At 74.3% G+C, this 57,215-nt stretch carries 45 protein-coding genes (2 of these 45 running past the window's edge); 16 read left to right on the top strand and 29 right to left on the bottom strand.

Features of this window, described 5'->3' with window-relative positions; genetic code table 11:
- The 9 genes from ACFZP7_RS33020 to ACFZP7_RS32980 all read right to left on the bottom strand — a co-directional run.
- Positions 1-1,428, bottom strand: partial view of an ABC transporter ATP-binding protein gene (locus tag ACFZP7_RS33020; RefSeq protein ID WP_164288094.1) — the 5' portion only. Its footprint begins 336 nt before the window's first position; 1,428 of the gene's 1,764 nt are visible here — the first part of the coding sequence; it begins with the start codon at positions 1,426-1,428; its stop codon lies beyond the left edge, outside the window.
- Positions 1,425-3,245 (bottom strand): ABC transporter ATP-binding protein, encoded by a 1,821-nt coding sequence (locus ACFZP7_RS33015; RefSeq protein WP_385637793.1) that lies wholly within the window; start codon positions 3,243-3,245, stop codon positions 1,425-1,427. Before ACFZP7_RS33015 ends, ACFZP7_RS33020 begins: the two co-directional genes overlap by 4 nt.
- Positions 3,242-3,970, bottom strand: a complete 729-nt coding sequence (locus ACFZP7_RS33010) for a trans-aconitate 2-methyltransferase (RefSeq protein WP_127432411.1) — start codon at positions 3,968-3,970, stop codon at positions 3,242-3,244. Before ACFZP7_RS33010 ends, ACFZP7_RS33015 begins: the two co-directional genes overlap by 4 nt.
- A 94-nt stretch (positions 3,971-4,064) precedes the next feature.
- Positions 4,065-4,904, bottom strand: a complete 840-nt coding sequence (locus ACFZP7_RS33005; protein ID WP_385637790.1) for a thioesterase II family protein — start codon at positions 4,902-4,904, stop codon at positions 4,065-4,067.
- Positions 4,901-6,151, bottom strand: a complete 1,251-nt coding sequence (locus ACFZP7_RS33000; protein WP_385637788.1) for a cytochrome P450 — start codon at positions 6,149-6,151, stop codon at positions 4,901-4,903. The genes ACFZP7_RS33005 and ACFZP7_RS33000 overlap by 4 nt, the downstream gene beginning before the upstream one ends.
- 9 nt (positions 6,152-6,160) lie before the next feature.
- A complete protein-coding gene (locus ACFZP7_RS32995; RefSeq protein ID WP_385637785.1) occupies positions 6,161-8,215 on the bottom strand; it encodes a Gfo/Idh/MocA family oxidoreductase in 2,055 nt (684 codons plus the stop codon).
- A complete protein-coding gene (locus ACFZP7_RS32990) occupies positions 8,212-9,363 on the bottom strand; it encodes a saccharopine dehydrogenase NADP-binding domain-containing protein (protein ID WP_385637782.1) in 1,152 nt (383 codons plus the stop codon). Before ACFZP7_RS32990 ends, ACFZP7_RS32995 begins: the two co-directional genes overlap by 4 nt.
- Positions 9,360-14,888, bottom strand: a complete 5,529-nt coding sequence (locus ACFZP7_RS32985) for an amino acid adenylation domain-containing protein (RefSeq protein ID WP_385637779.1) — start codon at positions 14,886-14,888, stop codon at positions 9,360-9,362. The genes ACFZP7_RS32990 and ACFZP7_RS32985 overlap by 4 nt, the downstream gene beginning before the upstream one ends.
- Positions 14,885-21,685 carry an amino acid adenylation domain-containing protein gene (locus ACFZP7_RS32980; protein WP_385637777.1) on the bottom strand — a complete coding sequence of 2,267 codons (6,801 nt, stop codon included), beginning with the start codon at positions 21,683-21,685 and terminating at the stop codon, positions 14,885-14,887. The genes ACFZP7_RS32985 and ACFZP7_RS32980 overlap by 4 nt, the downstream gene beginning before the upstream one ends.
- 180 nt (positions 21,686-21,865) lie before the next feature.
- Here ACFZP7_RS32980 and ACFZP7_RS32975 point away from each other — a divergent pair, with 180 nt between their 5' ends.
- The gene (locus ACFZP7_RS32975; RefSeq protein WP_385637776.1) at positions 21,866-23,503 is read left to right on the top strand and encodes a (2,3-dihydroxybenzoyl)adenylate synthase; all 1,638 of its coding nucleotides are present in this window, start codon (positions 21,866-21,868) and stop codon (positions 23,501-23,503) included.
- A 62-nt stretch (positions 23,504-23,565) separates the two neighbouring features.
- Here ACFZP7_RS32975 and ACFZP7_RS32970 read toward each other — a convergent pair whose 3' ends face one another.
- The 5 genes from ACFZP7_RS32970 to ACFZP7_RS32950 all read right to left on the bottom strand — a co-directional run bounded on the left by ACFZP7_RS32970 (position 23,566) and on the right by ACFZP7_RS32950 (position 28,876).
- Entirely contained in the window at positions 23,566-25,146 is a 1,581-nt protein-coding gene (locus ACFZP7_RS32970) for an ABC transporter ATP-binding protein (protein ID WP_385637773.1), read from the bottom strand.
- Positions 25,143-26,003 carry an ABC transporter permease subunit gene (locus ACFZP7_RS32965; protein WP_385637771.1) on the bottom strand — a complete coding sequence of 287 codons (861 nt, stop codon included), beginning with the start codon at positions 26,001-26,003 and terminating at the stop codon, positions 25,143-25,145. The genes ACFZP7_RS32970 and ACFZP7_RS32965 overlap by 4 nt, the downstream gene beginning before the upstream one ends.
- Positions 26,000-26,950 carry an ABC transporter permease gene (locus ACFZP7_RS32960; RefSeq protein WP_322501924.1) on the bottom strand — a complete coding sequence of 317 codons (951 nt, stop codon included), beginning with the start codon at positions 26,948-26,950 and terminating at the stop codon, positions 26,000-26,002. Before ACFZP7_RS32960 ends, ACFZP7_RS32965 begins: the two co-directional genes overlap by 4 nt.
- Positions 26,947-28,533 carry an ABC transporter substrate-binding protein gene (locus ACFZP7_RS32955; protein WP_385637768.1) on the bottom strand — a complete coding sequence of 529 codons (1,587 nt, stop codon included), beginning with the start codon at positions 28,531-28,533 and terminating at the stop codon, positions 26,947-26,949. The genes ACFZP7_RS32960 and ACFZP7_RS32955 overlap by 4 nt, the downstream gene beginning before the upstream one ends.
- Positions 28,534-28,642: 109 nt before the next feature.
- Positions 28,643-28,876 carry a ferredoxin gene (locus tag ACFZP7_RS32950; RefSeq protein ID WP_385637766.1) on the bottom strand — a complete coding sequence of 78 codons (234 nt, stop codon included), beginning with the start codon at positions 28,874-28,876 and terminating at the stop codon, positions 28,643-28,645.
- Between the two features lie 220 nt (positions 28,877-29,096).
- Here ACFZP7_RS32950 and ACFZP7_RS32945 point away from each other — a divergent pair, with 220 nt between their 5' ends.
- The 5 genes from ACFZP7_RS32945 (at position 29,097) to ACFZP7_RS32925 (ending at position 34,561) form a co-directional block, all read left to right on the top strand.
- Positions 29,097-29,600 (top strand): Fur family transcriptional regulator, encoded by a 504-nt coding sequence (locus tag ACFZP7_RS32945; protein WP_385637764.1) that lies wholly within the window; start codon positions 29,097-29,099, stop codon positions 29,598-29,600.
- A gap of 69 nt (positions 29,601-29,669) precedes the next feature.
- Positions 29,670-31,157: an ABC transporter substrate-binding protein gene (locus ACFZP7_RS32940; protein ID WP_385637762.1), complete on the top strand. Its 1,488-nt coding sequence runs from the start codon at positions 29,670-29,672 to the stop codon at positions 31,155-31,157.
- On the top strand, positions 31,154-32,920 hold the full coding sequence (locus ACFZP7_RS32935) for an ABC transporter permease subunit (RefSeq protein ID WP_385637759.1): 1,767 nt from the start codon (positions 31,154-31,156) through the stop codon (positions 32,918-32,920). The genes ACFZP7_RS32940 and ACFZP7_RS32935 overlap by 4 nt, the downstream gene beginning before the upstream one ends.
- Positions 32,889-33,848, top strand: a complete 960-nt coding sequence (locus tag ACFZP7_RS32930) for an ABC transporter ATP-binding protein (protein ID WP_385637756.1) — start codon at positions 32,889-32,891, stop codon at positions 33,846-33,848. The genes ACFZP7_RS32935 and ACFZP7_RS32930 overlap by 32 nt, the downstream gene beginning before the upstream one ends.
- Positions 33,849-33,859: 11 nt before the next feature.
- Positions 33,860-34,561, top strand: a complete 702-nt coding sequence (locus tag ACFZP7_RS32925) for an ATP-binding cassette domain-containing protein (protein WP_385637754.1) — start codon at positions 33,860-33,862, stop codon at positions 34,559-34,561.
- Here ACFZP7_RS32925 and ACFZP7_RS32920 read toward each other — a convergent pair.
- Together ACFZP7_RS32920 and ACFZP7_RS32915 are read right to left on the bottom strand one after the other, a co-directional pair.
- Complete coding sequence (locus ACFZP7_RS32920; RefSeq protein ID WP_062137773.1) at positions 34,554-34,913, bottom strand: DoxX family protein; 360 nt, start codon at positions 34,911-34,913, stop codon at positions 34,554-34,556. The two genes, ACFZP7_RS32925 and ACFZP7_RS32920, sit on opposite strands and share 8 nt — an antisense overlap.
- 15 nt (positions 34,914-34,928) lie before the next feature.
- Entirely contained in the window at positions 34,929-35,423 is a 495-nt protein-coding gene (locus tag ACFZP7_RS32915) for a cupin domain-containing protein (RefSeq protein ID WP_385637751.1), read from the bottom strand.
- Between the two features lie 81 nt (positions 35,424-35,504).
- Between ACFZP7_RS32915 and ACFZP7_RS32910 the strand changes: the two genes are divergently transcribed.
- Complete coding sequence (locus ACFZP7_RS32910; RefSeq protein ID WP_385637749.1) at positions 35,505-36,356, top strand: LysR family transcriptional regulator; 852 nt, start codon at positions 35,505-35,507, stop codon at positions 36,354-36,356.
- Positions 36,357-36,486: 130 nt separating this feature from the next.
- Positions 36,487-37,224, top strand: coding sequence for a PH domain-containing protein (locus ACFZP7_RS32905; protein ID WP_228899634.1), 738 nt, complete (start codon positions 36,487-36,489; stop codon positions 37,222-37,224).
- A 36-nt stretch (positions 37,225-37,260) separates the two neighbouring features.
- Here the strand turns inward: ACFZP7_RS32905 and ACFZP7_RS32900 are convergent, their stop codons facing one another.
- A complete protein-coding gene (locus ACFZP7_RS32900; RefSeq protein WP_385637747.1) occupies positions 37,261-38,001 on the bottom strand; it encodes an alpha/beta hydrolase in 741 nt (246 codons plus the stop codon).
- A 320-nt stretch (positions 38,002-38,321) separates the two neighbouring features.
- Between ACFZP7_RS32900 and ACFZP7_RS32895 the strand changes: the two genes are divergently transcribed.
- Complete coding sequence (locus ACFZP7_RS32895) at positions 38,322-39,053, top strand: VOC family protein (RefSeq protein ID WP_385637745.1); 732 nt, start codon at positions 38,322-38,324, stop codon at positions 39,051-39,053.
- Between the two features lie 69 nt (positions 39,054-39,122).
- Here the strand turns inward: ACFZP7_RS32895 and ACFZP7_RS32890 are convergent, their stop codons facing one another.
- Entirely contained in the window at positions 39,123-39,587 is a 465-nt protein-coding gene (locus tag ACFZP7_RS32890) for a spore-associated protein A (RefSeq protein ID WP_385638564.1), read from the bottom strand.
- Positions 39,588-40,026: 439 nt separating this feature from the next.
- On the opposite strand from ACFZP7_RS32890, the gene ACFZP7_RS32885 reads away from it, so the two are divergent.
- Complete coding sequence (locus ACFZP7_RS32885; RefSeq protein ID WP_385637742.1) at positions 40,027-41,199, top strand: alanine--tRNA ligase-related protein; 1,173 nt, start codon at positions 40,027-40,029, stop codon at positions 41,197-41,199.
- Between the two features lie 20 nt (positions 41,200-41,219).
- Here ACFZP7_RS32885 and ACFZP7_RS32880 read toward each other — a convergent pair whose 3' ends face one another.
- Positions 41,220-41,819: a bifunctional 2-polyprenyl-6-hydroxyphenol methylase/3-demethylubiquinol 3-O-methyltransferase UbiG gene (locus ACFZP7_RS32880; RefSeq protein ID WP_019328207.1), complete on the bottom strand. Its 600-nt coding sequence runs from the start codon at positions 41,817-41,819 to the stop codon at positions 41,220-41,222.
- Between the two features lie 106 nt (positions 41,820-41,925).
- On the opposite strand from ACFZP7_RS32880, the gene ACFZP7_RS32875 reads away from it, so the two are divergent.
- Positions 41,926-42,321 carry a VOC family protein gene (locus ACFZP7_RS32875; RefSeq protein ID WP_019328206.1) on the top strand — a complete coding sequence of 132 codons (396 nt, stop codon included), beginning with the start codon at positions 41,926-41,928 and terminating at the stop codon, positions 42,319-42,321.
- Positions 42,322-42,330: 9 nt separating this feature from the next.
- Positions 42,331-43,914, top strand: a complete 1,584-nt coding sequence (locus ACFZP7_RS32870; protein WP_385637739.1) for a PLP-dependent aminotransferase family protein — start codon at positions 42,331-42,333, stop codon at positions 43,912-43,914.
- Here the strand turns inward: ACFZP7_RS32870 and ACFZP7_RS32865 are convergent.
- Together ACFZP7_RS32865 and ACFZP7_RS32860 are read right to left on the bottom strand one after the other, a co-directional pair.
- Positions 43,880-44,854 (bottom strand): aldo/keto reductase, encoded by a 975-nt coding sequence (locus ACFZP7_RS32865; protein WP_019328204.1) that lies wholly within the window; start codon positions 44,852-44,854, stop codon positions 43,880-43,882. The genes ACFZP7_RS32870 and ACFZP7_RS32865 overlap by 35 nt on opposite strands.
- Before the next feature lie 226 nt (positions 44,855-45,080).
- A complete protein-coding gene (locus ACFZP7_RS32860; protein WP_031014916.1) occupies positions 45,081-45,518 on the bottom strand; it encodes a hypothetical protein in 438 nt (145 codons plus the stop codon).
- Positions 45,519-45,603: 85 nt separating this feature from the next.
- Between ACFZP7_RS32860 and ACFZP7_RS32855 the strand changes: the two genes are divergently transcribed.
- Both ACFZP7_RS32855 and folE read left to right on the top strand, forming a co-directional pair.
- Entirely contained in the window at positions 45,604-46,308 is a 705-nt protein-coding gene (locus tag ACFZP7_RS32855) for a helix-turn-helix transcriptional regulator (RefSeq protein WP_385638561.1), read from the top strand.
- A 61-nt stretch (positions 46,309-46,369) separates the two neighbouring features.
- Positions 46,370-47,053, top strand: a complete 684-nt coding sequence (folE, locus tag ACFZP7_RS32850) for a GTP cyclohydrolase I FolE (protein WP_385637737.1) — start codon at positions 46,370-46,372, stop codon at positions 47,051-47,053.
- Positions 47,054-47,165: 112 nt separating this feature from the next.
- On the opposite strand, the gene ACFZP7_RS32845 is transcribed toward folE, so the two are convergent.
- From ACFZP7_RS32845 to ACFZP7_RS32825, 5 genes are all read right to left on the bottom strand, one after another.
- Positions 47,166-47,627, bottom strand: coding sequence for an SRPBCC family protein (locus tag ACFZP7_RS32845; RefSeq protein ID WP_030968494.1), 462 nt, complete (start codon positions 47,625-47,627; stop codon positions 47,166-47,168).
- Between the two features lie 130 nt (positions 47,628-47,757).
- Positions 47,758-48,792: a pyridoxal-phosphate dependent enzyme gene (locus ACFZP7_RS32840; protein WP_086875925.1), complete on the bottom strand. Its 1,035-nt coding sequence runs from the start codon at positions 48,790-48,792 to the stop codon at positions 47,758-47,760.
- Complete coding sequence (locus ACFZP7_RS32835; RefSeq protein ID WP_385637735.1) at positions 48,750-49,766, bottom strand: GHMP kinase; 1,017 nt, start codon at positions 49,764-49,766, stop codon at positions 48,750-48,752. The genes ACFZP7_RS32840 and ACFZP7_RS32835 overlap by 43 nt, the downstream gene beginning before the upstream one ends.
- Positions 49,763-50,572 carry a Rossmann-like domain-containing protein gene (locus ACFZP7_RS32830; RefSeq protein ID WP_385637734.1) on the bottom strand — a complete coding sequence of 270 codons (810 nt, stop codon included), beginning with the start codon at positions 50,570-50,572 and terminating at the stop codon, positions 49,763-49,765. The genes ACFZP7_RS32835 and ACFZP7_RS32830 overlap by 4 nt, the downstream gene beginning before the upstream one ends.
- A complete protein-coding gene (locus tag ACFZP7_RS32825) occupies positions 50,569-51,321 on the bottom strand; it encodes a methyltransferase (RefSeq protein ID WP_385637732.1) in 753 nt (250 codons plus the stop codon). Before ACFZP7_RS32825 ends, ACFZP7_RS32830 begins: the two co-directional genes overlap by 4 nt.
- A gap of 208 nt (positions 51,322-51,529) precedes the next feature.
- Between ACFZP7_RS32825 and ACFZP7_RS32820 the strand changes: the two genes are divergently transcribed.
- A complete protein-coding gene (locus ACFZP7_RS32820) occupies positions 51,530-52,771 on the top strand; it encodes an MFS transporter (RefSeq protein WP_385637729.1) in 1,242 nt (413 codons plus the stop codon).
- A gap of 64 nt (positions 52,772-52,835) precedes the next feature.
- Here ACFZP7_RS32820 and ACFZP7_RS32815 read toward each other — a convergent pair whose 3' ends face one another.
- Genes ACFZP7_RS32815 through ACFZP7_RS32805 form a run of 3 tightly spaced genes read right to left on the bottom strand, consistent with a single transcriptional unit; the run spans position 52,836 to position 55,655 of the window.
- Complete coding sequence (locus ACFZP7_RS32815) at positions 52,836-53,846, bottom strand: ABC transporter substrate-binding protein (RefSeq protein WP_019328193.1); 1,011 nt, start codon at positions 53,844-53,846, stop codon at positions 52,836-52,838.
- 5 nt (positions 53,847-53,851) lie between these two features.
- Complete coding sequence (locus ACFZP7_RS32810; protein ID WP_127442811.1) at positions 53,852-54,634, bottom strand: ABC transporter ATP-binding protein; 783 nt, start codon at positions 54,632-54,634, stop codon at positions 53,852-53,854.
- 1 nt (position 54,635) lies between these two features.
- Positions 54,636-55,655 carry an iron ABC transporter permease gene (locus tag ACFZP7_RS32805; protein ID WP_029393912.1) on the bottom strand — a complete coding sequence of 340 codons (1,020 nt, stop codon included), beginning with the start codon at positions 55,653-55,655 and terminating at the stop codon, positions 54,636-54,638.
- A gap of 343 nt (positions 55,656-55,998) precedes the next feature.
- On the opposite strand from ACFZP7_RS32805, the gene ACFZP7_RS32800 reads away from it, so the two are divergent.
- Positions 55,999-57,215, top strand: the 5' portion of a protein-coding gene (locus ACFZP7_RS32800) for a phosphatidylserine/phosphatidylglycerophosphate/cardiolipin synthase family protein (RefSeq protein WP_019328190.1). 7 nt of this gene lie beyond the right edge of the window; only the first 1,217 of its 1,224 coding nucleotides appear in the window; its start codon is at positions 55,999-56,001; its stop codon lies off the right edge, out of view.

The raw sequence follows: 57,215 nt of genomic DNA, 5'->3' as shown, positions 1-57,215 counted from the left end.
CAGGCGTGCGCCGCCCTCCCCGACCTCGGTGGCCCACCCCTCGGGCAGTTCCTCAATCACGCGGTCCAGTCCGGAGAGGGCCGCGGCCTCGGCCAGTTCGCCGGGGCTCGCGTCGGGGGCGGCGATCCGGACGTTCTCCTCGATGGTGCCGTCGAAGAGGTACACGTCCTGGAAGACGAGGGAGACGTGGGCCGCGAGGTCGTCGGCGGTGATCTCGCGGACGTCGACGCCGCCGATGCGGACGGTGCCCTCGGTGGCGTCACGGAAGCGGGCGACCAGTCCGGCGACGGTGGTCTTGCCCGCGCCGGAGGGTCCGACCAGTGCCGTCATGCTGCGCTCGGGCAGGCGGAAGGTCACGTCGTTCAGGACCGGGCGGGCGGCTGCCCCGCCGCCCGGTTCGCCGCCGCCGTCGTAGCGGAAGCCGACCCCGGTGAACTCCACGCTCCCGTCCCGGGGCTTCTTCGGCTCGGCGGGCTGGGGGAAGGGCGGTTCGTCGAGGACCGCGCCGAGGCGGTCCAGGGTGTTGCGGGCGATGCGCAGGCCGGCGCCGGCCTCGGCGGCGGACGACACGCTGTCGATGAGGCGGACCAGCAGCACGAGGAGCGCCAGCAGGGTGGGCACGTCGAGCGAGCCGTCGAGCCGCCAGGACACCCCCAGGGCGAGCAGCAGGGCGAAGACGAGCCGGGTGGCGAACGAGAACGAGACCAGGCCGGGCAGCCCCCGCGCGATGAGCCGCCGGTCCGCGCGCGCCTCGGCCACCAGGGCGTCGTCCAGCGCTCCGTACCCCTCGGCGGTGCGGCCGAACGCCCTCAGCACCGGCTGGTTGCGGGCGTACTCCAGGACCCGGTCCGCGGACTCGCCGATCGCGGCGTCCCGGCCGAGGTCGAGGCGGCGCATCACGGCGCTGCTCGCCGCCTGGACGGCGAACAGCACGGGCGCGCAGACCAGCAGCACCAGGGCGGTGCGGACGTCGAAGAAGAACGTCGCGATCACCAGCGTCGCCGGGGTGAGCAGGGAGCTGATGAACGGGCGCAGCAGGTGGGCCGGTGTGCTCATGACCTGGATGACGTTCTGGCCGGCGAGCCTGCTGAACTCGGCCGTGCGGCCCGCGGTGAACCAGCCCAGGGGCAGGCGCAACGCGTGGTCCGCCATACGGCGGTGGAGGACCCGGGAGAGCCGGGAACCGACCGTGAACCCGCCGCCGATGGCCGCACCCTGGAGCACGGCGTGCGCGAGGGCGCAGGTGACGAACGCCGTCAGCCAGGGCCACACGTCGTCGGGATCGGGGCCGAGCAGGTCCCGCAGGACGGGCACCAGGAGGGCGAAGGCCACGCCTTGCAGGACGGCCGCGCCGCACTGGAGGACGAGCAGCCGGTTGAGCGGGCGGGAGCCTTCGGGCCCCAGGACCCGGTAGAGCTGACGGATCATCGTGCGCTTCCTTCTCGGACGTCGTCCGCGCTGCTCTGGGCGTCCCACAGCGTGGCGTAGCGGCCCCGGGCGGCGATCAGCTCGTCGTGGCGGCCCTGTTCGGTGACGCGCCCGTCCTCCAGCACCACGATCCGGTCGGCGGAGCGGACGGTCGACAGCCGGTGGGCGACGACGAGCAGGGTGCGGCCGGCCGCGAGAGCGGACAGGGCGTCCTGGATCAGTGCCTCGGAGTGCGGGTCGGCGTAGGCGGTGGCCTCGTCGAGCACGAGGACGGGGGCGTCGGCGAGCAGGGCCCGCGCGATGGAGAGGCGTTGGGCCTCGCCGCCGGAGAGGGTCACCGCGGTGCCCAGTTCGGTCGCGTACCCCTCGGGCAGGGCCATGACGCGGTCGTGGATGCGGGCGGCGCGGGCGCACCGCTCGACTTCCTCGTCGGTGGCCTCGGGGCGGCCCAGACGGATGTTGTCGGCGACGCTCGCCCGCAGCAGCCGTACGTCCTGGAGGACGAAGCCGACCCGGCGGTACAGCTCGGTCGCGGGGATGTCGCGCAGGTCGACGCCGCCGAGGGTCACCGTGCCCGCCGTGACGTCGTGGAAGCGGGGCAGCAGCGAGGCCAGGGTCGACTTGCCGGAGCCGGAGGGGCCGACCAGCGCGGTGACCGTGCCGGGCGCGAGGTCGAGGTCGACGTCGCTGAGGACGTCGGTCCGTCCGTCGTAGGAGAAGGACACGCCGCGCAGGCGGACGTGGTGGCCGTCGGGGACGGCGGGGTGCGCGGGCTCGGGGAGCGTCGGCGCGTGCAGCAGCTCCGTGACGCGTACGGCGGCGGCCTGTCCGGCCCGGATCTGCTGGATGCGGGGGCCCACCACGCCCATGGGGGCGGCGACGGCCGGGCCGAGCAGCAGGAACGGGACGAGTGCGGCGCCGGTCGTCCAGCCCCGGGTGACGAACACCGCGCCCGCCACGGACAGCAGGAGCAGGACCACGGCCGGGGCGACCACCAGCACGGCGGCGGTGGAACTGACCAGGGTGGTGCGCACCCACCGGGAGAAGAAGTCGGCGAAGCCCTCGGTGGCGGCCACGAAGCGCTCGTGGGCCTTGCGTCCGCGACCGAAGCTCTTGAAGACGGCGATGCCGGTCGCGAACTCCACGGCGGCGGCGGAGATCCGCCCCAGCGCGGCGCCGAACTCGGCCATCTGCGTGGCCGCGCCCGCCATGGCCCGGCCGAACAGGAACACGCCGAGCGCCAGGGGCACGACGCCGACCAGGGCGAGGCGCCAGTCGACGGTGAACAGGTAGGCCAGTGCCAGGGCCGGTGCGGTGAGCACGGCGACGACGTCGAGGAGGGTGTGGGCGAACAGCGTGTGCAGCGCGCTCACGTCGTCCTGCACCGCCTGCTTGACCTCGCCGGTGCCCCGTTCGGTGAGCCGGCCGAGCGGCAGCCGCCCGACGTGCCGGGCGAGGCGGCGGCGGAGGGCGAGCTGGAGGTCGTTGTCGGCGACATGGGCGAGGGCGCCGGCCGCCGTGCCGCAGACCAGGGCGACCAGCCCCGCCGCGCAGGCGAGGACGACCGGCGGCCACAGATCGTCGCCGTCGGCGGGGGCTGTCGCGGTGAGTCGGTCGGCGATCTCGGAGACGGCGATGAACGGCACCACTCCGGCGAGGGCCGCGACGGCCTGGAGGCCGACGGCGACGGTCAGCCGGCCCCGGACGGGGGCGGTCAGCGCGCGCAGTGGGCGCGGCGGTGGCTCGGTGCCCGCACCGGCGGCCACCGGGTCCCGGGACACCGACTCCGCGCCGGGCTCGGACGGTTGTGACTTCACTTGACGAGTACTCCGATTTCGGGAACGGGCCGGCCGCCGGCCTCGGTGATGCGGCGGCTGGTCATGCCTGCCTCGCGGGCCAGCCGGGCGACGTCGAAGGTGTGCCAGTCGTAGCTGTCGGCGACCTCGCGCACCGTGCGGCCGTCGCGCAGGACCTTCCAGGTCGTGGTGAACCGCATGGCGTCGCCCTCGGTGGGTTCGCCGCCGATCCACCACTCGTAGGTCTGGCGGCCGATGGTCTCCCGCAGGGACATCACCGGGGGGATGTGGCGGGGCGAGGAGACCCCCATCAGTTCCACGACGATGGGCGCGCCGTCCGGCAGGCGGTCGGCGAGGCGCTTCCACAGCGCCACGCGTTCGGGGACGGTGAGGTGGCCCGCCACGCCGAAGATGACGACGGCGGAGAGCCGTTCGGGCAGGACGAGGTCCTGGGCGGCGCCGTCGACCACCGTCACACGGCGCCGCAGGTCCGGGTCGCGGGCGACCCGGGAGGTGAGCATGGCCCGCATGGTGGCCGACGGCTCGGCGGCGACGATCTCCGCCTCGGGGAGTGCGGCGGCGATGACCTCGGTCACGCGGCCGGTGCCGGCGCCGATCTCCAGGACGGGGCCGTGCGACACGTCGAGGCCCGTGAGGACGCGGGTCAGCGGGGGGCCGCTGCTGGCGGTGTGCCGGGTGGCGACCAGCTCGTAGAACTCGGCCGAGGTCGAGTAGTAGTCGATCACGACGGTCTCCAGGCGGGCACGACGGTCTCCAGGCGGGGTCGGACGGCGGGGTGGGTGTCACGGGCCGTGCGGGCGCGGCCGGGCGGCCGGGGGCTCACGGGGTGCTCGGCCAGGCGCGCCGGCCGTCCGCGGTCGGGGACAGTGAGGGGTCCAGCCTGCGCAGGACGGTGGCGACCACCTCGCGGCGTCGCGGGGTGAGGTAGAAGTGGTCGCCGGGCAGGACGCGGACCTCGGTGCGGGCGGTGGTGAGGTCGGCCCAGCCGCCGGCCCGCTCGCGGCTGCGCGCCTCGCCCAGTTCCGGGTCGGCGTCGCCGGTCAGCACGTGGATCGGGCAGGACAGCGGCGGCCGGTCCCGCGGGCGGTGGGTCTCGATGATCCGGTAGTCGTGACGCACGGCGGTGAGGACCAGGGAGCGCAGCCCGGGGTCGTCCAGGATCTCGCGGCTGGTGCCGCCGAGCCGGGACAGCTCCGCACACAGGACGTCGTCGTCCTGGCGGTGGAGTTGCCCGGTCACCGCCGTGCCGGGAGCGGCCCGGCCCGAAGCGAAGAGCCGGCGCGGGCCGGGTGCTCCGCGACGGGCCAGTTCGTGGGCCAGTTCCCAGGCCACGGCGGAGCCCATGCTGTGCCCGAAGAGGGCGTACGGCCGGTCGAGCAGCGGTTGGACGGCGTCCGCCACCGCGGTCACCAGCTCGCCCATGTCGGCACAGGCCGGGTCGTCGAAGCGGTCCTCGCGGCCCGGGTACTGGAGGGCGACGAGTTCGACCTCGGGGGGCGTCAGGGCCGCCCAGGGGCGGTAGAAGCCGGCGCTGCCGCCCGCGTGAGGGAGGCAGATCAGGGTGAGCCGGGACGCCGGGGCGTCGTTCCACCGCCTGATCCACGGGCTGCCGGAGCGTGCGGCGCGGGCGGAGACGTTCGGCGGGAGGGGCGCGGTCACCAGGTCACCATCAGTTCTTCGAGGCCGAAGGTGGCCGAGTCGTCCTTGACGACGACCTGGCCCCGGTCCCCCGCGAGGCGGAGGGTGGGGACGCGGCGGACGAGGGTGTCCAGGGCGACCTCCAGCTCCAGCCGCGCCAGGTGCTGCCCGACGCACTGGTGCACGCCGTACCCGAACGCCACGTGGTGGTTGTCCGTCCGGTGGAAGTCGACCTTCCCGGGGTCGTCGAACTGCTCGGGGTCGTGGTTGGCGCCGGCGAGGAGGGCGATGACGCCGTCGTCGGCGGGGACGGTCCGGCCGGAGAGTTCGATGTCCTCGGCGGCGACGCGCAGCGGGATGGAGTCGGCGACGGACAGGACGCGCAGGAGTTCGTCGACGGCCGCGGGCATCAGGGAGGGGTCCCGGCGCAGTTCCTCCAGCAGCTCGGGCCGGTCCAGGAGGAGCAGGGTGCTCAGGGCGATCATGCTGGTGGTGGTCTCCCGGCCGGCGTTGATCGTGATGCCGAGGGTCGACAGCAGCTGGTCGGTCGTCACATGGCCGGGGATCAGGTGGTCGGTGACCAGCTTGGAGATCAGGTCGTCCCGGGGTTCCTCCCGACGCTCGGCGATCAGCTCGGCGAGCAGGCCGAAGAGGCTGCCGAGGGCTTCGGCGACCTGCTCCGCGGTGCTGGTGCGGGAGCCGGAGATCCGGGTGACGTCCCGGAAGAACTCCAGGTTGTGCCGGGGGATGCCGAGCAGTTCGCAGATCACCGAGGTGGAGACGGCGTTGGCGTACGCGCTGACGAGGTCCACCGGGCCGCCGGCCTCCAGCATGCCGTCGAGGATCTCGTCCACCCGTGCCTGGACGGCGGGTCGCATCGCGCGGACCCGGCGCACGGTGAACGCCGGCAGGAGCATGCGCCGGTAGCGGGTGTGCTCGGGTGCGTCGGTGCGGATGAAGGGACGGAATCTGGCTCCGGCCTCCTGCTCGCCCTCGCCGAGGGCAGGGAAGTTCGGGCGGCGGATGTCGGCGCTGACGCGCGGATCGGAGAGCAGTTCGCGTACGTCGTCGTAGCGGGTCACCGCCCAGGCCTCCCGCCCGGTCGGCAGGGTGACGCGGGCGACCGGGTCGTCGGTGCGCATCGCGGCGTACTCCTCGGGTGCGGTGAAGGGGCAGCCGCGCCGGATCGGGAAGTCACGGGGGGCGGTGGCGCCGGTGACCGGTGCGTCGGGGGCGCCGGGCGCCGTCGGGGACACGGGGGTTGTCATCAGTGGTCCTCAGCCGTCGGTGGTGGAGACGAAAAGGGTGGGGGCGCTCGGTGTGCCGGGGCCGTCGGGTCCGGTCCGCGCCTTCGGCAGGGCCGGTCCCTTCGCCGGGTCCGGCGCGTCCGCCGCCCGGGTGAGTACGGCCAGCGGGGGTGCGCCGGGCCGGGTGGGAAGGGTGCGTGCGGTCATTCCGGACTCGGCCACCACGTCCTTCAGCCCGAAGGGCAGCCACCGGTAGGAGTCGTGCACCGCACGCTCCGGCTGGGTGGCGTCGTCCCGGTACACGCGCCAGGTGGAGTGCAGACGCATCGCACCGTCCCGCGCCTCGTCCGGTGCCGCGGCGAACGACCACTCGTAGCGGTGCCGTCCGGCGGTGGCCGTGGCGAGCCTGGTCTCGGGGAGCGTCGACACCTCCTCGAACTGCATGAGTTCGACGACCACGAACCCGCCGGGGGCGAGCCGCCGGTTCAGTCGCCGCCAGAGGCGGGCTCGCCCGTCGGCGTCGAGGTGGCCGAGCACCCCGCAGAGCAGGGCGACGCTGATCCGGTCCGGCAGGTCCAGGTCGGGCGCGGCGTCCGCGGTGACGGTGACGCGGGAGCGCAGGTCCGGGTCGCTGAAGACGCGGCTGGTGAGCACGGCACGCATGCCGACGGCCGGTTCGCAGGCGAGGATCTCGGCGTCCGGCCGGGCACGGGCCACGGCCTCGGTGAGCAGGCCGGTGCCGGCGCCGATGTCGACCACCGGTCCGGTGCTCAGGTCGGCGTCGGCGAGGAGCGCCGCGATCGCGGGTGCGCTCGCGGTCGCGGTGTGCTCGGCGGCGACGAGGTCGAAGAACTCCGCCGACGGGGTGTAGGGCGAGGTGTCCGCGGGAGCGGGGGGCGCGCCCGCACCGGCGGGGGTCGGGTCGGAGCCGGCGCGATGCGCGCCGGGGCCGTGTGTGCCGGGGCGGTGCACGCCGGGCCGGTCCGTGCCGGGGCGGATTTGCTCCGGCGCGGGGAAGACGTCGCTGACCGCCAGTGGCCTCGGGGTGGCCGGACGGACGATCTCGGGCGGCCCGAGCCGTGCCGCGAGGTCGGTCCAGATGCGGCACACGGCCAGGTCGTACTGCCCCGCGCGCAGGGGGTCTCCGCCGTCCGCGACCGCCTCGCGGAGCCCGTCGAGCGCGCTGCCGATCGCTTCCGGCCACAGGTCGGAGAAGACGGTCCGGAAGGTACCCGTGCTCCCGACCACGGCTGTGGTGCCCAGCCCCAGGCGGCCGGTGCCGGGCCCGTCGAGGACGAAGCGCCGGTCGGCGTCCCGCCCGATGTGCAGGCGGGGACTCCACAGCACGGGGCCGTGGGTGTCGGCCAGGGTGAGGACCCCGCCTTCCGTGCCGAGGGAGATCCGGTGCCAGTGGAGGGCGTGGTTGTCCCGGTCGGCGGGGTCGAGCTGGTGGTGCACCCGCAGGGTGAGGGGCGCGCCGGCGAACACGCCGTGCAGGGAGCGGAACGGCTGCGGCCCGATGTCGGCGGGCAGGGGCGCCGGGTCCGCGAAGCGCCAGGGCCGCAGCGTGCCCATCGCCCGTCCGAGGATGTCCACCAGGGGGTGCACCAGGTGGACCGGGGTGGCGGCGTCCACGAAGAGCGGCCGCTGCCGTGCCGCGAGCCTGCGGGCCGCGTCGATGAAGTCGCGGACCGGGGCGACGTGCGGGTAGTGGGTGTTGAGGCGGTACTGCACTCCCCGGCGGCGCGCGTGTCTGAGGTTGTCCGTCAGTTCCGTGAGGTGGACGGGGTGTTCCTGGAGGACGTGGATGCCCCGGTCCATGAGTGCCCGGGCCAGCTCGGTGCCCCGGCCGCCGGAGATGGACGAGCCGACGGCCACGCAGGCCGCGTCGATGTCGGCCGGGAGAGCGTCGGCGTCCGTGTAGTGGGGGACGCCGATTCGCTCCGCGTAGGCCCGGGAGGCGGCCGATCCCCGGCTGAGGACGCCGACCAGTGCGTAGCCGGGGCGCCGGCGTGCCGCCTCGGCGTAGAAGCGGCCGAAGTTGGTGCCGCAGACCAGCACCCGGAAGGGCGTCGATGTGTTCACAGCACGCCCTCTTCCACCTGGTCGGCGTCGGTCGCCGCTCCGGTGGGCCGGAGGTCGGCGGCGCCCCGGGCGCGCAGGTGCCGCACCACGGTGTCGGGGCCCAGCACGTCGCAGGCGAAGTGCACGCCCGCCGGCACCTCGGCCCGCAGCACCGCCGCCACCGCGAGCGCGCCCACGGTGGCGGTGAGCCGGTAGCTACTGGCCGCGCGCAGGGTCAGTCCCGCGGTGGCGGGCCGTCCGGACGCCGTGCCCGACAGCTCGAAGTCCATGACGTAGTAGGGCCGCCGTCCGGCCAGGTCGAGGTCGGCGGCGAGGATCAGCCGGTCCGCCAGCTCCGCCGGGTCGTCCCCCGCGGCGAGGCGGCCGGGGAGCCGGTTGAGCAGGGCGCGCACGGCGGGGCCGGGATGGACGTTGTACCAGTCGAGCCGGTCGAGGCCGAGCACGGTGGCGAGGCGCTCGCTCTCCCCGCTCAGATACGGCTGGAGGGCCACCCGGCCGGGGAACGCCGGGTGTTCGGTGTCCTCGGCCGTGCGCAGGGCGCGCGGGACGCGCCGGCCGCCGCGGACGGCGGCGAGGGGCTCCCCGTAGGCCGCGCCGTCCGCGCCTCCGGAGGTGAGGGAGAGCATCAGGTCGTGCGCCACCGTCGGCGAGCAGGCCTCCAGGCCGCCGCAGTGGGCGGTCAGCGCGGAGGCGCTGTCCAGGCCCTGCCCGGCCAGCCAGCGGGGCAGGAGGCTGGACATGCCGGGCAGGGCCCCGGCCGACAGGACGACCGTGCGGCCGTCGTGGGCCGGGTCGCCGGCCGCGAGGAGGTCTTCGGCGGCCGGGTCGTCCCCGGCCACGTCGACGCAGTGCGCTCCGGCGGCCAGGGCGGCGGAGGCCACTGTGGCGCGCAGCCGGTAGGTGGGGCCGACGCAGTTGAGGACGATGTCGCAGCCGTCGGTGAAGGCGCGCAGGCCGTCCGGGTCGGTGGCGTCCGCCCACACGGTCTCGTCGTGGCCGGTGGGGTCCTCCTCGGCGACCGCGCACAGGGCCGAAGCGGTACGGCCGCCCAGGCGCAGTCCGGTGTGGCCGAGTGCGCGCAGTTCCCGTACGGCGGCCCGGCCGACCGCCCCGGAGGCGCCCAGGATCCCGATCACGGGCTTGGTCATCGGGTGATCGCCCCCTGGGTCAGCCCGTCGAGGGTCTTGAGGATGCCGGGCGCGTGTTCGACGGACAGGCAGCTGTAGTGGTCGCCGCCGATGTCGACGATGTCGAGGTCGCCCAGGGTCAGTTCCTCCCAGTAGGCGGTGACGGCGTCCTTGCTGCCGGGGAAGGGGTAGGCGCCGTCGTGGCGCAGGAAGGTGATGTCGCCCGCGTAGGGCTCGGCGTCGTAGCGGGTGATGGCGAAGACGCTCTGGCGGAAGGCGAGGAAGAGCCGTGTCATGTGTTCGGGTTCGTAGGTGCCGGCCGAGGCGGGGACCGCCTCGCACATCCGGGCGATCCGGGTGGCGCGGGGAACGTCGGCGAGCCGCCGGAAGCAGCCCGCGACGTCCTCGAACTCGTCGGGCAGCGCGGCGAGTCCGCCGTCCGGCAGGACCCCGGGGCTGGCGGCAAGGACGGCGTCGGCCGCGGCGGCCACCCGGTACTGGTCGTCCGGGAAGCCGAGTTCGGCCGGGTCGATGCCCATCATGACGGCGAAGGAGTACTCGGCGAGGAGTTCGTCGTCCAGGCGGAAGCGGGGGCTGTGGCTGCTGATGACGGTGAGGCTCTCCACCTCCGCCCCCGACTCGGCCAGGTTGCGGGCCACTTCGGTGGCGATCAGTCCGCCCAGGCAGTAGCCGACGACGTGGAAGCGGCCGCGTCCGTCGGCCGTCAGGGCCCGCGCGTAGTCGGCCGCCATCCGCTCGATGAGACCGTCCGGCTCGGCGGCGAGGAACCCGCTGAGGTCGGGGACCTCCACGCCGACGACTTCGGCGAGGCCCGGCGAGCGGCGCCTGATCTCGGTGATCAGCGCCCGGTACGGCATGATCGTCGCCGTTCCCGCGTGTACCAGCACGGTCGTCGGCTCGTCCTGCGAACGGGCGCCGTGCAGGTGGATCACCGGGTCGGTGCGCACGGCGGTGGTCGCGGGCGTGTCCTCGGCTCCGGCCAGGCCGCGGAGGAACCCGGCGAGGCCCGCGACCGTGGGGCGGCGCAGCATGTGGCGCAGGACGACCTCCCACTCCAGGTCCGCCGCCTGCGCCACGCGTTCCCGCAGCCGGCCCACCATGCGGGCCACCAGCAGCGAGTCGCCGCCGAGGTCGAAGAAGTCGTCGTTGCGGGTGACCTCTTCGACGGCGAGGAGTTCCGCCCACAGCTCGGCCAGGTCGCTCTCCAGCTCGTCCCTCGGCCGCTCGTCCACGACGACCGGGGCGCTCTCCCGGGGCAGCCAGGACCGCAGGCGCGCACGGTCGGTCTTCCCGTTCGCGGTGCGGGGCAGCGTGTCGACGACCTGCCACACCGAGGGGAGCATGTACTCCGGCAGCCGGGTGGCCGCCGTACGGGCCAGCTCCCCGACCGGGACGTGGTGCCGGTCGTCCTTCATCGTGGCGATGAACAGCTCCTGCCCGGTGCGCGCCAGGGCGTCCCGGGCGTCGGGCAGCGAGGTGACCTCGGTCGCCGCGTGCCGGTCGAGGAGTTCGCGCCACTGGGTGTGGGTGAGGAAGGACTGCCCGGTGTGCTCGCGCACGTCGGTCCACGCCCGGCCGGCGACCTCCAGGAACTCCATGGAGACCAGCAGCGGGAGGTTCTCGTCGCGGGTGTTCTCCACGAAGACGAGCTGTCCGCCGGGTACGAGCAGTTCCCGGAGCCTGCCCACGGCGGCGTCCGCGTCGGCGGCGGCGTGCAGCGTGTTGGCGCAGACCACGACGTCGAAGGTGTTGGGCGGCAGGTGCTGGGCGCGCGGGTCCTCGTCGACGTCGAAGCGCTGGTAGCGGACCCAGGGATGGTCGGCGAAGCGCTCGCGGGCTTCGTTGAGGAAGAACGCGGAGGCGTCCGTGAACAGGTAGTCGACGCCGTACTCGGCGAGGACGGGCACCAGTTCGCCGGTGGTGCCGCCGACTCCGCCGCCGACCTCCAGCACCCGCAGCCGCTCCTCGCCGGTGTGGTTCGCGGCGATCTCGCGCAGCGCGGCGACCACCGCGCGGTTGAGGTGCCGGATGGCGAGGTTGTCACGGTAGGCGGCGTCCGCCGCTTCCGTCGCCGCGCCCGGGAAGAGCAGGTCCCGGATGCCGACCTCGCCGGAGACCAGCTCGGGCAGCCGGTCGGCGCAGGTGCGCATGACGGTCAGCAGCTCGGTGCTCCACCCGATCTCGTGCTCCAGGTCGGCGGCCAGCCGCCGGCGGCGCGCCGCCTCGGCCGCGGAGACGGGGACGAGGCCGGTGTAGGTGTCGTCGTCCCGGTGGGTGAGCCGGTCCCGCGCGGCCAGGGCGCGCAGCCAGCGGCGCACGATGTGCCGGTGGCGGGGGGTGGCGCGCAGCGCCGTACCCACGTCCTCCGCCGTGGGCGCCGCCGACCCGTCGAAGACTCCGGAGGCGGCGAGGACACCGGTCATCTCGGCGACGGCCATCTCGTCGAGGGCGGTCAGGAAGTCGGTGAGCCGTGCGGGGTCGACGGCGGCGGAGGCTTCGCGGACGGCGTCCGCTGCCGCTTCGCGTGCCTGCGCACGGCTCGTCACGGCGGGCCCTTCGCCGTCCTTGCGGGCCGTCTCCACGAACGCGGCCAGCCGTCGGCCGCCGGCCGTCGAGTCGTCGACGACCACGGCGCCCGCCGCGACCGCCAGGTGGGCCTGTACGGCGGCCTCCACCTCGGCGAGTTCGACCCGGTAGCCGCGGATCTTGATCTGGGCGTCCTCCCGGCCCAGGAACTCGATGGTCCCGTCGGGGAGGTACCGCCCGAGGTCGCCCGTGCGGTAGAGCCGTTCCCCGGTGACGGGGTGGGTGAGGAACCGTTCCGCGGTGCGCTCCGCGTCACCGAAGTAGCCCAGGGCGACGCCGGCGCCACCGATGTACAGCTCGCCGGGGACCCATTCGGGCCGTGGCCGCAGGTGCCGGTCGAGCACGGCGAACGTCTGGTTGGTCAGCGGCCTGCCGTACGGGATGCTCGGGCGGGCGGTGTCCACCTCGCCGATCGGGTGGGCGATGGACCAGATGGAGCCCTCGGTGGCGCCGCCGAGGGACACGATCTCCAGGCCCGGCAGGAGGCCGCGGGCCTGGTCGGGCAGCGAGACCGGTATCCAGTCGCCGGATATCAGCGCGAGCCGCAGGGTGCCGTCGTCGGTGGGGGGCTCGGAGCGGAGCCAGTCGCAGAGCATGTGGAGCTGGCCCGGCACAGAGTTCCACACCGTGACCCCGAAGTCGCGGACCAGTTCGGCCCAGTGGGAGGGGTCGCCGCGCCGGTCGGCCCGGGGAAGGACGAGGGTGGCGCCCACGGCGAGCGGTCCGAACAGGTCGTACACGGACAGGTCGAAGCCGAGCCCCGCGATGCCGAGGACGCGGTCGTGCTCGGTGACGGCGAAGCGGCGGTTGACGTCCTGGACGGTGTTGAGGGCGGCCCGGTGGCTGATCATCACGCCCTTGGGCGTGCCGGTGGAGCCCGAGGTGTAGATGACGTAGGCGAGGTCGTCCGGGTGCCGGCGGGCGGCTGCGGCCCATCCGTCCCCGGCGGTCTCCTCGACGAGGTCCACCGCGACGGCCGTCACCGTCTCCGGCAGGTCCTGGAGTTCCGCGAGCCAGGACTGGGTGAGGACGGTGCGCACGCCCGCGTCCGCGATGATCGTGTCCCGGCGCGCCGGGGGCTGGGCCGTGTCCACGGGCAGGTACGCGCCGCCGGCCATGAGGGTGCCGAAGACGGCGACGACCTGCTCCCAGCCCTTGTCCATCCAGATGGCCACCGGCTCACCGGGGCGCAGCCCGGACGCCGTCAGCGCCCGGGCGAGACCGCTCGCGCGGGCCACGAGCTGCCGGTAGGTGAGGGCGAGTTCGGGGGTGCGGACCGCGACGGCGTCCGGTGTGGTCCGGGCCCTGGCGAGTACGGGTTCGTGCAGCAGGGCGTCCGGCAGGGGGCCCTCGGTGGCGTTGACCGCGTTCCGGCGTGCGGCCTGGGCCGCGGGCAGCTCGATACGGGCCGGTGCGTCCCAGGCGGCCTCGCCGGCCTCGCCCTCGGCCGACAGCGACCGCACGAGCGCCGTGTACGCCTCGAACATGGCGTCCGCCACCCGGTGGGCGAGCGCGCCCTCCCGGATGTCCCAGGACAGGCTCAGCGCGTCACCGCGCCGCATGACCTGGCAGTCGAGCCAGACCTGAGGCGTCCGGGTCACGGCGTACGTCACCTCCGGGGGCACGCTCTCGGAGGTGGCGCCGGAGCCCAGGGCGCTGGTGAAGACGACCGGCATGAGCACGGGCGCGCCGGCCCTGCGGGACAGCTCGGCGAGCACCTCCGAGCCGGTGAACAGGGAGTGGGCCAGGTCTTCGAGGAGCTGTTCCGCCACCGCCCTGGTCCGCTCGGCGAAGGTGACCCGCGTGTCGAGGTCGACGGCGAGGAGTTCGAGCGAGGTGAAGTCACCGATGACGCGGTCGACGTCCTCGTGCAGGGCGGGCCGGTCGACCGTGGGCACGTTGAGGGTGAACCGGCTGGTCCGCGACCAGGCGCCGACGGTCTCGGCGTACGCGGCGAGCAGGGCCGTCGACACCGTCAGACCGCGCCGGGCGGCACGTTCGGCGAGCCGGTCGCGGTCGGCGGCGGGCAGCAGGACCTCCAGTCGGCGGAACGCCACGCCGTCACCGGGAGCCGGGGTGGTCCCGCCGTCCGCGGGGTCGCTCACGCCGGCCTCCCAGCCCTCGGCGAGGGGCAGTTCCGGAGCGGGGGGCAGGGTGTCGAGCCGCTCGGTCCAGTAGGCGCGGTCGCGGACGTGGCCTTCGGTGCCGGCGAGGGCACGACGGGCCAGGACGCAGTCGCGGAAGCTGATCCGCGGTGCCTCCGGCAGGGCGGTGCCGCCGTAGCTCCGCCGGAACTCGGCGAGCAGGACGCGCAGGCTCGCGTGGTCGACGACGAGCATGTCGAAGGCGAGGTGGAGCACGGCCCGTCCGGCCGTCCGGGTCACGTGCACGGCGAAGAGGGGCCACTGGTCGGTGGGGGCCTCGCGGGCGGACAGGCGGGCCCGGGTGCGCTCCAGCCGCGCCTCGGCGGTGGCGGCGGGCAGCGCGGTCAGGTCGTCGGACCCGACCGGGAGCGCGGGGACGTCGGGCAGGACCTGCTGGTAGCCGTCCTGGTGGACGACGGCGCGGAGCATGTCGTGACGCCGGACCAGTTCCCGCCACACGGCGGTGACGCGGTCGGCGTCCAGGTCCGGGTACTCCAGCTCCACGTAGGCGTGGCAGCCGACTCCCCCGTAGGCGTAGGCGTCGGTACGGCCGATGAGGTAGGCGGCTTGGATGTCCGTGAGCGGGAAGGGTTCGTGGCGGCCGGCGGGGTCGGCGCGCAGTGCGGGCTCCCCGCCCTCCAGATGGCGCAGGATGGCTTCCTTGTGCGTGCGCAGTTCGGCTCGGTGGGTGTCCGTGAGCCGGCCCTGCGGCGCCCGGAAGCGCAGTTGTCCGTCCTGGGCCCACAGCACCACGCCGTCGTCGGCGTATCGGGCCAGCAGTTCAGCGATGTTCACAGCTCTCCGGTCTCGTAGGCGGTCCCGTGGGCCGCGAGCGTTCGGGTGACGTCCGCGGCGAGCGCGGCGATGGTCGGTGCGGCGAAGAAGCGGCGGGCGGGCACGGTGGCCCCGAAGCGGCGCTCGATCGCCGTCAGCAGGCGCAGCGCGGTGAGGCTGTCGCCGCCCGCGGTGAAGAAGTTGGCGTGGCGGTCCGGTTCCCCGTGCGGCAGGTGCTCGCGCCAGAGCGCGGCGAGGGCCGTCTCGGTCTCGCCCCGTGGCGGCTCGGCGGCGGTGGCCGTCTCCGGTCCCGCGAGGCCGGCCAGGGCGGCGCGGTCGACCTTGCCGTTCGCGGTCAGGGGCAGGGCGGGCAGGAGGAGGAGGCGGGACGGGACGGCGTACACCGGCACTCGTTCGGCCAGCAGGGCGAACAGACTGTCGGTGAGTGCCGGATCGTCGACGGGCCCTCCGTCGGCGGTGGCGCCGTGCGGTACGGCGAAGGCGACCAGGCGTCGGGCGGTGCGCTCTCCCACGGCCACGGCGGCGGCCCGCGCGACGGCGGGGTGCGATTCCAGGGCGGCCTCGACCTCCCCGGCCTCGACGCGGTGACCGGCGATCTTCAGCTGGCTGTCGAGCCGGCCGAGGAACTCCAGCAGTCCGTCGCCGCGGAAGCGGCCCAGGTCTCCCGTCCGGTACCAGCGCCGCCCGTCGCGTTCGACGAATTTCTCGGCGGTGCGGACGGGGTCGGCCAGGTAGCCGCGGGCCAGGCCCGCGCCGCCGATCCACAGCTCGCCGGGTGCCCAGTCGGGGCAGTCCCGGCCGTCCCGGTCCACCACGCGGTAGTGCTGGCCGGTCAGTGGGCGTCCGTAGGGGATGGACGCCCAGCGGGGGTCGGGTTCGGTGACGGTCAGGGTGTTCGACCAGATGGCGGCCTCCGTGGCTCCGCCCATGGCGGCGAAGACGCAGGGCCGGGCGGTTCGGGCCCGCAGGCGGGCGGGCAGGTCGAGGCCGATCCAGTCGCCGGACACCAGGGCGGTCCGCAGCCCGGCGATCCGGCCGCGTGTCGGTCCACCGCCCGCCGGTCCGCCGTCTACCGGTCCACCGCCCGCCGGTCCGCCGTCCTCCGGTCCGCCGCCGGCCGGCCCCGTGCCTTCCGGTCCGTCGCCTTCGTCGGCGTCGAGCAGCAGGTCGAGCAGGGCGGGGACGGTGTTCCAGACGGTCACGCCGTACCGTTCGACCAGGCTCGGCCAGCGGGCCGGTTCGCGGCGCTGGTCCTCGGTGGGCAGCAGCAGGGAGCCGCCCGCGGCGAGCAGGCCGAAGACGTCGTAGACCGAGAGGTCGAAGTCGAGTGCCGACAGGGCGAGGACGCGGTCGTCCTCGGTGACGCCGTGCCGGGCGTTGACGTCCGCGATCGTGTTCCAGGCGGCGGCGTGAGTGATCTCCACGCCCTTCGGCTCACCGGTCGATCCCGAGGTGAAGATCACGTAGGCGAGCGCCCCGGGGGAGGTCTCCCGCGGTGCGGGCAGCGGCGCGACGCGCTGGGTGTCGGCGAAGGACAGGGCGCGGGTGCCGGCGTCCTGCGGGGTGGGCCAATCGCCCAGGACCACGTCGAAACCGGCGGTCGCGTGCACCCTCTCCCGTCGCGCGGCGGGCTGTTCGAGGCTCAGCGGGACGTAGGCGGCGCCGGCCGCATGCACACCGAGGACCGCCGCGATCTGTTCCGGGCCCTTGGGCAGGGTGACCGCGACCAGATCGCCCGGCCGCACGCCCGCGTCGCCGAGCGCGGCGGCGACGCGCAGCGCCTGCGCGGCGAGGGCTCCGTAGGTCACCTCCTCCCCCGCCGTCGTGACGAGGGCGGTGCGGTCGGGGGCGGTGACGGCACGGGTGAAGAACGGCTCGTGCAGCGTTCGCGGTGCCACCGGTTCCAGGGCGGCCCGTCGTGCCTGGGCGGCCCTGCGTTCGTACTGGGAGGCGGGCACCAGGTCGGGCAGCGGTGCCCGCCAGTCATCTGTCACCAGGTGCCGCAGCAGACGTCCGTAGGCGGAGAACATCGCGTCCAGCACGCCCTCGGCGAACAGCTCCTCGACGGCGTCCCAGGTGACGACCAGGTTCCCGGACTCCTCGGTGACCTGGTTGTCCAGGCAGACCTGCGGGGACTGGGAGATGCCCCACACCTTCGCGGGGAAGCCGCTCCCCGGTCCGGCCAGCGTCGCGTCGCCCACGCCGATGGCGCTGGTGAAGACCACGGGTGCGGCGGCGTCCACCGTGCCCGTGCGCCGGCCGAACTCGCGCAGCAGCCAGTCGATCGGCACGTCGGCGTGGTCCAGGTCCTCAGCCTGCCGGCGTTGCAGTGCGGCGGCCGCCGTCGTCCAGGAGGCGCCTTCGCGCCGGTGACCGGCGAGGGAGAGGGAGGTGAAGTCGCCCAGCACCCGGTGGATGTGGGGGTGGACGTCACGCCGGTTGAAGAGGGTGAGCGTGACGGTCACGGCGTCGGTGCCGCTCCAGGCCGCCAGCACCTCCGCGTAGAGGGCGAGCAGGACGGTGGAGGGGGTCAGTCCGTGCCGGGCCGCCTCCCGCTTGACCGCCTGCCAGTCCTCGGCGGGCAGGCTGAGCCGGCGCCGGGTGAAGGCGGGGGCGTCGAGCGTCGCCGGGTCCCGGTCGAAGGGCAGGGCGGGCGGGGGCGGCAGCTCGGCCAGGCGGTCCCGCCAGTGGGCGCGGGCCCGCGCGGCCGACTCCGGGTCGGCCGGGAGGCGGGTCAGGTAGTCGCGGAACGACACGTCCACCGGCGGCAGTGCGTGGTCCGGGTCGGCGTAGAGGGCGTTCAGTTCGGCGTAGAGCGTGGTGATGGAGAGCGCGTCGAGCACGAGGTAGTCCAGGCCGACGCCGATCCGGGTCCGGGTCTCGCCGGTGCCCGTCCCGGTGCCCTCGTCGGAGCGGTAGCGCACCGCCCCGAGCGCGAAGAGCGGCCAGCGAGCGGTGTCGCGGACCTGCTGGGACAGTCGGGCGCGCAGGTCGGCCAGGGCCTCGGCCGCACCCCCGGGAGGGGCGTCGGCCACCGGTAGGCGCACCGGCGGCACCTCGGGCAGGACGCGCTGGTGTCCGTCCTCGACGACGGCGCGGAGCATGCCGTGCCGTCGGACCAGGGTGTTCCAGGCGCGTTCGAGGCGGTCCAGGTCGACATCCGTGCCGTCGAACTCCGTGTAGTGCCAGGTGCCGACGCCGCCGAGGGTGAAGCGGGGGTCGCGGCCGGTGTGGTAGGCGGCCTGGACGTCCGTCAGCGGGAACGGCTCGTGGGCGTGGTCCGGGTCGGGCACGAGGAGGGGAGCGGTGGCCGGCGCGGGCGCTTCGTCGGTGGGGGCCGCGGGGTGCAGCGTCTCGCAGAAGTGCTGGAGGACGGGGCGGGCGAAGAGGTCGGCCACCCGGGCCGTGGGGAAGCCCGCGGCGCGCAGCCGGCCGATCATGCGGGTCGCGACGAGCGAGTCGCCGCCCAGCAGGAAGAAGCTGCTCTCACGGCCCACTTCGGCCACGCCGAGCAGGTCGGCCCACTCGGCGGCGACGGTGGTCTCCACCCGGCCGGCCGGCGCGGTCGTGGCCGGCCCGCCCTGGCCGGCGGCTTCGGTCAGCGCCCGGTGGACGGCCGCCCGGTCGAGCTTGCCGTTGGCGGTCAGCGGCAGTTCGGGCAGGACCAGGACGCGCTCGGGGACCATGTAGGACGGCAGGCGTTCCGCCGCACGCAGGCGCACCCGGTCCGGGTCGGGTGCCTCACCGTGGACGGACACGGCCGCGGCGAGGTGCCGTACCGGCGTGTCGAGGACGGTGGCGACCGCGTGCAGGACGGCGGGGTCGTCCTCCAGCGCGGACTCGACCTCGCCCAGTTCGATGCGGTGGCCGCCGATCTTGACCTGGTGGTCGGCGCGGCCGAGGAACTCCAGTACGCCGTCGGGCCGGTAGCGGGCCAGGTCACCGCTGCGGTACCAGCGTTCGCCGTCGTGCTCGACGAAGCGTTCCGCGGTCCGTTCCGGGTCCGCCCGGTAGCCGTTGGCCACGCCGGGGCCGCCGATCCACAGCTCGCCGGGGACCCGGTCGGGGCAGTCGCGGCCCCGTCCGTCCACGACCCGGGCCCGCATGTTGCGCAACGGGACACCGTAGGGGACGGATTTCCAGGCCGGATCGGTCTCCTCGACCTCGAAGACCGTGGAGTGGACCGCGGCTTCCGTCATGCCGCCGAGCGCCACGAAACGGCAGCCGGGTACCAGCGCCCGCAGCCTGCGGGGCTGGTCGAGGCCGACCCAGTCGCCGCCGAGCAGCACCATGCGCAGGGAGTCGCCGATGCCCTCGTCCTCGCCCGCGGCCATCAGCAGGTCCAGCAGGGCCGGCACGCACTGCACCAGCGTCACACCGTGGGTGCGCACCAGCCGCGCCCAGTGGTGGGCGTCCCGGCGGTGCTCCTGGCCCACGGCCACCACCTGCCCGCCGACGGACAGCGGGGCGAAGAGGTCCCAGGCGGCGAGGTCGAAGTCCAGCGCGGAGATCGCGAGCGTGCGGTCCGCCGGCCCGAACCCGAACTGCTCCTCCATCGCCTCGACGGTGTTGACGACCGCCCGGTGCGAGACCTCCACGCCCTTGGGCAGTCCCGTCGAGCCGGACGTGAACAGCACGTAGGCGGGCAGGGTGGGGTCGGGCCGCACGACCGGAGCGGGCGGGAGCCCCGACGCGTCCTCCAGCAGCACCACCGGGACCGGGGAGACACCCGCGCAGAGCGCGGCGTGGTCCCGGTCGGTCAGTACAACGGACGCGCCGGCCACGGAGTGGATGCGTGCCCGGCGCACGGCGGGCTGCTCCACGCCCACGGGGGCGTAGGCCGCGCCCGCGGCCAGGATGCCGAGGACCGCCGGGATCTGGTCGGCGCCCTTGGGCAGGGTCACGGCGACGGTGTCGCCCTCCCGCACGCCGTGGTCGCGCAACAGCGCGGCGATCCGCCGTGCCGCGTCGGCGAGTTCGGTGTAGGTGAGCGTGCCGCCGGTCTCCCGGACGACCGCGGTGCGGTCCGGTTCGGTCTCGGCGAGATGGAAGAAGCGGGTGTGCAGGGCGCGGTCCGGTACGGGCGCGGGCGGCAGGGCGGCCACGGCGCGTCGGGGCAGGACGTCGGGGGCGAGCAGGCCGTCGACGGGCCGGGACCATGTGCCGGGGTCCGTCACCAGGCGCGTGACGAGGCGGCGGTACGCGTCGAACGCGGCGTCGGGCACGCCGGCCTCCAGGACGCCGTCCCGCACGTCCCAGTTGAGCAGGAGACCGCCGTCGAGTTCGGTGACCTGGGCGTCCAGGTACACCTGCGGTCCCTGGGAGATGATCCAGGAGGGGCGTCCGAAGGACTTCTGGACGTCCTGCTCGAAGATCTCCCCCAGCCCGATGGCGCTGGTGTACACGACGGGGGCCAGCACCGGTGCGCCCTCCGCTCGGGCGAGGTCGCGCAGCACCTCGACGCCGCCGTACGCCCCGTGCGAGATGCCCTCCTGCAGCCGCGTCTGGAGCCCGCGGGCCTGCGCGGCGAAGGGGAGGGAGGCGCTCATGTCCGCGTCGAGCAGCACGGAGCTGCTGAAGTCGCCCACCAGGGCGGCGACGTCGGGGACGAACGGCTCCCGGTCGAACAGCGGCAGGTTGAGCAGGAAGCGCCGACTGTCGCTCCAGGCGGCGATGACCTCGGCGAAGGCGGTGGCGAGGGCGGCGGCGGGGGTGAGTCCGTGCCGGCGGGCGGCGCCGACGAGCGCGGCCTTGTCGTCGGGGCCGAGCCAGTGGTGCAGGCGCCGGGAGTGGGTCAGCACGCCGTCGTCCGCGCTGACCGGAGTGAGGGGGTCGACGGTCGTCGGCAGCCGTGGGGCCCGGGGCAGGTCCGGCAGGCGTTCGCGCCACCAGGCGGCGTGGCGCTCGCGTTCGGCCCGTCTGAGTGTGGCGTGCTCCGCCAGGTAGCGCCGGTAGTCGAGGCCGAGTTCGCGCGGCGGGTCGTCGGGAGACTCGTAGAAGCGGCGCAGGTCGGACAGGAGGACTCGCAGGCTCAGCGCGTCGCCCGCCATCATGTCCAGGTCGATCTGCAGACGGGTCCTGCCGTAGGGGAGCAGGCACAGGACCGCGCGGAAGACGTCGCCGGCGGTGACGTCCGGGCGGGCGTGGGTGTTGCGCTCACGCAGCAGTCGCAGCTCGGCCTCGGCTTCATCGGGGTCGCTCTCCCGCAGATCGCGCACGGTCAGCGGCGTGCCCTCGGCGCCGAAGCGCTGGCGGCCGTCCTCGTCGAAGACGGCCCGCAGCATGCCGTGCCGCCGCACGAGCGCCCGCAGCGCGGTGTCGAGCCGGGCCGGATCGACGTCGTGGCCGTCGAGTTCGACGTAGAAGTGGGCGGCGACGCCACCGAGGGGCTGGCCGTCCTGGCGTCCGATCCAGTAGGCGTGCTGCATCGTGGCCAGAGGGAAGGGGTCCGTGTCCGCCTCGGTCTCGGCCGGCCGGGGCGGCGCGGACGGGGCGGGGACGGCGTTGTCCTCGCCGCGCGCCCGCGCCAGCAGGGCCGTCCAGTCCCGCAGGGTCGGGCTGCTCGTGAGGTCCTGGAAGGTGACCGCGCTGCCCCCGCGCCGCCAGGTACCGACGAGGGACATCAAGGCCAGCGAGTCGAGGCCGAGTTCGAAGAGGTCGCGGTCGTCCTCCAGCTCCTCCGGCGCGGTCCCCAGCGCGCGGGCCACCGCCTGACGCACCGACTCGGGCTCCTCGATCCCGCGGCTGCCGGCGCCTCCTTCCGCTGTCCGCGCCTCGACGACTGCTTCGTCGCTCACTGATGCCGCCTTCCGGTCGGGTGGGGTGGGTGCCGCCTCGGGGGCCGCCGCCGAGGGCTTCACGGCGCGGGGCTGACCCCCGCCAGATAGAAATGATTATCATTTCGATCGTTCACATCGTAATCACATGACGGGAGTCGGCGCCAGAGCCGAAGGCCCGGCAATGAGAGGTGGAGCCCCATGACCGACACACGACGGACCTGGTCCGAGGCCGAATCGGCGCGCTACCGAGCCGCCGGCTACTGGGAGGGGGTGACCTTCGGCGCGCGTCTGCGCGCGGGAGCGGCCCGCCACGGGGAGCGCGTCGCCCTGGTCGACGGCGATCGGCGGTGGACCTACGCCCAGCTCGACGCCGAGGCGGACCGTGTCGCCGGCGGACTGCGCGGACTCGGGGTGGGCCGGGGCGACCGCGTGGTCGTGCAGCTCCCCAACCGCGCGGAGTTCCTGCTGGTCTGGTTCGGGTTGCAGCGGCTCGGTGCCGTTCCGGTGCACGCCATGCCGGGCCACCGGCGCCGGGAGATCGGCCATCTGGTGCGTGTCTCGGGTGCCGTGGCCTGTGTCGTGCCCGACCGGCACGCCCGGTTCGACCACCGGCGACTGATGCGCGAGGTGCGGGCGGAGCAGGGGGCTGACGGCTCGCTGCGGCATGTCGTCGTGGTCGGTGATCCCGGACCCGACGACGGCTTCGTCTCCTTCGAGACGCTGCGGACGGACCCGCCCCTCACCTCCCTTCCCGGCTCCGACGACGGCGGGGCGCACGCCTCCGACGTCGCTCTCCTGCTGCTGTCCGGCGGGACGACGGGCCTCCCGAAGCTCATCCCGCGCACGCACGACGACTACGCCTACAACGCGCGCGCCTGCGCCGAGGTCTGCGCGCTCGACGCGGGGACCGTGTACCTGGCGGTGCTGCCCCTCGGGTTCAACTTCGCCTTCGCCTGCCCCGGGGTGCTGGGCACCCTCATGGCCGGGGGAACCGTCGTGGTCGCACCCGACCCCAGCCCGCAGACGGCGTTCGCCCTCGTCGAGCGGGAGCGTGTGACCCTGACCTCGCTGACGCCGCCGCTCGTCCCCCACTGGACGGAGGAGGCCGCCGCCGGCTCCTGGGACCTCGGGAGCCTCGCGGTCGTGCAGGTCGGCGGGGCACGGCTGCCGGAGGACCATGCCCGCAAGCTCGGACCCGCGCTCGGGGTGACCGTGCAGCAGGTCTTCGGCATGGCGGAGGGCCTGATCAACCTCACCCGCCTCGACGACTCCGAGGACCTGATCTGCGCCACCCAGGGCCGGCCCGTCTCGCCGGACGACGAGGTGCTGGTGGTGGACGACGACGGCGCGCCGGTGCCGGACGGCACGGCCGGCGAACTGCTGACCCGGGGCCCGTACACGCTGCGGGGCTACTACCGCGCCGAGGAGCACGACCGCACGGCGTTCACCCCGGACGGCTTCTACCGGTCCGGGGACGTGGTGCGGCGTCTGCCCTCCGGTCACCTCGTGGTGGTGGGGCGGATCAAGGACCAGATCAACCGCGGCGGTGAGAAGGTCGCCGCGGCCGAGGTGGAGGAGCAGTTGCTGACCCATCCCGCGATCACGGCCGCGGCGCTGGTCGGTGTGCCGGACGAGCGGTGGGGGGAGCGGTCGGTCGCCTTCGTCGTCTGCCCGGGCGCGGCGCCCGGCGCGCGGGAGGTCGCCGCCCATCTCCGGGAGTGCGGTCTGGCCGGGTTCAAGGCGCCGGACGAGGTGGTGCCGGTCGCGGATCTTCCGCTCACGGCGGTCGGGAAGGTCGACAAGGCCGCGCTGGCACGGCGGTTGCCCCGGGCGTAACGCGCGGCGCGGAGGAGCGCCCGGTGACCGGGGCGCTCCTCCCGTCCGCCGTGAGCGGACCTTCACCGCCGGTGTTCCGATGCGACGAGGGCGACCCCGTCGGCGTGGGCGAGCAGCCGTCGGGTGACGGGGTGCGCGGGGGCCGTCAGCACCCGGTCCGCGGGTCCGGCTTCGACGACGCGCCCCGCGTCCAGGACGACGACCCGCTCGGCACGGCGGGCGGCGGACGTCACGTCGTGCGTCACCGTCACGACCGTCGTCCCCAGGGTCCGCCGCAGCGAGTCCAGCAGGTCCAGCACCCCGCTCGCCGTCTCCGCGTCGAGGGCGGAGGTGATCTCGTCGCAGACCAGGACACGGGGCTGCGCGGCGAGCGTCCGGGCCAGCGCCACGCGTTGGCGCTGGCCTCCCGACAGCTCCCCCGGCCTGCGTGCCGACACGTCCGCCTCCAGCCCCACCAGGGCGAGCAGCCGCAAGACTTCACGGGCGGCGGCGTCCCGGGGAAGGCCCCCCACCCCCCTCAGGGGGCGCATGAGGGCGGCCTCCACCGACTCCCGGGGGTTGAGGGCCCCGCGGGCGTCCTGCGCGACGAGCTGCACCGCGGCACCGCGTCCCCGCTCCCCGGTGTCCTCCTCCCACTCGACGCTCCCCCGCGCGGGCCGGTGCAGCCCCGCGAGACACCGGGCGAGGGTGGTCTTGCCCGACCCCGAGGGGCCCACGACGGCGGTCCAGGAACCCGCGGGCACCGTGAGGGAGACGCCGTGCAGCACGGGAGTGCGCCCGTGGGCCGCGTCCAGGTCGCGCACGGACAACGCCCGGTCGGTGCCGGTGCGCCGGGCGCTCCGGGGGCCGGGTACGGCGGTCGGGGCGCCGGCGGGCGAGGGCGGAGCCGGCCTCCGCGCCTTCGGCGCTCCCGCGCCGGCGATCCGGCCCCCGTCCAGACGGATCACCTCGTCCGCCACCGACGCGATCCACGACGGATCGTGGCTGACCAGCAACGCCGCCCGGTCCCCGTCGGACAGGACCTCGGCCAGCAGGCCGCGCATCCCGTCCGCCAGGACCGTGTCCAGACCGCTGGTGGGCTCGTCCAGGACCAGCAGGCCGGGCGCGCCCGCCAAGGCGAGGGCGAGACCCACCCGTTGGGCCTGTCCTCCCGACACCTGCCGCGGCAGCCGCCGCCGGAACTCCCGGTCGGCCGGCAGCCGTACGGACAGCAGCAGCTCCTCGACGCGCGCCCGGACCTCGTGCGCGCGCGTCGCGCCCGAGCGCAGGCGCACCGCCTCGGCGATCTGCGTGCCGATCCGGAGCGCGGGGTTGAGCGAGGAGGCGGGATCCTGCCCGAGGTAGGACACCACTCGCCCCCGCAAGCGGCGGGCGTGCTCGCGGTCGAACGGGTCGAGGCCGGCCACCCGGACGGTTCCGGCACGGACCTCCAGGCCGGGGCGGACGTGCCCGAGCAGGCTGTACGCCAGGCTGCTCTTGCCGGAGCCGGACCGGCCCACGACCCCGAGCACCCGCCCGCGCGGCACCGCCAGGTCGGCGTCGTGCAGGACGGGCGGGCCGCCGGTCACGGGGCCGAGGGACAGTCCGCTGATCGCGGCGAGCGGGTCCGTCCCTGTCGGGCGGCCGGTCGGACGGCCGGTCATGCGGCGCCCCTTCCCACGGTGTCCGCCAGCCGTCCGGCCAGCAGGCCGACGCAGACGGAGAGCAGTACGAGCAACAGGGCGGGGGCGAGGAACGGCGTGACGGCGAGGGTCGCGCCGGGAGCGTTCTCGCTCACCATGCGTCCCCAGTCGGGCGCCGCTCCCGCCGGGCCCAGGCCGAGGAAGCCCGCGGTGGCGGTGAGGTGCAAGGAGGCGACCAGGCGCAGCGCGGTGTCCATGAGGGCCGGACCGGCGATGTTGGGCAGCACGTCGTGGCGCAGTACGGCTCGCCGGGTGTCGCCGCGGGCCAGGGCCGCCTCGACGTACCCGCTGCTCAGGACGGTGTCCGCCGCGGCCCGCAGGACCCGGGTGGAGAAGGGGGCGGTGGCCAGCGCGACGGCCGCGATCAGCGCCGCGTCGCTGCCGGGGAACCCCGCCGCGAGGACGAGCACCACCAGGAGGGCGGGGAGGACGGCGAGGGCGTCCACGCAGCGGACCAGCAGGTCGCCCAGCCGGCGGGAGACCATGGCCGCCAGGACGCCGGCCGCCAGTCCGACGGTGCCTGCCGCCGCCGTCCCCGCCAGCGCGGTGAGGACGAGGGCACGGCCGCCGCCGAGCAACCGGCTCAGCACGTCCCTGCCCAGCACGTCGGTGCCCAGGAGGAACTGTCCGTCCGGCTGCTGGAAGGGCGCCGCGAGATGGGCGGTGGGGCTGTGCGGCGCGGCCAGCGGCCCCAGCAGGGCGAGGAGGAGCACCAGCAGGGTCATCGATCCGGTGAGCAGTGGCGGCCGGTGGCGGCCGCCGGGACCGGGACGGGCCGCGCGCGGACGGGGGTGCGGTGGTGTCGGGGCCGTCGTCATCGGCCGTGCCCCTCCCGTGTCCCCAGCAGGCGTGCGCAGAGGTCGCCCAGCAGCAGCACCGCGAGCATCACCGCGACCAGGGCGGTGGCGATGCCCTGCACCATCGGTACATCCCGGGCCGCGACGGCCAGTTGCAGCTCCCGGCCGATCCCCGGGTAGTCGAAGACGTTCTCCACCACCACCGCGGAGCCCACCAGCGCCCCCGTGGTGAGGGTGAGTGCCTGGACGGCCGGACCGGCGGCGTTGGGCAGGATGTGACGCACCGCCAGCCGCACGCCGCGCACTCCGTTGAGCCGGGCGGCTTCGCAGTACGGTGTGCCCGCCACGTCCGCGACGGAGGCCCGCAGCAGCCGGGTGGCCACCGCGAGGCCCACCGTGCTGAGCGTCAGCACGGGCAGGACCAGCGCGTGCGGGACGTCGAGCGGCGTGCCTCCCAGGGGGATGACGGAGACGCGCGGAAGCACCTCCAGCCACACCGCCAGTACCGCGACGAGCAAGGCCGCGACGACGAACTCCGGTACGGCGGCGAGGATCTGGGCGGCCGTCGAGACGACGCGGTCGGCGCCGCCGCCGCGCAAGCCGGTCCACAGGCCCAGCAGCGCGGCGAGCGGCGCGGTGACCGCGAGGGTGAGGCCGGCGAGGAGCAGGCTGTTGGGCAGGCGGGTGGCGATGACCTCGGCAACCGGCCTCTCCCCCACGAAGCCGTGGCCGAGATCCCCCCGGACCGCGCCCGCCGCCCAGTCCGCGTACCGCTCGACGGCCGGCCGGTCCAGCCCGAGTCCGGCCCGGACCTCGGCGCGTTGCGCCGCGGAGGCGTCCATGCCGGCGACCGCGCTGACCGCGTCTCCCGGGAGGACCGCCGTGGCCGCGAAGACCGCGGCCGACAGCAGGACGAGCAGGACGGCGGCTCCCGCGAGGCGACGGGCGGCGAAGGCGAGCAGCTTCACGCCAGCGACGCCCGGGAGAAGCCGGGGAACTGCTCGAAGAGGTCGTCCCGTATCCCGTCGACCCCCTTGGCCTGGGCGTTCAGGTTCGGCTTGAAGACCGGAAGCACCTGGTTGCCCTCCGCCCACCGCGTCCGCTGGGCCCGGGTGCCCAGTTCCTCCGCCCGCGCCCGGTCGCTCTCGGCGCGTGCCCTCGCCACCAGGGCGTCGGTGTCGGGCCTCTTCCAGCCGAAGGCCGACGGTGATCCGCCCGCCGTGCTCATCTGGTAGGCGGACAGCGCGGGGATGGGCATCTGGTACGCACCGGCCAGGGGCAGCGCCGCGTACGCGGGGAAGTCGGCGTAGAGCTGCCCCGCGGGCAGTTCGCGGACCGAGGCGCGCACGCCGACCTTCTTCAGGTCCTCGACGAAGAGGGCGGCCGTCTCGGTCATGCCCGGTGTCTCGGGACCCGTGGTCAGCCGTATCTCCATCCCGTCGGCTCCGGCCTGCCGGAGCAGCGCGCGGGCGCGCTCCGGATCGTGCGCCCGCTGGGGGACGCCGTCCGCGTAGTCGGGGAAGCCGATGGAGGGCAGGTCGTTGCCGATCTCGGCTTCGCCGTGGAACACGGTCCTCACCATCGCCTCGCGGTCGACCGCGAGTTTGAACGCCTCCCGCACGCGCGGGTCGTCGAAGGGTTTGGCGTTCATGTTCATCTGGAAGGAGAGGCCGACGAGGTAGGGACTTTCCGTGGGGGCGAGTTCGACCTTCGGATCGTCGGTGAGGGTGCGCGCGGTGACCGGCGAGAGGTCGTGCGCGAAGTCGATCTCACCGCCGGTGAGGGCCCCCGCCCTGGCGGTCGAGTCCGCGATCGACCGCAGCTCCAGACCGTCGAGGTGGGGCACGTGGCCGTAGTGGTCGTCGTAGCGCTCGAACGCCGAACCCTGGCCGGCCGTGAACTCGGCCAGCCGGAAGGGGCCACAGCTGGGCATGCCCTTGCGGAAGACTTCCGTGCCGTCCTTGACGACCAGAAAGTTGCCCTGACACAGGATCAGGCGCCCGTCGGCGATGGGCCGCAGGGTGGGCAGGACGACCTTCAGGTCCCCGTCCGCCTTGGCGCGGGCGAGGTCGAAGTTGGCGGCGGCGAGCCGGTACACGGGCAGTTTGCTCCGGGCCGCGAGGACGCTGAGCGAGTGCAGGACGTCGGCGGACGTCAGTTCGGAGCCGTCGGTGAAGCGGACGCCGGGCCGTACGCGCAGTGTGTAGGTCGACAGGTCGTCGGAGACGTCGATCCCCTGGAGCACGCCGTAGCGCACGCCGTCGGGACCGTTGGGGTCGAGGTTGCCCAGGGTGCCGTGCCACGCCCGGGCGCGCACCAGGTCCAGGGCGGACGGGCCGTTGAAGAAGTCGAGCGTCTCGGAGGCTCCGCCGCCGGTGAAGGCGGCCCGCAGCGTGCCGCCCGAGCGGGGCGAGGAGCCTGCTCCCGGCTTGCCGTCGGTGCCGGGTCCGTCGGTGGAGCACGCCGCCAGCAGGCCGGGCCCCACCGCCAGAGCGGCGGCGCCCGCCGCGCCGCGACGGAGGAAGGCGCGGCGATCGATCTGTCTGGACATGCTTCTCCTTGACGTTCTGCGTGAAGTGATGTGCGCGCGGGGGCCGACGGGCCCGGGACGGCGAGTGGGGTGCTCTGCGGGACCGGCCGCGCCGTCGCCCCGCGAACGGTCAGGCCGCGGGCTGTCGGAGCGTGAGGGCCCCGGAGGGGCAGGCCCGTACGGCGTCGCGCACGGCGTCCGCCTGGGACACCGACGGGCTTTCGACGAGGACGTGCACCAACCCGTCGTCCTCGTCCTGATCGAACACGGCCGGCGCCGCGAGCACACACTGTCCCGCCCCGACGCACCGTTCGCGCTCGGCGCTGACTCTGCCGGCTCCGGAAGCCTGGCCTGCCAAGGTCATGAGGGCCCCTCCCCTGTGGCCGCACACGCGGCCGACGACGCGGCAGTCAGAAGCTAAGCGCAAACGACATCCATATTCAACTAGTCATCCACACTCCGGCCCCACGTCCGGGACACGCCCCACATCGATCAACTCCGATACGGGCTGAAAATGATTACCATGTGCTACGTCTCGACGCGCCGGACCGGACACGCGGCCCACGAGAGGACGAACCGCCATCATGACGAGAGACCTGCGGCCCCACCCCGACGCCCAGCCGGCCGCTTCCGCGCCGTGGCGCCCCACGCGGCAGCGGACGGCCGTCCTGAACGCCCTGCACGGACGGACCGGCTTCACCTCCGCGCAGGAGTTGCACGAGGCTCTGGAGGCCGACGGCGTCACCATCGGCCTGACCACGGTGTACCGGACACTCCACACCCTGGACCGCTCGGGCCGCGTCGACGTCGTACGGGACCGGACCGGAGAACGGCTCTACCGGCACCGGCCCACCGACGGCCACCGCCACTACATCGTCTGCCGCGACTGCGGGCTGAGCGCGGCGGTGGAAGCGGAGGCGGTCGAGCGGTGGGCGGACGAGGTCGCCGAGACCATGGGATTCGCCGAGGTCGAGCACACGGTGGAACTGTCCGGAGTCTGCGACCCCTGCCGCACCGAGCACCGCCGCACCGCCGCCGAGCCCCCGCCCCCGCGAGGCGGTCGCGGGGACCGCCGGGCCGACTCCTGAAAATGATTGTCATCGTGCTACGGTCGTCGCACGCTCAACCATTGACCGGCCCTTTACCCGGAGTGACCCGTGCGCGTCCCTGCCCGTCTCCTGCCCTTCCCGGCGGCCCTCGCCGCCTCCGCCCTGCTCACCGGATGTTTCGCCGCCACGGAAGCCACGGGCACCGACGCCGGCGAGCGCGTCCGCGTCGCGATGATGCAGCCGCCGCGGTCGGGCCTGTCCCCGCTCTCGGACGACGCCTTCAAGCTGTCCCGCTGGTCGACGGCGGAGACGCTGGTGAAGCTGGACGCGGACGGCGACGCGCGGCCCGCGCTGGCCACCGAGTGGAAGCAGTCCGGCCGGAGCTGGACCTTCACCCTCCGTGAGGGCGTCACCTTCCACGACGGCACGGAGCTGACCGCCGAGGCCGTGGTCCGCTCCCTCACCAAGGCGGCCGGCGCCTCGCCCAAGCCGCGCATCCTCGACGGCGTCGAGCTGACCGTCGAGGCGGTGGACGCCGCCACCGTGACCGTCACCACCGCCGAGGAGGACCCCCTGGTTCCGCAGCGGCTCAGCTCCCCGCAGCTGTCGATCCTCGCCGCCAAGGCATACCGGGGGAAGACCGTGAACCCGGTCGGCGCCGGCACCGGCCCCTTCGAGCTGACCCGCGTCAACGGCACCTCCTCCGCCGCCCTCGACCGCTACGACGACTACTGGGGCGGCACCGCCAAGGCCCCCGGCATCGACGTCACGTTCGTGCCGGACGGCACCGCGCGCGCCGCCGCCCTGCGCAGCGGCGAGGCCGACATCGTCGAGGCCGTGCCCGTCTCGCAGGCCGCGCTGCTGGACGAGGACCTGATCACCGAGGTCCCGATGCCGCGCACCAACACCCTGTACCTCAACACGGAGAAGGGCGCCTTCCAGGACCCCGCGCTGCGGGCCGCGGCCCGGGAGGCGATCGACGCCGAGTCGATAGTGAAGGGCGTGTACGAGGGCAGGGCGGACGTGGCCGAAGGGCTGCTCGGCCCCGCGCTGCCGTGGGCGTCCGGCCTGCGCGAGCCGGTGCGCCGGGCGAAGGCGGGCGACCCGGACGGCCGGACCATCACGATCGGCACGTTCACGGACCGGGCGGAACTGCCCGAGGTCGCCGCCGCGTTGCAGCAGCAGCTGCAGAAGGCCGGGTTCCGGGTGAAGCTGGAGGTCCGCGAGTACGCCAACATCGAATCGGACGCCCTGGCGGGCGCGTTCGACGCGTTCATCCTCTCCCGGGCCACCGTCCTGGACTCCGGCGACCCGGCCGCCTACCTCTACAGCGACTTCGCCTCCGACGGCTCCTTCAACATCTCCCAGCTCGCCGACCCGGCCGTGGACAAGGCCCTGCACAAGGCGGGCGCCACGCCGACGGGAGACGCCCGCCGACAGGCGGTCATCGACGCCGAGGCCGCCGTGCTCGCCACCGACGCGGCCGTGCCGATGCTCCACGAGCGCGTGATCCAGGGTGACGCCGCCGACGTGGTCGGCGCGGCCCACGACCCGCGCGAGCGGGAGCTGGTCACGCTCGACACGCACGTCAAGTGAGGCGGTTCGCAGCGGGGGCGACCCGCGCCGTCTGCCTGCTCGCCGTCCTCGCCGCCGTCGGCCTGCTGCCCTGGCTCTCCGGCCGGGACCCGGCCCTGACCGTGCTGCGGGCCCGGTCCGCCGAACAGGAGCCGACCGAGGAGGCGCTGTCCGCCGTCCGCCGTGACCTGGGGCTGGACGCCGGTCCGCTCTCCCTGCTCGGCGACTGGGCGGCCGGGCTGGTACGGGGCGACCTCGGCACCTCGTGGGTGTCCGGGACGGAGATCCTGCCGTCGGTCCTCTCCGGACTCCAGGTGTCGCTGGGTCTGATGGCCGCCGCGCTGACCGTGGCGGTGCTGCTGGCCGTGGCGCTGGTGGCCCCCGTACTGGTGCGCGGGCGGGGATCGGCCGGGGCGTTCGCCGCCATGGCCGCCGCCGTGCCCGAATTCCTCCTGGCGACCGTGGCGCTGCTGGTGTGCGGCGTGTGGCTGGGATGGCTGCCGACCTCGGGCTGGCAGGGGCCGGAGTACATGGTCCTGCCCGCCCTCGCGCTCGGTGTCCCGGCGGGTGGTCTGCTCGGCCGGCTCGTCGCGGACGCCCTGCCCGCCGTGCTGGACGAACGATGGGTGGAGCTGTGGCGGGGCGCGGGCGTGAGCCGGGCCCGGATCGCGGCCGCCGCGCTGCGCCGCGTGGTCCCGCCGCTGGTCCCCCAGTTCGGGATGGTCGCCGTCGGCCTGACGGGCGGCGCGGTGGCCGTCGAGGCCGTGTTCGCGGTGCCCGGCATCGGACGTACCGCGCTGGGCGCGGCCAAGTCGCAGGACCTGCCGCTCCTTCAGGGCTCGGTCCTCGCACTCCTCGCCCTGGGCCTGGTCACCGGCGCGCTGGCCGCCCTCGTACGGCGCCGGCTGCTGGGACCGGCCCTGCGCGACGCCGGGCTCGCGCTGCCCCCGCCCCGCCCGGTGCGGGCGCACCCGGCGATCCCGGTCGCCCTCGCCGCCGTCCTGCTGACGGCGATCGGCTGGGGGCTGCTGCGCGACCCGTACGCGGTCGACACCACGGCCCGGCTGGCACCGCCGTCCTGGGCGTACCCGCTGGGCACCGACGGACTGGGCCGCGACGTACTGGCCCGGCTCGGGCACGGGGCCGCCTCCACGGTCGGCACGGCGGCGGCCGTGTGCCTGCTGAGTCTCCTGGCCGGGCTGGCGCTGGGCTTCCTGCCGGGCGTCGCGGCGGGGGCGGCCGACATCGCCAACGCTCTGCCGCCGGTGATCGTCGGCATCCTGGTCGCGGCGGCGGCCGGGTCCGGCACCGGCGGCGCCGCCCTCGCCGTCGCGCTCATCTCCTGGCCGCCGCTGGCCGCGCACGCGGCAGCGCTGGTGCAGGAGGTGCGGGCGTCGGCCTTCCTGACCGCCCAACGCGCCATCGGCGCATCGCCCCTGTGGATCCTCACCCGGCACGTCCTGCCGTCCGTCGCGGCCCCGGTCGCACGCCACGCCCTGCTGCGGCTGCCCGGCATCGCCCTGGCCCTCGCCTCCCTGGGCTTCCTGGGCCTGGGCGCCCAGCCGCCCGCCCCCGAGTGGGGGCTGCTCCTGGACGAGTCGCGCGCGTACATCGAACGCGCCCCCTGGGCGGCCCTCGCCCCGGCGGTCGCGCTGGCCCTGCTGGCGGGGCTGGCCGTGTCCGGGGCGGCGTACGCGCAGGGCAGGGCGGCGAAGGGCCCGTCCGGCCGAACGGTACGAAAGGAGACCGCCCGTGTCGCACGAGGCGCTGCTGTCGGTGCGTGACCTGCGGGTCGCGTTCGGTCCCGTCGAGGCGGTCCGGGGCCTGAGCTTCGAGGTCCGGGAACGCGAGGTGTTCGCCCTCGTCGGGGAGTCGGGCGCGGGCAAGTCCCTCACCGCCCGGGCGCTGCTCGGCATGGTGCCGCGCGGTGCGACCACCGGCGGCGGCGTGCGGTTGCGGGGCTCCGCCGACCTCGCCGCGGAACGCGGGCGACGGATCACCCTCGTTCCGCAGGACGCCCTGTCCGCCCTCTCCCCCGTGCACCCGGTCGGCGACCAACTGGCCGCCGCCGTACGGTCGGTCCAGGGCCTGTCCCGTGGCCGGGCGCGCGCCCTCGCCGTGGCGGCGCTGGACCGGGTCGGCATCCCGGACGCGGCGCGCCGGGCTCGGGCCTACCCGCACGAGTACTCGGGCGGCATGCGGCAGCGCGCGGTGATCGCCATGGCGACGGTCAACGAGCCCGACGTCGTCGTCGCCGACGAACCGACCACCGCTCTGGACGAGGAGCGCCGCGAGCAGGTGCTGCGGGTGCTCGCCGAGCAGCGGGAGGCGGTCGGCGCCGCGCTGGTGCTCGTCACCCACGACCTGGAGGTCGTACGGGAACACGCCGACCGGGTACTGGTGATGTACGCGGGCCGGGCGGCCGAACTCGGCCCGGTCCGGCAGGTGCTCGGGCGTCCCCGAGCCCCCTACACGGCGGGCCTGCTGGCGTCCCTCCCGCAGGACGGCCCCCGGCTCCGTCGCCTGCCGGCGCTCCCCGGCTCCCCGCCCGCGCCGGGCGCTCTCGGCCCGGGCTGCGCCTTCGCGCCGCGCTGCCCCCTGGCGACCGGCCCGTGCCACGACCGCGAGCCCGAGGCGCGGGCCGTGGACGAGCGTCTGGTCGCCTGCCACCACGCCGACGACCTGTCCGACCCCCTCCGGGAGTTCGTGTGAACCACCCTCCTGTGAACCACCCTCCTGCGCAACACCCCCTGCTGGAGGTCCGCGACCTCGTCGTCCGCTACGGTCCGGTGACCGCCGTGGACCAGCTCTCCTTCACCCTGGACGCCGGTGAGACCCTGGCCCTCAACGGCCCCTCGGGGTCCGGCAAGTCCTCCACGGCCCTCGCGGTGCTCCAGTTGCGCCGGCCCGACGGCGGGACGGTCCGCTTCGAGGGCCGGGAGCTGACGACCCTGACGGAGCGCGAACTGCGCCCGCTGCGCCCGCGCATGCAACCCGTCTTCCAGGACCCGTACGGCTCCCTCAACCCGCGCCACCGCGTCCGCGACGCGGTGGCCGAGCCGCTCAAGGTGCGGGGCGCCTGGCACCGGTCCGACGGACCCGCCCGGGTGGCCGAACTGCTCGACCGGGTGGGTCTCGACCCCTCCTACGGTGACCGGCGCCCGCACGAACTCTCCGGGGGTCAGTGCCAACGGGCCGGGATCGCCCGCGCTCTGGCCTCCGAGCCCCGGCTGCTCGTCCTCGACGAACCGGTGTCGGCGCTCGACGCCTCCGTACGCGCGGGTGTGCTGAGCCTGCTCTCCGACCTCCAGGACGAATTCGGTCTGGGATACCTGTTCATCTGCCACGACCGGGCGGTGGTACGGCACTTCGCCGACCGGGTGGTGGAGCTGCGCGACGGCGCGGGGGCGGGCCGGGTCACCTGACGACGGCCGTCCAGAAGGCCGCGGCGGCGATGACGGCGAGAGTGACGTTGAGTGCGATCCGGCGGTCCCCTCCGGTCAGGTGCACGACGATCGCGCCGGCCTGCAGGAGGACGAAGCCGAGGGCCGCGGCCGGTGCCGAAGCGGGCGCGATGCCGGTCGGCCCCGGCAGGACCAGGCCGGCGGCGCCCAGCACTTCCAGGGCACCCAGCGCCCTCAGGGCGGGCAGCGGCACCCGGTCGACCCAGGCCATCATCGGCCGCAGCCGATCGGGGTCGCGGACGAGCTTCAGCGTGCCCGCGTAGAGATAGAACAGGGCGAGCGGCCCCGCGGCGATCCAGTAGGCGATGTTCATCGTTCCTCGGTCAGGTCAGGTCAGGTCTGTGGCGGGCTCGGTGGCGTAGCGGCTCATCCGGTCGAGGGTGACCTCCGGCGTCGGCGGCAGGCCGCCGGCGAGCGCCGCCTCGAGATCCCGGAAGTACTGCACGTAGAAGTCGGGGGTGAAGGTGCTGAGCATGACGGCCGGCCGGTCGGTGGGGGTCGCGAAGGTGTGCGGGACGCCGGGCGGCACCATGACGAGCGTGCCCGGCGTGGCGTCGTGCACCTCCGCCCCGACGGTGAACCGGACGGTGCCGGAGAGGACGTAGAAGCCCTCGTCGTGCCGGCCGTGGCGGTGCTGCGGCGGACCCTGGGTGTGCGGGGCGAGGACGGACTCGGCGATCGCCAGGCGGTGTCCGGTGTGGCTGCCGTCCTCCAGCACGCGCATGCGTGTGGAACCGAGAACGATCGTCTCGCCCTCACCGGGGCCGGTCACGGACACGGCGGGGGCGGGCTGCGGCCTGCCGGTGTTCACTTCTTCGGTCATGTCGATCAGTGGACCGCCGGGGCACCCCGGCCGTCCAACACCCTTTGCGCGACGCCGATACCCCATGGGTATCGTTGCACCGTGGAGCTACGGACCCTGCGTTACTTCGTGGCCGTCGCGGAGGAACTGCACTTCGGCCGGGCCGCCGCCCGACTGCACATGAGCCAGCCGCCGTTGAGCCGGGCGATCAAGCGCTTGGAGGCCGATGTCGGAGCCCTGCTCCTCGCCCGCTCGCCTGCCGGCGTCACCCTCACTCCCGTGGGCAGGGTGCTCCTCGACGAGGCGCGGGCCCTGCTGGACCGCGCCGACCTCGTGCGGGACCGGGTGAGCGCGGCGGCCGGCCCCGCCACCCTCACCGTCGGCATCCTGGGCGACGGCACCGACCCGGGTATCTCCGCGCTGGCCGCCGCGCACCGCCGCGGCCGCCCCGGCATGGACATCCGGGTGCGCGACACGGACCTGACGGACCCGACGTGCGGGTTGCGCGCGGGGCTGGTGGACGTCGCCCTCACCCGGGGACCGTTCGACGAGACCGCCCTGACGGTGCGTGTGCTGCGCACCGACCCGGTCGGCGCCGTGCTGCGCGCCGACGATCCACTGGCCCGCCGCGCCCGGCTGCGGCTGGCCGAGCTGAGCGACCGCCGCTGGTTCCGGTTCCCGCCGGGCACCGACCCCGCCTGGCAGTCGTACTGGCACGGAGGGAGCGCCCGCGAGGGCCCGGTGGTGCGCGCCGTCCAGGAATGCCTGCAGGCCGTGCTGTGGAACGGCACGGTCGGCCTGGCACCCCTCGGGCACGAGCCGCCGGCGGAGTTGGCCGTGGTGCCGCTGGTCGACATGGCGCCGAGCCGGGTGGTGGCGGTGTGGAACGAAGGGGACACCAACCCGTTGATCCGTTCCTTCGTGGAGACCGCCACAGCCGTGTACCGCCGCTGAGCGCGCGTCGGGACGAGGCCGTTGGCGTTCCCCCTCCCCGCCCGTAGGCTGAGCGCTCCGCGGACGCCACACCGCCCGGCCCGCTCACGCCGGCCGGCGGGCGGAGGTTGCGAAGGGGTGTGAGCAGTCGATGACCGACGATCCGGGGCTGCGGCGCTACGGCATGAGGAGCGGGATCGCCGTCGAGGTGCTCGTGCCCGCGGCCACCGTGCTGATCGCGGCGTCGCTGTCCGTCGTCCTGGACGTCGACGCTCCCTGGTGGCTCACCGCCGCCGTCATCGCGGTTCTCCTGCTCCTGAGCGTCTGGGTGGCCGCCGCGATCCGGCGCGCGGTGACGGTCGTCCACGAGGACCACATTCTGATCCGGACGGCGTTCGCGACCAGGCGGGTGGCGTGGGAGGACGTGCAGGACATCCGGATCGAACGGGTCCCGGGCGCGGCCGAGCACGGCCTGCCCGCCAGGGTCGTGGCGCTCTACGACCGCGACGGCCGCCGGCTCTGGCTGCCCCACCTCAACGAACGCGAAGTGCGCCCTCTCGAAGCCGAGTTGGGCTTCCTGCGCGACCTCTGGGTGGGGCGGCGCGGAGCCGGTTGGGCGCCGGTGGCCGAGGTCACCGCCAAGATGAACGCCGTCACGGCCAAGACCGAGGGCCACGCGATGACGTCGGGCACCGTCGCCGCCCTCGCGGGAGGCTGCTCGGCCTTCTTCGCCCTGGGGCTGTTCCTCGCCGTGGGCCTCACCACCGACGTACTGGACGGCGTCCCGGAAGACCTCATGGCCTATGCGCTCTTCGGCACCTTCCCGGCGGTGGGCCTGGTCGTCTACGTGACCTCCGTCCTGCGCCGCGGACGACGCCGCCGCCTGTGAGCCGAAGCCGTCCGGCGGTGGCGACGAACGCCGGCCTCACCCCAGGTGCCGGGCGAGGAACCGGCCCGCGGCCTCCGCTGCGAACTCCGGTACGCCGGTGTGGCCGCCCATGTTGGCGTGCAGCGTCTTCTCCCGGGAGCCGAAGGCGTCGAACAGGTCCAGGGCCGCCTGCCGGTCGTTCCCCTCGTCGTCCCACTGCAGCAGGACGTGCAGCGGGACGGTGACCCGACGCGCCTCCTCCAGGATGACGCGCGGCACGAAGCTCCCGGCGAAGAGCACGACGGCCGAGATACGCGGCTCGACCACCGCGAGGCGGACGCCGAGGGAGATGACTCCGCCCGAGTAGCCCACCGGGCCCCCGATCTCCGGCAGCGCCAGGAGCGCGTCCAGCGCGGCCCGCCATTCCGGGACCGCCCGCTCCACCAACGGCAGGACGAGGGCGTCGACGATCTCGTCGCCGACCCGCTCGCCCGCCCGCACCGCACGGCCCAGCTCGGCGCGGGCCTGTTCGACACCGGGCAGGCGGGGCCGGTCACCGCTTCCCGGCAACTCGATGGTGGCCGAGGCGAATCCGTCGGCCGCGGCATGCCGGGCGCGGGCCGCCAGCCGCGGGTACATCCGGTGGAGTCCGAGCGGCGGGTGTCCCAGCAGGATCAGCGGCGCCGCAGTGGGCGGGGACGCGGACGCGGGGGTCCACAGGATGCCGGGGATCTCACCCAGGGTGAACGCGCGCTCGCGGACGCCGTCGTCGAGGCGCTGTTCGGAGGTGAAGCGCATGGTCGTGCCTTTCGGGAGGGCTGTCGAACGGCGCTCCCGGGCGACCTAGCGCCCGACCGTGGCTGAGGAGGAGAGCACCCCTGTACATCGGTTCACGGGTACCACCTCCTCGGTCTCACGCACGGCCTCCCGGAAGGTAGCAGGGGCGGCATGCCCCCGCCATCGGTTTTCCGGGGCGCCGTCGAGCCGCCGGAGCCGCGGCCGGCCTCTCGATACTCGGCTGCGGTCGGGGCCGGCCGGCCCGTAGGATCCGCGCTCGAGGCGCCGACTCGGTGCCCTGCCAACCGCTGGCACTCGACGGACCGAGGAAGTGTGGGGCCATGAGCAGCCGACTCTTCGCCATCTCCTTCGACGCACACCAGCCGGAATTGCTGGCCCGTTTCTGGTCGGGTCTCCTGGGCGCGGAGAGAACGGACGACCCGTACGGCGGCGTCTCACTGCTGTCCGGCAACGACGCCGGGTACCGGCTCGGCTTCCGCCCCACCCGGGCGCCGAAGACCGCCCAGAACAGGGCGCACTTCGACCTGACCAGCTCCAGCCCGGAGGACCAGCGGCGAACCGTGGCCGGGGCGCTGGACCTCGGTGCGCGACACGCCGACGTCGGCCAGGGGCCGGACGCCTCCCACGTGGTGCTCGCCGACCCCGAGGGCAACGAGTTCTGCGTCCTCGAACCGGGCAACGGCTTCCTCGCCGGCTGCGGCCTCCTCGGAGCGCTGGCCTGCGACGGTACCCGGGCGGTGGGTCGCTTCTGGAGCCGGGCCCTGGGCTGGCCGCTGGTGTGGGACCAGGACGAGGAGACCGCGATCCAGTCGCCGGACGGCGGCACGAAGATCACGTGGGGCGGACCGCCGCTGATGCCCGACGCCGGCAAGGACCTGCGCTTCGACCTCATGGCCGACGACGATCTGGAGGCTGAGGTCGAGCGTCTGCTCTCCCTCGGCGCCGAGCGCGTCGCCGCCGGCGAGTCCGGCGGGCCGGGCGGGCCGGGCGAGGGCGAAGTGGTGCTGGCCGATCCCGACGGCAACGAGTTCCGCCTGCTGGCACGCCGGTGACCGGCAACGGGAAGCGGGGCCCCGCCGTTCGGCAGGACCCCGCCCGTCCGTCGTTCCGGTGGCGTCGGCTCACCGGTCGCCGGCGAACCAGTCCTTCTGCGGCGCCCCGGCCGCGAGCGCACCGCAGTTGGAGCCGTAGTTCCACGCCTGCAGGTTGCCGATGACGCCGCCCCACTCCACGCAGGCGCCGCGCGCCGAGACGTACACGGGACCCGCGTACGAGCGGTACTCGCCCTCGTCGTACTGGTCCTCACCGCTGTCGATGTTGCGCACGTAGGCCACCATGTACGTCGGTGAGCCGGTGCTGTTCCGAACGGTGACGGTGCAGTTCTTGCCGGACGCCGAGTTGTAGGTGAGATGCACCGTGCCGGCGCCGCCGATCGGCATGGAGTTCACCACCTTGTAGCCGGAGCCGCAGACCCCGTTGTACGACGCCGTCGCACCGGTGGTGGCGGCACCGGCGGCCGGAGCCGCCGCCAGCAGCCCCGCCCCCACCGCCACGACGGCGGTCAACGATGCTCCCACGGTCTTCATGGAACGCTTCATGGCACCTCGATCCCTGAACGGACTGGCCTCCCCATGGTGTTGCCGAAGCCACCTATGGAGACCTTTGCGCCCGTTCGGTGGTTGTACGCCGTTGACGGCTGTTTACGGCCATTCGCGTGCGGATCACCGCGTACCGCCATCAGGCAGGGGTGACGGGGCCCCGGCGTTAATCGGGTGCCCGCCCTCCGCGGGAGGCGTTACCTTGGGGGACATGAACGTCATCGGGCGAAGCCTCCTCATGACCGCGCGAGCGACCAGCTCGCCGGTTGCCGCCGCCTGACCTCCTCCCCTTTCCCGCCGGCGACCGGAAACGGACCGCCGGCGGTCGTGCGGTGCCCTGTCCTCCCGCGCCTCGCCCCACCGCCCGCACGGTCTCGTTCTCCGGTTCTCCGGTGCCTCGTTTGCCACCACGCGAAGGAGTCACCCCATGGACACCGAGCACCTGATCCGTACGTTCGTCGAGTACTACGAGGAGCAGGGCCACCGCCCGATCACCGGCTCGACGCTGCTGCCGCCGCCCGGCGACCCGGTGCTGTTCACGACGTCCGGCATGCACCCGCTCACCCCGTATCTGGAGGGCCGCCCGCATCCCTCGGGCCGGCGGCTGGTCAACGTGCAGCGGTGCCTGCGCACCACGGACCTCGACGAGGTCGGCGACAGCACCCACCTGACCGTCTTCCAGATGCTGGGTACCTGGTCGCTGGGCGACTACGAGGGACGGCAGAGCCTCGACTGGGGCTACCGGCTGCTCACCGAAGGACTGGGCATCGATCCGGGCCTGCTGCACGCCACCGTGTTCGGTGGCGACGAGCAGGTCGGGCCGGACACCGACTCGCTCCGGCTGTGGCGGGAGCGGGGGGTGTCCGTGGAACGGACGGTGGAGGACAACTGGTGGTCCAACGGGCCGGTCGGCCCCTGCGGACCCGACTCGGAGATCTTCCTGTGGACGGGCGACACCCCGCCTCCGCCGCACTCCACGCCCACCCGGGACGACCGCTGGGTGGAGGTGTGGAACCACGTCATGATGCGCTACCGCCGACTCGACGACGGCCGCCTCGTGCCCCTGCCGCAGCGCAACGTCGACACCGGCCTCGGTGTGGAACGCCTCGCCTCGCTGCTGCAGGGCGCCTCGTCGGTCTTCGAGTGCGACGTCTTCGAACCGTGGCGGCGTCTCGTGCCCGCCCTGTGGCCCCTTCAGGAACCGTCGCTGCGGCTGGTCTGCGACCACCTGCGCTCGGCCGTCGTGATCATCGGCGACGGGGTACGCCCGGCCCCCACCGGACGGGGCTATGTGCTGCGGCGTCTGGTGCGCCGGGTACTCACCGTGCTGTGGCGGGACGACCCCTCGCGCGGACTCGGCGACCTCCCGCGCGAACCGCTGTCGCACACACTGGACCACTTCCGTCAGGTGGGCGGCCCCGAGCCCGTGCGCCGGCTGCTGCTGGAGGAGGAGCACGGGTTCCGCCGGCTTCTGGAGCGCGGCCGGAAAGTGCTCGCCCGGCCTCGGTTCCGGGGCCCGCTGGGAGAGGAGGACTTCCGCTACCTCCACGACACCCACGGCCTGCCGCGGGAACTGGTGACGAGCCTGCGCGAAGGATGACGCCCCGGCCCGCCGTTCGGTCAGCGGCGGTGGACGCTGACCGCGTAGCCGCCGCCCTCGTAGGGGTCGGCGTCCCAGGTGGCGAAGCGGTCGGTGAGGGTGAGGCCGGCCGCGGCGCAGTGGCCGTCGTACTCGGCCAGCGTGAGGCCGGGGGGCACGGGAAGGTGCTCCCGGTCCAGGCCGAAGCCGGCGACGAGCAGACCGCCCGGCCGCAGGACCCCGGCCAGCGCGGCGGCCACGGCGCCCTCGGTGCCGGGCGCGAGGAGCGGGAAGACGTTGCCGGCGGCGACGACGAGGTCGAAGCCGGCGCCCGCGGTGGACGGGTCGAGGTCGGCCAGGTCCGCCTGCACCCAGGTCAGCCGGGGGGCGCTGCGACGCGCGACGGCCAGCATGGAGGCGTCGCGGTCCACCCCCACCCCGTCGTAGCCGAGCCGGGCGAGTTCGACGAGGACCCTCCCGGTGCCGCAGCCGGCGTCCAGCACCCGGGACCCGGGCGGCACCAGCGCGGCGCACAGGCGTGCCTCGCCGTGCACGTCCTGTCCGCGGTCGGCGAGTTCCGCGAAGCGGGCGGCGTACTGCTCACCGGACGTGCCACCGGTCAGCTGCTCCCATCGGTTCATGGGGGCAAGCCTAAAGGGGAGGCGGTCGACCGGCGGCTCGCACCGTGGCGTCATGCCCGTACGCTGCTCTCCGTCCTTACCGGAGGTCCGTCCTCGAAGGGGAGTCATGACAAGCAGGTTCACCGAGTTGGCCGTCGACTGTCACGATCCGGAGAGGCTCGCGGCCTTCTGGTGCGAGGTCCTCGATTTCCGAGTGATCGACCGGAGTGAGGACAAGGTCGAGATCGGCTCCTGGACACCGACCGTCGAGGAGGTCCGCGCCCGGCAGGCGGCGCCCACGCTGCTGTTCGTCCGGGTGCCCGAGGAGAAGACCGTCAAGAACCGGCTCCACCTCGACGTCAGCCCGGTCGACCGCGGCACCGACGAGGAGGTGACCAGGCTGCTCGGTCTCGGCGCCACCAAGCGGGACGTGGGCCAGGGACCCGACCGGAACTGGGTGGTGATGGCGGACCCCGAGGGCAACGAGTTCTGCGTCTTGCGCACCCTGGCCCCGCGGGACTAGGCCGCGGGCGTGGCGGACGATCGTACGGACTCGGCCTGGGGCACCTTCCTGGAGCTGGGCGATCCGGCGGACGGGTCCTTGCACGTGCGGCTGGCCCGAGCCCTGCGGACCGCGGTGACCGGCGGGCGCATCGCCTCCGGCAGCGCGCTGCCGCCGAGCCGGAGCCTCGCGGCGGACCTGGGGTGCTCGCGGTGGGTGGTGACGGAGGCGTACGCCCAGCTCGTCGCCGAGGGGTACCTGGAGGCGCGCAGCGGCTCGGCCACCAGGGTCCGGGCGGGCGCCGTCGCCGCCCCGGAGGCCGGCGGTGCCGTCGCCGCGCGCTGGGAGCCGGAGTTCGACCTGCTGCCGGGCGTTCCCGACCTGCGGGCGTTTCCCCGCAGACGATGGGCCGAGGCGGTGCGGGAGGCCACCGGCACCCTGGAGTGGGCCGAGCTGGGATATCCCGACGCGGCCGGTCTCGCCCGCCTCCGGCAGCGGCTCGCCGCGTACCTGGTACGCGGGCGCGGCGCGTCGCTGGACGCCCGGCAGCTCGTGGTCTGCGCCGGCACGCTCGACGCGGTGCTCCGGCTGTGCCGCGCCCTGCGGGCGGAGGGCCACACCCATGTGGCCGTGGAGGACCCCGGCTGGTCGCGGCTGGGCGCCACCGTCAGGGCGGCGGGCCTCGTCCCCGTCCCGGTGCCGGTGGACGGTGACGGCCTGCGGGTGGACCTGCTGCGACGGGCGCGGCAGGTCCGGTCGGTGATCGTCGCCCCGGCCCACCAGTTCCCGACCGGTGTGGTCCTCGCCCCGGCCCGCCGTGCCGAGCTGGTCGCCTGGGTCCGCGAGGTCGACGGCCTGGTGCTGGAGGACGACTACGACGCCGAGTTCCGCTACGACCGCCATCCCGTGGGGGCCCTGCAGGGCATGGCCCCGGAGCACGTCGTGCTGATGGGTTCGGTCAGCAAGACCCTCTCGCCGGCCCTGCGGATCGGCTGGGCGGTGGCCCCGCCCCACTGGTCCGCCGTCCTCGGCGCGGAGCACGTCGGAGGCATGCCGCCGCCCGTGATCGACCAGGAGGCGTTCGCCCGTTTCCTGGCCGCGGGGGCCTACGACCGGCACCTGAGGGCGTCGCGGCTGCGCTACAAACGGCGGCGGGACCGCCTGCTGGCCGAACTCGCGGCGTCGCTGCCCGGGTTGCCGGTGTCGGGGGCGGCGGCCGGTTTCCATCTGCTGCTGTCCCTGCCGGACTGCTCGGCCGCCGTGGTGGTCGAGGAGGCGGCCCGGCGGGACGTGAGGCTGGCGGACCTCGACGACCACCGCATGGTGCGGACCTCGGACGCGGCCGGCCGGACGCTGGTCCTCGGGTACGGGAATCTGGCGGACCAGGCCGTGCCCGGTGCCGTGCGGCGCCTGGCGGAGGCCGTCGCCGCGGCCCGGCGCCGGGGCCAGGACCGCGAGCACCGCCACGGCGGCGTCCACGAGCGCGACCGCGAGCGCGACCGGGGCAGCCTCGGCGACGGGGGTGACGGGAGCCGGCGGGCTGACGTGAGGTGGGCGCCCGGGTCGGGCCGCGCCTCGGTCAGCCCCGTGCGGCGTGGTCGAGGCGCGCCCTGAGTTCGACGGGCAGTTCCAGTGCGACGGCGCCCAGCGCTTCGTCCAGTTGCTCGACGGAACTCACGCCCACGATCGGGATCACCGGCGGGTCGCCGCCGAGCAGCCAGGCCAGTACCACCTGGTTGACCGTGGCGCCCAGCTCGGCGGCCACCTCCCGCAGGGCGGTCAGGCGCTGTCCGGTGCCGGGGTGGTCGTAGGCGGCCGGCAGGGACTTGTCCGGCCGTGTGTACGCGCCCGACAGCAGCGACGAGTAGGCCATCAGCGTCAGGTCGGGCTCGGCGCGCACGTAGTCGAGGAGTTCGGCGGTGGCATGGACGTGTCCGCCCTCCGGCAGTCCGATGTCGAGGCGCGGTTGGAGGTAGGAGTAGCGCTGCTGCACACAGGTGTAGCCCGTCCAGCCGTGGGCCCGGGAGGTCGCGCGGGCCCGCTCGGTGCGCCAGGTGGCGTGGTTGGAGCAGCCGAGCACCGCCACCTTGCCGTCGCCGACCAGGCCGTCGAGGGCCCCGAGTGTTTCCTCCAGGGGGACGGACCGGTCCTCGATGTGCGTCCAGTACACGTCGATGCGGTCAGTGCCCAGGCGTCGCAGGCTGTCCTCCGCGGCCTTGCGTATCACCGGTGCCGACAGTCCCTCGGCCGTCTCCAGGCCGGTGCCGGGGACGGTGGGCCGGGCGCCCACCTTGGTGGAGATCACCACGTCGTCGTACCGGCGGCGGTCGGCCAGCCAGCGGCCGATGGTCCGCTCGCTCTCGTCGCCGGTCCCGCCGGGGGCCCAGAAGGCGTAGTTGTCGGCGGTGTCGACGAGATCGCCTCCGGCCTCGACGAACCGGTCGAGGATGGCGAACGACGTCTTCTGGTCCACGGTGGTGCCGAAGGGCAGGGCGCCCAGGCACAGGGCGCTGACGAGGGGGCCGGAGGGCCCCCCGACTCGGCGTCGGAGCATCGGTGTCACCTCGGTCTTCCCCGCACGTCACGACGTGCGGGCTCGGTCAGGAACGGCTCCACCGTAGGGACGGATCGGCCCGGAGTCCCGGTCCGATCCGGCACCGGAAAACCGGACCGATTCCGCCGTGCGGACCGACGGCGCCGGTACCGGGCCCGCCCGGCCGGGCCACGGTGTCGCCGTCACAGGGCGGCGACACCGTGGTCCCCGCTTGCGGAGGCTGCCGTCACCGCGCCGGCCGCCCACCGCGGTAGCGCTGGGCCAGCCTGGCCAGCGCGACCGCGGCGAGCAGCAGCCCGAAGTCGCGCAGCGCGATGTCGTAGTGGCCGGGGACGGTCAGCAGGTTCACGATGATCCCGGCGAGCCATCCGGCGACCAGCCAGCCGCCGAAGCGCGGGGCGACGGCGACGACCAGTCCCGCGACGATCTCGACGACACCGACCGCGTACATCGCCGCCTGAGCGCTGCCGGGGACGAGGTCGTCGATCCACGGCGCGAGGTAGACGGGCCAGTCCACGAGCAGGTCGGCGAACTTGTCCAGCCCGAACAGGATCGGCGCCACCGTGAACCCGGCGCGCAGGATGACGAACGCCTGGTAGCCGGGATCGGCGAGTGCGGACCGCCCGGGTGCGGCGGAGGTGTGGGGTGTGGTTGCGGACGACATGACGACCCTCTCTTCTATCGACAACTCTCACTATCGATAGAAGCGCGCGGGGCATCTATAGTCAATGGATGTGGGTTTTACACTGGTGTTCATGGAGCACCCGAAAGAAGGACAAGGACCCGGCACCGACGTCTCCGCCGTCGCCGCGCTCGACGAGCCGACCCGCAGGAGGCTGTACGACCACGTCGTGCGGCAGCCGGCGCCGGTCAGCCGCGACGAGGCCGCCTCGGCGCTCGGACTCGCCCGCCAGACCGCGGCCTTCCACCTGGACCGCCTGGCCGACGAGTCGCTGCTCGACGTCGTCTACGAGCGGCGCAGCGGGCGCACCGGCCCGGGAGCCGGCCGCCCGGCGAAGCTCTACAAGCGCTCCGCCAAGCAGGTCGCCGTCAGCCTGCCCGAGCGCCACTACGAACTGGCCGGACGGCTCCTCGCCCAGGCGCTGGAGGAGTCCGAGGCCACCGGGGAGCCGGTGCGGGAGGTCCTGCACCGCAAGGCCCGGGAACTCGGCGTCCGGCTCGCCGGCCGCACGCGGACGGACGTCTTCGCCCTGCTGGAGGAGAACGGCTTCGAGCCGCGCCACGAGGGTGACGCCGTCGTGCTGGGCAACTGTCCCTTCCACGCGCTCGCCCGCGACCACACCCGGACGGTGTGCGGCATGAACCTCCACCTGCTCGGCGGGGTCCTGGAAGGGCTCGGGGACACTGGCTTGCGGCCCCGCCTGGCACCCGCCCCCGACCACTGCTGCGTCCGCCTGGAACCGGCCTCCGCCGCACCCGCCCCCGCGTCCTGACCGGGGCCGCCGTCCGACGCCCCCGCCCCGCTCACCTTCCCCTTCGTCCGAGGAGCACGTGATGGACCTCGCCGCACCGGCCACCGACCACGCGACGCCCCACGCCGGGCCGCCCGCCTCCCCCGCCGGTCCGCCTGGCCCGCGGACAACCGCCTCGGTCAGTCCGCTGCGCGTCGTCCACGACACCGACGGCGTCGACCTGGCCGAAGCCGAAGGCGCCGCGGCCCGCTTCCTGCGGGCGCTCGGCGTCGACCTCGACGGCGAGAGTCTGGGCGACACCCCCGGCCGCATGGCCCGCGCCTACGCCGAGCTGTTCAGCCCCCGCCCCTTCGACCTCACCACGTTCCCCAACGACGAGGGCTACGACGAGCTGGTGCTGGCGCGCGGCATCCCCGTCCGGTCGGTGTGCGAGCACCACATGCTGCCCGTCGTCGGCACCGCCCACGTCGGCTACCTGCCCGGCGACCGCATCCTCGGGCTCTCCAAACTCGCCCGCGTCGTGGAGCACTTCGCCTGCCGCCCCCAGGTCCAGGAACGCCTCACCAAGCAGGTCGCCGACTGGCTGGACACCCACCTCGCGCCCAAGGGCGTCGGCGTGGTGATCGAGGCGGAGCACAGCTGCATGACCCTGCGCGGGGTCCGGGCCACCGGCTCCACCACCCTGACCTCGACCCTTCTCGGCTCCTTCCGCCACGACGCCCGCTCCCGCGCCGAGTTCCTGTCCCTGACCGGCTTGTCGTCCTGAGCCGTGTCCCCGGCTCTCCGGTCGGCGGGCGGGGAGCAGACGCGCGCGGAGCCGGTGCCGGCGGCTCGTCCGCCCGCCGGCACCGGCTCCGCGATACGGGGTAGGGCCTGGGTCACTCCCCCGGCCGGATGCGCCCGCGCCACGCACCGGTCTCGCCGCCGCGGCCCTCGATGTACTCCTTGAAGCGGTGCATGTCCCCCTTGACCCGCCGGTCGATCACGCCCAGCATGTCGCCGGTCTTCTCGGCGACACCGGTGGGCTCGACCTCCATGACGAGCTCGACCCTGGTGTGCGTGTCGTCCAGGCGCTGGAAGCGGACCGTGCCCTTCTGCCGGGTGTCCCCCGTGGTGGTGCGCCATGTGATGCGCTCGTCGGGGAGCTGGTCGACGATCTCGGTGTCGAACTCGCGCTTCACGCCGCTGACCTGGGTGGTCCAGTGGTTGCGGCGGTCGTCGAGCTGCGTCACCTTCTCCACCCCCTCCATGAACCGCGGGAACTCCTCGAACTGCGTCCACTGGTTGTAGGCGGTGTGCACGGGGACCTCGACTTCCACCGCTTCCTTGACCGTGCTCATCTGACAACCTTCCTCTCTACCGGATGCGTCGTGCTCCGCGCCGAGGACCGGCGAGCGGCCTCGGCACGCCCACGCGGGTACCCCGGGAACACGCCTGTAACGTCCGGGCGGCGCCGGCCCGTGTCGCCGCTCACCTCCGCCCACCGCCCCGTTCGCGCGGGACCGCCGCCTCGGGAGCGGGTGAGCCGTTCCAGCTCATGCGCGACCACGGCAGAACGAGTTCGTCCGTACCGCGCACCTGACGGGGCGCCAGGTCATCGACCCGCGCCGCCTCCCGGTGCCGGCCGAAGACGGTGTCGACGTAGCGGTGACCGGTGTCGGCCGCGATGAACAGGACCGTCCGGCCGGGGTCCTCGCCCCGTTCCCAGCGGGCGGCGAGGTAGGCGGCCCCGGTGGAGAGTCCGGCGAAGACGGCGTGCCGGCGCAGCAGGTCGACGCTGCCCGCGAGGGCGGCGTCGAAGGCCACCCAGTGAACGGTGTCGTAGTGGTCGTGACGGACGTTGCCGAAGGGGATGGAACTGCCGATCCCGGCGATGATGATCTCCGGGTCGGCGACGTGCTCGCTGCCGAAGGTGACGCTCCCGTACGGCTGGACACCGACGAGCCGCACATCGACGGAACGTTTCCGCAGATAGTGGGCGAGGGCGCCGGTGGAGGCCCCCGAGCCCACGCCGCCGACGAGGACCAGCGGTCCGCCGTCCGTCTCCGCCAGGATCCGCTCGGCGACGGCCTCGTAGCCGAGGTAGTGGACGTCGTCGTGGTACTGGCGCATCCAGTGGTAGTCGGGGTGGTCGCGCAGGATCTCCCGGACGCGGGCGACCCGGCGGCTCTGGTCCAGTTTGAGGTCGGCGGTGGGCCGCATCTGCTCCAGGTGCGCGCCGAGCACGTCGAGTTGGGTGCGCAGGGTGTGGTCGACGGTGGTGGAGCCGACGATGTGGCAGCGCATGCCGTAGCGGTGGCAGGCCAGGGCGAGGGCGTAGGCGTAGATGCCGCTGGAGCTGTCGACGAGGGTGTCCCCGCGGCGTACCGCTCCGGTGTCGAGCAGGTGGCGCACGGCGGCCAGGGCCGAGACGACCTTCATCGTCTCGAAGCGCAGGCAGACGAGTTCGCCGTCGAGGCGTATCAGGTCCGGTCGGCCGACGGCGTCCGAGATGTGTGCGTCCACGGGGGAACTCCTCGCTGGTGGGGGGTCGCGAACGTGGTGAAGGTCCGGGTCTGCGGGATGCCTGCGCGGTCCAGGGCGCGGGCGCAGCGGCGCAGCCGGCGGTGCAGGCCGGGGGTGCGGGGGTCGTAGAGGAGGCCCGCCACGTTGCCGCTGTGGGCGATCTGGACACCGGCGGCGCCCGTGCTGTCGGCGATGCCGGTGAGCGCCGGGAACTCCCGGTGCCGCAGGACGCGTTGCCGCATCCGGGCGCTGGCCGTGCTCACCCGGCCGAGCAGCGCGGTGTCGGCGTCGGTCACCGCCCGGCGGAGCATGCGCCGCAGGTGCTCGTAGGCGTGGAGGTCCTCGCCGTGGTCGGGGGCGGGGAGCGAGAGGGTGTCGACCGGTTCCCCACCGCCGAGCGCGCACCCGACCACCACGGCGGGCGGCAGGGCGGTGCCGAGCGTTTCCAGGACCCGGCCCTCACGCTGGGCGAAGAGCAGCGGACGTGATCCGTGCATCAGGGGGTCGCTGGCACCCTCGGCGCGCACCGCGATCCGGGCGATCGTCCGGGGCGGCAGCAGCAGGCCCCACGAGGCGGCGACCGCGCGCACCGTGGCGATGACGTCGCTGGTGGACGAGCCCATGCCGAGTCCGACGGGGAGGTCTCCGGTGAGCACCAGTTCCCCGCCGCACGGTTCGCGGCGGCGGCGCGCCGCGCACGCGTGCACGGCGAGGACGGCCGCCGCCCGCGCCTTGGTCCGGCCGGCCGGCGAGACCGTCACCTCCTCGGGCGGGCATCCGGGCCGCTGGGTGAAGCGGGCGGTGCTCCCCCGCCCGACGACCGGCAGGGTGACCAGTCCGTGGCAGGGGCGGCGGCGCTCGTCGAGGAAGACGCCCTGCAGGATCTCGCCGTGGTGGGCGGCGGCGCGGCCGGTACCCGTCGCGCCGCGGGCGGCGGCGTCGGGCCGGGCCGACCGGCGGGTGGCAGCCGTCATGCGGTGGCCGCCGCCCGGTAGCGGTACAGGGTCGTGGGTTCCGCGCTGAACTGGGAGAAGGGGAAGGGTTCCGCGGACAGGGCGGTCACCCCCGCCCCGAGGAACGCGCGCGCCACGGCGCTGCCGGACTGGGCGTAGACCACCAGGGGCACGCCGCGTTCGCGGCAACGGGCCACGATGGTGTCGAAGCTGCCGTTGCCCAGGGTCATGCCGGTGGCGACCACCGCGTCGGCGGTGTCGAGCACCTCGTGCATGTCGTCGGCGACCGGGTCGCCCCACCGGGTGGTGCGCAGGTTGAAGTCGCAGAGCAGGGGCGTGCCGCCGCGCTCACGGATGGCGGCGACGAGCGGGTCGACCACCCCGATCAGTGCGACCCGCGCGCCGGCCGGGATGTCCAGGAGCCCGGCGATGGCCTCGTCCCGGGCCCTCGCCCGGATCTCGGGCGTACCGGCGGGCAGGGTGACCCGTTCCGCCGCGGCCGCCTCGCGGTGCGGTCGTGCCGCACCGAGGTAGGCGTCGAGCGCGGCGATCCGCAGCGGGCGGGGCGCCTCGCGCAGCAGGGTGTCGAGCGGGGTGCCGGAGGCGTCGCGGCACACGGAGGGGTCGACCTCGCCCGCTTCGAAGGCACAGCCGCCGAAGGCACCGCCCAGACGGACGAGGACGTACTGGTTGAGGTACGTGGTGTTCCCGCCGGCCAGCCGGGTGCCGTGGTGGACCCAGAACACGCTGGTGGCCACCAGTCCGTCGGGACGGGGACCGTGCTCGCCCGCCAGGACGCCGGCCAGGAGTTCGTCGGTGTTCTTCATCGCTGCCCTCCGGTGCGGGGCGTGTCGTGGGTGATGCGGAAGAGGAAGGTCAGCACGCCGTCCCGCCAGTCGTGCAGGTGGTCGACGCGGGGGCTGAGTCCGTGGTCGAGGGCGTGCCGCACGATCGCCCGCAGGTCGGCGGTGTTGGAGGCGATGAGGTAGATCTCGCCGTCGGGGGCGAGGAGGTCCCGTTCCACGATCTGGGCGAAGAACCTGGCGAGGAGCGGCGCGCCCACGCACACGTTGCGGACGACGTCGGGGTCGTCGCTGACGGTCTGGCTGACGGCGGGCGGGTTGAAGGTGACGACGTCCAGGCGGACTTCGTCCGGGAGCGCGTCGAAGACGTCGCTCACCAGCGGGTGGAAGGCGGTGTCCGGGCGTTCGCCGACGAGCCGCCGGTAGTGGCGGGTGGCGGCGGCCACGCTCGGCGGGTGGACGTCGATCGCGTGGATCTCCGTGGCTCCCCGCAGCCCCGCGGCCACGGCCTCGACGCCGAGTCCGACGCCCATGGCGGCGTAGCGGCGGCCGCGGGTCTCGATCCGGCCGTCGAGCAGCCGTTCGTGGATCAGCCGGCTGGTCCAGCCCGGGACGAAGACGCCGGGCGGGACGGCGAAGGTCCAGCCGTTCCACTCGTAGGAACGGGTCGTGTGCAGGTCCGCCTTGGGCTGGTTGAGGGCGATGATCCGGTCGGCGGGGAGGGGCGGGGGCAACTGTTCGAGCAGGGCGGAAGCGGTCGTCGTGAGGTCCATGGGGGTCCTTGGGTGGTCGTCGACGTGGTCTCAGGTCCGCGTCGGGAGAGGTCCCGCAGCGGGCCGAGAGCACCTTAATGGAAATGATTGTCATTGCGATAGTCTGCCTCGCGGCCGGTCCGCACCCGGCCCTCGACCCCGTACACGACAGGAGCGCGCCCTCGTGCCGACCCCACCCGCCCCGCCCACACCCACAAAGGCACCTCGCGTGAAACAGCCTTCGATCCTCCTGGACCTTGCCTTCCTCCGCCTCTGGACGGGCGCCACCGCCTCGGGACTCGCCACCTGGGCCCTGCCCTTCGTGCTGGGCCTCGCGGTCTTCGACCGGGCTCTCGCGGCCACCGATCTCGGACTGCTTCTCGCCGCACGCACCGCGGGGTTCCTCGCCGCGGTCCCCGTGGCCGGAGTGCTGGCGGACCGGTACTCGCGCCGGGGCGTCGTCCTGTGGGCGGGCCTGGCCGCCGGTGCCGCGGCGCCGGTGATCGCCGCGGGCCTGGACCGCTCGGTGCTGCTGATGGCGGCGGGCGCCGCGGTGGCCGGTGCGGGGCAGGGCGCCTGCCGGCCCGCCTACCAGGCCCTGACCGCCGAGGTGGTGGACGCCGACCGCAGGCAGCAGGCCAACGCGGCCATGACGCTGGCGGTGCGGGTGACCACGCTCGTGGGGCCCTCGCTGGCCGCCCTGCTCGCCGCCTTCCTGGACACCTGGGCGCTGTTGGTGGGCATCGGACTGCTCTGGCTCGTCGCCGCGTGCGTCCCCGGAAGCGGCACCCGGGCGGTCATCGCCGACCGACCGCCCCGGGGCGCGGCCGACGGTCCCGGCAGGACGCCGTTCCTCGCCGAGTTCGCCGAGGGCGTCCGCGAGGCCCGGCGCCACCCGTGGTTCCTCGCCGGGCTCGGCGCGCTGACGGCCGTCATAGCCACGGGCTACTCGGCGACCGGGGTGGCCCTGCCCATGGTCAGCAGGGACGAGTACGGCACGGAGGTCGTGCTCGCGGGCGCGATGACCGCGTACACCGCGGGAGCGCTGGCCGGTGCGCTGATCATCGCGCGCCTGCGGCCCCGCAATCCGGGCTGGGCCGCGCTGGCCGGGCTCGCGGCCTACGGATTCGCCCCGCTGAGCCTCGTCTTCCCGGTGCACCCGGTCGTCGTGATGACGGCCTACGCCGTGGCGGGCCTCGGCATCGAGCTGTTCAACGTGCCGTGGTTCACCGCCGCCCAGCGCGAGGTCGCGCCGGACAAGCTGGCCCGGGTCTCCTCCCTGGACTTCCTGCTCTCCTACGGCCTCGCCCCGGTCGGACTCGCCGTCATCGCGCCCGCCATCGACGCCTTCGGCGCCACGTGGGTCCTCGCGGGCTGCGCGGTCGTCTGCTTCGCGGCGCCGGCCGCCGCCGCCCTCGTCCCCAGCACCCGCGCCTTCTCCCGCCCGGCGGCGCGCGACGGCGCCCCCTGAGGCGGCGGCCGGTGCGGCCGCCCGCCGGGTCCGCGGGGGCGCGGGACCGGCGGGCGGCGGTGTCTCAGCGCTCGAGGTCCCGCAGATACGCGGCGAACTTCTCCAGGCCGTCGATGTTGCGGGGGCCGCTGATGCCCTCGTTGTAGTCGAGGATGAAGAAGTTGTCCTTCTTCACCGCGGGGAGCCCCCTGGTGTGGGGCGACTTCTTCAGGAAGTCGATCTTCTTCTGGGCGGGTTGGTCGCCGTAGTCGAGGATGACGACGACTTCGGGTTCGGCCTCGGCCACGGACTCCCAGTTGACCTGGGTCCAGCGCTCGTCGAGACCGGAGAAGACGTTCCTTCCGCCCGCCGTGCCGATGATGTCGTCGGGCGGCACCTGGTTGCCCGCGGTGAAGGGCTGGTCGGTGCCGGAGTCGTAGAGGAACACGGGCACCGGGTCACCCTTCGGCGCTTTGGCCCTCACCTTGGCCACGCGTTCCTTCAGGCCGGCCACGACCTCCGCGGCCTTCTCCTCGACCCGGAAGATCCTGCCCAGCCGTTCGAGGTCCGTGTAGAGAGCGTCGAAGGGCCTCATCCTCTCGGGGTGGCCCGGGTAGTTGAAGCAGCTCTCGGTGTGCATGAAGCTCTGGATGCCGAGCTTGTCGAGGATCTCGGGCGTGATGCCCCGCTCGTCCTTGAAGCCCGAGTTCCAGCCGGCCACGACGAAGTCGGACTTGGCCTCGACCACCACCTCCTTGTTGAGGAGGTCGTCGCTGAGCATCTTCACCCGGGCGTACTCGGAGGCCCACGGGGACTCGCTCACCGGCGGGTTGGCGGGCGGCATGACGTAGCCGTACACATGGTCGGTCAGGCCCAGGGCGAAGAGCTTGTCGGCGCTGCCGCCCTCGTAGGCGACGGCCCGCTGGGGCACCGAGTACTCCACCGGCTCACCGCAGCGCTTGACGGTGACCTTGCCGGCCTCCTTGCCGTCCGACTCGACCTCGGCGCCGCACCCGCCGAGCACCAGGACCGCCGCCAGGGCGGATCCCAGAGCGGCGGGCCGGCGGACCGCGGCGGGGTTTCGGGTTCTGCGCATGTCGATCAGCCTTTCGACGGGTGGGGGTCGAGCGAGTACAACAGCTGGGGATCGCCGGTCAGCGGGTGCGCGACGACGCTGGCCCGGACGCCGAAGACGTCACCGACGAGCCGCGTCGTGAGCACCTCCGCGGGCGTGCCGGAGGCGACCAGTCGGCCGTGGGAGAGGACGCCGAGCCGGTCGCAGGCCGCCGCGGCGAGGTTGAGGTCGTGCAGGACGACGAGGACGGTCAGCCCGGACCCGCGCAGCATCGAGAGGAGGTCGACCTGATGGCGGACGTCCAGGTGATTGGTCGGCTCGTCCAGCACCAGGATCTCCGGCTCCTGCACGAGCGCGCGGGCCAGCAGGACGCGCTGGCGCTCACCGCCCGACAGCGTCAGGACGCCCCGGTGCGCGAGGTGCCGGATGTCGAGCCGGTCCATCGCGCTCGCGCACAGCTCGCGTTCGCGACGGCTGAGCGCCTGGTTGCCGCGCAGGTGGGGTGCGCGCCCGAGCGCGACGACCTCCTCGACCGTGAAGTCGAAGTCGACGCCGCCGTCCTGTGTCATCGCCGCGACGGTCCGCGCGCTGTCGCGCAGCGGCAGCCGGGTCAGGTCGCGCTCGCCCACCCGGACGGTCCCGGAGCTGGGGCGCAGCGCCCGGTACACGCACCGCAGCGCGGTGGACTTGCCGCTTCCGTTGGGGCCGACCAGGCCCACCACCTGCCCGTGCGCCACCTCCAGGGACAGTTCGCGCACGAGGCTCCTGCCGTCGGTCACCACGGAGAGCGCGTCGAGTCTCAGGTCCATGTCAACGGCCTCCGAAGGTGTAGCCCCTGCGCCGCATCAGGGCGATGAAGACGGGCACCCCCACGAGCGCGGTGATGACTCCGAGCGGCAGCTCGCGCGGGGCGGCCAGGGTGCGCGCCGCCAGGTCGACCCACACCATGAAGACCGCTCCGGCCAGGGGGGCCACGGCGAGGACGCGGGCGTGCGCGGCGCCGACGGCCATCCGCACCACGTGCGGCATGACGAGTCCGACGAAGGCGATGGCGCCGCTCACGGCGACCGTGACGCCGGTGACGAGCGAGACCAGGACCAGCAGCGCCCGGCGGTGCCGGTCGGGACCGACCCCCAGGCTCGCGGCGGTCTCGTCGCCGAGGGAGAGGACGTCGAGCACGCGCCCGTACCGGTGGAGGATCACGAGTCCCGCCACCACCACGGTGGCGACGACGGGCAGCACGCCCCAGGTCGCGGCGCCGAAGCTGCCCATCGTCCAGTACAGGACCATGCTCGTCGCCTCGCTGTCCGGCGCGAAGTAGACGATCAGGCTCATCACCGCCTGGAAGCCGAGGGACATGGCCACACCCGTCAGGACCAGGCGCAGGGGTGAGAGCGAACCCCGGCTGGAAGCCGCCGCGTACACCAGCAGCGAGGCGACCAGGGCGCCGGCGAAGGCGCCGACGGAGACCGCGTAGACGCCGAGGGCCGCCAGCCCGCCGGTGACCGTGACACCGACGGCGCCGACCGAGGCGCCCGAGGAGACGCCGAGGACGAAGGGGTCGGCCAGCGCGTTGCGCACCATGGCCTGGATCGCCACGCCGATCGCGCTGAGCCCGGCGCCCACCAGCGCCGCCAGCAGCACGCGCGGCGTCCGGATCTCCCAGATGATCTGGTACGTCGTCACCTCGTCCGCGTCGATGCGCCCACCGCTGAGGGCCGCCCACAGGTGACGCGCCGTCTCCTGGGGGGTGATGGCCGCGGGCCCCAGGCCGATGGCGACGACGACGGAGACGAGCAGGACCGCGGCCAGCCCGGAGCAGGCCAGCAGCAGGGCTCCTCGGGAGGCGAGCCGGCCGCGCGGCCCCGGGGCGGACGCCGTCGCGGCGTGCCCGTCCGGTCGGTCCGTGTCCCGGTCTGCCGACGGTACGGAGGTCGAGGGCGGAGGCACCTGGCCTACCTACGCTTTCTGAAGATAATGGGAACCATGTTCAGTTGCGAGAATCTAGCATGCCCGCGCCGCCCGCGGCCGGGGCTCCCGCGGGATCGGCGTACCGGCGCTTCGGGCCGCCGTGCCCCGCCGGGCGGGGAGTGAGACCGTGGAGGGCGGGCATATGCCTTCCGGGCTCGTCCGGGGGCCCGCCCAGTTCCCCCTCGCACACAGGAGCACCGGCGTGATCAGCGACAACACCTCCGCGGGTACCGCTCGGGGCAGCGCACCCGAAGCGGCTCGATCCGACGCCGCCGACCGCGAACAGCGGTTGCGCCGTCGGCTGGAGCGGCTGATCGGCATCGCCGCCACCGAGGGCAACGAGTTGCGCCGTCTGCGCAACGGGGACGAGATCTTCCCGGCGATGCTCGACGCGATCCGCTCCGCCGAGCACACCATCGACCTGATGACCTTCGTGTACTGGCGGGGCCAGATCGCCCGGGACTTCGCCGACGCCCTCGCCGAGCGCGCACGTGCCGGCGTGCGGGTACGGCTCCTGCTCGACGGCTTCGGGGCCAAGGAGATCGAGCAGCGGCTGCTCGACCTCATGGACGACGCGGGCGTTCAGGTCGCCTGGTTCCGCAAGCCCTTCTGGCTCTCCCCCTTCAAGCAGAACCACCGCTGCCACCGCAAGGCCCTCGTCGTCGACGAGCAGATCGCCTTCACCGGCGGCGTCGGGATAGCGCAGGAGTGGTGCGGCGACGCCCGCGGCCCGGCGGAGTGGCGTGACACCCACGTACGGCTGCGCGGCCCCGCGGTGGACGGCGTCGCGGCGGCCTTCGCGCAGAACTGGGCCGAATGCCACGACGAACTCTTCGACCACCACGACCGCTTCACCGCGCACCCGCGGGCGGGCTCGTCGGTGGTCCAGGTGGTGCGCGGGTCCGCCAGCATCGGCTGGCAGGACATGCAGACCCTGATCCGGGTGATGCTCACCTCCGCCGAGGAGCGGTTCCGCCTGGCCACCGCCTACTTCGCGCCGGACGCCTACTTCGTCGACCTGCTGTGCCGGACCGCCCGTCGCGGTGTACGGGTGGAGATCCTGCTGCCGGGTCCGTACACCGACCAGCGCGCCTGCCAGTTGGCCGGCCAGCATCACTACACCCGGCTGCTGGAGGCGGGGGTGAGCATCCGTCAGTACCAGCCGACCATGATGCACGCGAAGATCATCACGGTGGACTCGGTCGCCTCCCTGATCGGGTCGACCAACTTCAACCGCCGTTCCATGGACCACGACGAGGAGGTCATGCTCGCGGTCCTGGACGAGGCGTTCACCGCCGAGCTCGACCGCGACTTCGAGGAGGACCTGCGGCGCAGCGTCGACATCGACCTCGCCCGGTGGAGACGGCGCGCGCCGCTCCAGCGCGCCCTGGAGGCCGCGGTCCTGCCGATACGGCGCTT

Source organism: Streptomyces sp. SudanB5_2050 (genome assembly GCF_964272335.1).
Taxonomy (GTDB): domain Bacteria; phylum Actinomycetota; class Actinomycetes; order Streptomycetales; family Streptomycetaceae; genus Streptomyces; species Streptomyces rochei.
The sequence above is the reverse complement of the archived record's forward strand: the minus strand, read 5'-3'. Positions and strand labels throughout refer to the sequence as shown.

Excerpts from the sequence above, each read along its gene's own strand:
- ACFZP7_RS32950 (WP_385637766.1), bottom strand. The coding sequence starts at position 28,876 with ATGACCTTGGCAGGCCAGGCTTCCGGAGCCGGCAGAGTCAGCGCCGAG.
- folE (WP_385637737.1), top strand. The coding sequence starts at position 46,370 with ATGGACCTCGCCGCACCGGCCACCGACCACGCGACGCCCCACGCCGGG.
- ACFZP7_RS32865 (WP_019328204.1), bottom strand. The coding sequence starts at position 44,854 with ATGCTCCGACGCCGAGTCGGGGGGCCCTCCGGCCCCCTCGTCAGCGCC.
- ACFZP7_RS32915 (WP_385637751.1), bottom strand. The coding sequence starts at position 35,423 with ATGACCGAAGAAGTGAACACCGGCAGGCCGCAGCCCGCCCCCGCCGTG.
- ACFZP7_RS32830 (WP_385637734.1), bottom strand. The coding sequence starts at position 50,572 with ATGAAGAACACCGACGAACTCCTGGCCGGCGTCCTGGCGGGCGAGCAC.
- ACFZP7_RS32955 (WP_385637768.1), bottom strand. The coding sequence starts at position 28,533 with ATGTCCAGACAGATCGATCGCCGCGCCTTCCTCCGTCGCGGCGCGGCG.
- ACFZP7_RS32920 (WP_062137773.1), bottom strand. The coding sequence starts at position 34,913 with ATGAACATCGCCTACTGGATCGCCGCGGGGCCGCTCGCCCTGTTCTAT.
- ACFZP7_RS32835 (WP_385637735.1), bottom strand. The coding sequence starts at position 49,766 with ATGACGGCTGCCACCCGCCGGTCGGCCCGGCCCGACGCCGCCGCCCGC.
- ACFZP7_RS32875 (WP_019328206.1), top strand. The coding sequence starts at position 41,926 with ATGACAAGCAGGTTCACCGAGTTGGCCGTCGACTGTCACGATCCGGAG.
- ACFZP7_RS32845 (WP_030968494.1), bottom strand. The coding sequence starts at position 47,627 with ATGAGCACGGTCAAGGAAGCGGTGGAAGTCGAGGTCCCCGTGCACACC.
- ACFZP7_RS32825 (WP_385637732.1), bottom strand. The coding sequence starts at position 51,321 with ATGGACCTCACGACGACCGCTTCCGCCCTGCTCGAACAGTTGCCCCCG.
- ACFZP7_RS32975 (WP_385637776.1), top strand. The coding sequence starts at position 21,866 with ATGACCGACACACGACGGACCTGGTCCGAGGCCGAATCGGCGCGCTAC.
- ACFZP7_RS33000 (WP_385637788.1), bottom strand. The coding sequence starts at position 6,151 with ATGACAACCCCCGTGTCCCCGACGGCGCCCGGCGCCCCCGACGCACCG.
- ACFZP7_RS32945 (WP_385637764.1), top strand. The coding sequence starts at position 29,097 with ATGACGAGAGACCTGCGGCCCCACCCCGACGCCCAGCCGGCCGCTTCC.
- ACFZP7_RS32810 (WP_127442811.1), bottom strand. The coding sequence starts at position 54,634 with ATGGACCTGAGACTCGACGCGCTCTCCGTGGTGACCGACGGCAGGAGC.
- ACFZP7_RS32885 (WP_385637742.1), top strand. The coding sequence starts at position 40,027 with ATGGACACCGAGCACCTGATCCGTACGTTCGTCGAGTACTACGAGGAG.
- ACFZP7_RS32970 (WP_385637773.1), bottom strand. The coding sequence starts at position 25,146 with ATGACCGGCCGTCCGACCGGCCGCCCGACAGGGACGGACCCGCTCGCC.
- ACFZP7_RS32895 (WP_385637745.1), top strand. The coding sequence starts at position 38,322 with ATGAGCAGCCGACTCTTCGCCATCTCCTTCGACGCACACCAGCCGGAA.
- ACFZP7_RS32860 (WP_031014916.1), bottom strand. The coding sequence starts at position 45,518 with ATGTCGTCCGCAACCACACCCCACACCTCCGCCGCACCCGGGCGGTCC.
- ACFZP7_RS32880 (WP_019328207.1), bottom strand. The coding sequence starts at position 41,819 with ATGAACCGATGGGAGCAGCTGACCGGTGGCACGTCCGGTGAGCAGTAC.
- ACFZP7_RS32890 (WP_385638564.1), bottom strand. The coding sequence starts at position 39,587 with ATGAAGACCGTGGGAGCATCGTTGACCGCCGTCGTGGCGGTGGGGGCG.
- ACFZP7_RS32965 (WP_385637771.1), bottom strand. The coding sequence starts at position 26,003 with ATGACGACGGCCCCGACACCACCGCACCCCCGTCCGCGCGCGGCCCGT.
- ACFZP7_RS32990 (WP_385637782.1), bottom strand. The coding sequence starts at position 9,363 with ATGACCAAGCCCGTGATCGGGATCCTGGGCGCCTCCGGGGCGGTCGGC.
- ACFZP7_RS32900 (WP_385637747.1), bottom strand. The coding sequence starts at position 38,001 with ATGCGCTTCACCTCCGAACAGCGCCTCGACGACGGCGTCCGCGAGCGC.
- ACFZP7_RS32815 (WP_019328193.1), bottom strand. The coding sequence starts at position 53,846 with ATGCGCAGAACCCGAAACCCCGCCGCGGTCCGCCGGCCCGCCGCTCTG.
- ACFZP7_RS32905 (WP_228899634.1), top strand. The coding sequence starts at position 36,487 with ATGACCGACGATCCGGGGCTGCGGCGCTACGGCATGAGGAGCGGGATC.